We start from the raw sequence: 56,545 nt of genomic DNA on the forward strand, positions 1-56,545 counted from the left end.
CGGGGTCGAGCTCGATTTCCACGAACTGCATTTCATGGCCGACGATGCGGAACTCGATGTCGTCGGCGCGGCTGCTGGCAGCGGCGGGGACCGGCGGCGGGGTGTTCGGCATGCCCGGGGCCGCGGACTGCAGTTCGGGCACCTCGGCGATCGAGGTCCACCCGCTCATGCCCTGGCACCAGGCCAGGGAGCGCGGGTTGGCCTGGGCGTAGCGGCGCGCGGCCTCGTCATCAAGCGGGCCGATACGCTCGGCCTGGGCGGAGGCATGGAAGTACCACTGGGTCATCGCGGCGGCTCCGCAGGGCTGGTAAACCGCGAGTCTAGCGAGCACGCGGGGGGCCGGGGCGACGGGGCCATGAACGGCAGGCATTTGCGGGGCAGGTGCTGTATTGCAACAATTATCTGGTAGCGCCGTTTTACCACCCCTCCAAACACAGCCTACCGCCATGTCCCCGACCCGCACTTCCCGTGGCCGCCTTCCGGTCGCGCGCCCCCTCGTTGCCGCTCTTTCCGCCCTGTTGCCGCTGGTAGCAGCCGCCCAGGAAACTCCCGCTGCCAAGGATCCGGTTGCCCTCGATGCCCTGCAGGTGACCGCGCAGCGCCGCGTCGAGAACGCCAAGGACGTACCGGTCGCACTGAGCGCGATCCAGGGCGAGAAGCTGGATGTGCTCGGTTCGGCCGGCGATGACATCCGCTTCCTGGCCGCGCGCGTGCCCAGCCTCAACATCGAGTCGTCCTACGGCCGTGCCTTCCCGCGCTTCTACATCCGCGGCCTGGGCAACACCGATTTCGACCTCAATGCCTCGCAGCCGGTGTCGCTGGTGTACGACGACGTGGTGCAGGAAAGCCCGCTGCTGAAGGGCTTCCCGCTGTTCGACCTGGCCAACGTGGAAGTGCTGCGCGGCCCGCAGGGCACGCTGTTCGGCCGCAATACCCCGGCCGGCGTGGTCAAGTTCGATTCGGCGCGCCCGTCGCAGGATGCCGACGGTTACGTGCGCGTGGGCTATGGCAGCTACAACAGCTGGAACGTGCAGGGTGCCTACGGCGGCCCGCTGACCGATCGCTGGTCGGCACGCGTCTCGGCCATCTACCAGCGCCGCGATGACTGGGTCGACAACACCCGCGCCGGTGCGCCGAACAGCGGTTTCGAAGGCTATGACGAAGCCGCCGGCCGCGTGCAGTTCCTGTACGAAGGCGATGACTTCGAAGCGCTGTTCAACCTGCACAAGCGCAAGCTCAACGGTACCGCCCGCCTGTTCCGCGCCAACATCATCCAGAAGGGTGGCAACGGCCTGGTCGAGAACTTCGACCGCGACAAGGTGGCCAACGACGGCGTCAACTTCTCCGATCTGGAAACCTGGGGCGGCAGCGCGCGCCTGCAGTGGAACCTCGGCTCGGTGACCCTGCACTCGATCACCGGTTATGAAACCGCTGAATCGCTCAACCGCGGCGACATCGACGGTGGCTACGGCGAGGCATCGCTGGGCGCCGGCAACTATGGGCCGGGCTTCATCCCGTTCTCGTCCGAGTCGGCCGACGGCCTGCCGCACCACCGCCAGTGGACGCAGGAATTCCGCGTCGAATCCAACGAATGGGGCCGCTTCGACTGGCAGGCCGGTGTCTTCTACTTCGACGAAGACGTGACCATCAACAACTTCAACTACAACTCGTTGAAGCCGGGCAACCCGCAGACCGGCCATGTGGTGCAGAACCAGCGCAACAAGGCATGGGCGGTGTTTGCCTCGGGTGACTTCGATGTCACCGACCGCTTCAAGCTGCGTGCCGGCGTGCGCTACACCCAGGACAAGAAGGACTTCAACGCCAGCGTGCTGCAGGCCGTGCCGTTCGGTACCCCGGTCAGTGGCCCGTATGTGGCCAACACCGACGTCAACGACGTCAGCTGGGATGTCAGCGGCGTCTACAAGCTGACCGACAACGTGAATGCCTACGCCCGCGTGGCCAAGGGCTTCCGTGCGCCGTCGATCCAGGGCCGCCTGGCCTTCGCGCCCGGCCTGTCGCAGGCCGATTCGGAGAAGGTGATCTCGTACGAAGCCGGCATCAAGGCCGACCTGTTCGAGCGTCGCGCGCGCCTGGGCCTGAGCGTGTTCCGCTACAACGTTGACGGCCAGCAGCTGATCGCCGTGGGTGGCACCAACAACACCGCCACCCTGCTCAATGCCGACAAGACCATCGGCCAGGGCGTGGAACTGGACCTGGAAGCCTACCTGGCCGACAACGTCCTGCTGACCTTCGGCAGCAGCTACAACGACACCGAGATCAAGGACAAGGATCTGGCGGTGGCGATCTGCGGTGGTGGCTGCACCATCAACGACCCGACCACCGTCATCAACGGCGGCACCTATGCGCTGGTCAACGGCAATCCGCTGCCGCAGGCGCCGAAGTGGATCCACAATGCGACCCTGCGCGTCGGTTTCCCGCTCAGCGATGGCAGCGAGCTGTATGCCTACACCGACTGGGCCTACCGCAGCGCGGTGAACTTCTTCATCTACGAGTCGCCGGAGTTCCGCGGCCGTAGTTCGCTGGAAGGCGGCCTGCGCCTGGGCTACAACTGGGATTACGGCCAGTACGACGTGGCTGTGTTCGGCCGCAACCTGACCAACCAGACCCGCGTGGTCGGTGCGATCGACTTCAACAACCTGACCGGCTTCCTCAACGAGCCGCGAACCTGGGGCGTGGAGTTCACCGCGAAGTTCTGATGCGGTGGCTGCGGTAATGCAATGAAGAAGGGCCGGCGCAATGCCGGCCCTTCTGCTGTATGGGGTCAGAGCCCTTTCCTGCGGAAAGGGATTCGACCCCGGAGCATCACTTACAGCGCGCTCTGCGGGCGCACCTTCAGCACCGCATTCTCGGTGGCGCAGTCGCGGCTGGAGTGCCGACCAGCCTTGCGCGCCGCCTCGATCTCCTTGCGTGCGGCCAGCAGGTCCTTGTTGAACGCAGCGTTGTCGTGCAGGCGGGCCACGGCGGCGGCGCCCATGAAGCGGCCTTCGAGGATGTCGCTCTGCCAGTGCACGTTGCACACCAGGCGGCTCTCGCCGTAGTTGCGGCCGCGCGCCTGGATGGCATCGGCGCGATCCGGCGCGATCTCCGACAGGATCAGGGCCCAGGCCCAGCCGATCGAGGTGTGGCCAGAGGGGTAGGAGCCGTTCTTGCGCAGGCCGTCCTCGTCCTTCGGCGAGCAGGTCGGCTCACCATTGACCATGAATGGGCGCGGGCGCTGGTAGTGATTCTTGGCAGCCTTGGTCGCCGCGCTGGCGTCGATCCGGCTGCGCTCCAGCAGTCGGTACAGCGCCGGTGTCTTCACAGCATCGATGTCGATGTCGGCGGCGCAGGAGAAGTGGTTGGCGCCTTCGGGGAAGCCGAGTTCCGCATCGACACCGGCCTGGGCGAAGCGCGGGCTGCCACGCAGCGCGCGGGCTTCACGGCTGACCTGTTCGTCCAGGGCGAGGGCGGCCGAACCGGCCACCGGCGGTGCCGGCACCAGGTCGAGGCTGGCCGGTACCGCGCTCTTGTCCAGATAGCCCACCGCCTTGGTGGTGGTGTTGGCTTCGACGGCGGTCGGCTTGGCGACGGTGGCGGCACAACCGGCCAGGGCCGCGATGACGGCAAGGCCGAGCAGCGGGCGGGCAGGGTGGGAAATCAGCGACATGGACAGGCTCCGGGAGAGAAAACAACGCGCCATGATCGCAGCCCGAATACGACACCGCAGTGGCCATCGGTCATATGGCCAGACCCGGCATGGTCATCGCAGCAGTATCAGCAGCAGTATCAAAAGCGTCATCAAGTGACGTCAGTCTTCTGAATCCGGGCGCAGCGCACGGACTTTCACGCGACTGCGCCGCGAGCATCGGCACAACGGCACGCACCAGGAGCCGTCCAGTTCCAGCCGGGTCGGGGGGATCCGCAGACAGAGGGAGAGAAGCGATGCGCAGCACCGCAACAGGAAGTACCGTCCTGGCCCTGCTCCTCGGGCTGGCAGCCGCCCCGGCGCAGGCCGCCGACGTGGTCGGCGTGGCCTTCGTGCATGGCACCGGCGCGCAGACCAACGCCACCCAGGACTACTGGCAGCCGGCCATCATCGACACCGTGCGCCAGGGCCTGCCGAACAGCAGCAACTATGTGGTCATCAACTGCGACTTCACCCAGTACATGTGGAAGCCGGAGGCCGCCGGCTGCCTGGCCAACCAGCTGACCCGCTTCATCGACAGCCGCGGCATCACCCAGCTGGTGGTGATCACCCATTCCAACGGCGGCAACGTGGTGCGCTGGATCCTGTCCAACCCGACCTACGACAGCCGCTACCCGAAGATCATCCGCACGGTGCGCAAGGTCACCGCGCTGGCGCCGTCCTCGGCCGGCACGCCGCTGGCCGATGCGGTGCTCAACGGCAACACCTTCGAAACCTCGCTGGGCTGGCTGCTGGGCTACAAGAACGACGCGGTGCGCCAGCAGCAGGTGGCGAGCATGGCTACCTACAATGCGCAGAACCTGTACGGCACCGCAGGCCGTCCCGCCCTGCCCAAGCCGTTCCGTGCGGTGGTCGGCAGCGACGTGGAATCGGCGGTGTGGGACAGCAACAGCTACTGCGGTGGCTACGCCGCCAATGTCGGCCTGGAGTTCACCCAGAACTGGCTGTCGTCCTGCTCCGATGGCTTCCTGGAGTGCAGCAGCCAGAAGGCCGCCGGCACCACCTGGTTCACCGACAAGGCGCGTACCCAGGGCGCGGAACCGCTCAGCCACAACCAGAGTCGCCGCGAGTGCTTCGGCCTCGGCACCCTGCTGCGCAACGACCTGACCCAGTGAGGGAGACGACCATGACGATTCATTCCACCCTGCTGGCCGGCGCCGTCCTGGCAGTGCTGTCCCTTCCCGCAGCGCAGGCCGCGCAGCTGCTGCAGGCCGCCCGTGCAGGCGATCAGGTGCCTGCCGCCCTGGTGGCCGCGCCGCTGCCCGCCGATGAAAGCGAACACGCGCCGTTGTCCTTTGCCTGGGCGCTGGACCCGGCACAACCGCTGCAGGCGGCCACGCCGTATGCCTCGGTCAGCCGCAGCTACTGGCAGCAGGTCGATGGTACGCAGCTGCAGCGCGGCGTGGACTTGCCGCTGACCGCTGCCGATGCGGTGATCCAGCTGAGTCCGGCCGAAGGCGCGCGTGCAGTGCCGGCCAACACGTTGCAGGTGCGCGACCCGGCCGGCCGCAGCAGCGTGGCGCGCAGTGTCGACGCGCGCGCGCTGCAGCAGGCCGGCATGCCGGTGAGCGATGGCAGCAGCATGCTGCGCACCGGCGCGACCAGTGCGGCCGGTGCGTACACGCTGCAGAGCACGCAGGCACAGGGCCGCTACGTGGTGCAGGTGCTGGAGCCGAACAGCCCGCTGCGGCTGGAAGTGCAGGCCAACCAGGCGCAGGTGCTGGCCGGTGGCAACGTGCAGCTGCAGGCACGCTTGCTGGAAGACGGTGCCACCACCGCGCAGATGGCCTCGCGCCGCGGCAGCCTGGGCGGTGAAGCCCTGCTGGTCGCACCGGATGGACGCAGCTGGCCGCAGCGGTTGCTGCGCACCACTGATGGCAGCCTGCGCGCGCAGGTGCGGATCCCGGCCGACGTCGGCACCGTGCAGGGGCTGTGGGAACTGCAGGTGTTCGCCCAGGCCGATGGCGTGCTGCGCGATGGCAAGGTGGCCTTCGCGGTGGCACGGCCGACCGCGCGCTTCAGTGGCCAGGCGGTATCGGACCCGGCCAGCCGCCAGGTGGCGCTGCCGCTGCAGGTGGCTGCAGCGGGCCGCTACGAGGCGCGTGGCACGCTGTATGCCACTGCCCGCGATGGCCAGCTGAAGCCGGTTGCACAGGCGCACGCGGCGGCGTGGTTCGATGGCCCGGGCGCAGGCCAGCTGGTGCTGCCGTTCGGCCAGGCCGCATTGCCGGCTGGTTTTGGTGCGCCGTACGAGCTGCGCGACCTGCAGCTGCAGGACCAGAGCCGGATGGCACCGATCGAGTCGCGCGCGCTGGCGTTGAAGTTCTGAGCAAGGGTGCAGCGGGCCGGGTTCCGGCCCGCTGTACCGTTTTCTGTAGAGCCGAGCCTATGCTCGGCTCTACAGTGGCATGTCGATTATCCCGCGTACGCGGTCAGCCGGCCTTCCTGCTCGCATACGGTGATCGCGCCACCGAACACCGCCGACAGCGGTTCGTTGCGCAGCAGCTCGGCGCGGGTGCCATCGGCCAGCACACGGCCATCGCGCAGCAGCACCACCCGCTCGATTTCGGGAATGATCTCTTCGATGTGGTGGGTCACCAGCACCAGGGTGATGCCCTGCTGGGCCAGTACCCGCATGGTCGCCACCAGCTGTTCGCGGGCGACCAGGTCCAGCCCGGTGGACGGTTCGTCCAGCAGCAGTGCCTGTGGCCGATTGACCAGCGCGCGCGCGATCAGCACGCGGCGGGTCTCGCCGGCCGACAGCTCGGCGTAGGCACGCTCGCGCAGGGACAGCGCGCCGGTCATCGCCAGTGTCTCGCCGACGCGTGCACGCATGTCGGCGGTCACCTCGCGGAAGGCGGGCACCACGTAGCTGGCAAAGAAGCCGGACAGCACGGCCTGTTCCACGGTCAGCCCCGGCATGTCGGCCAGGTTGCTGCTGAGGTCGCCGGTGACGATGCCCAGCTGCGAGCGCAGCCGGTCCACCTGCCAGCGGTTCTGGCCCAGCACCTTCACTGCCACCGAGCCGTCGCCCTGCGCCAGCGGGTACAGCTCGCGGGTGATCAGTTTGATGAAGGTCGACTTGCCGCAGCCGTTGGGGCCGAGCAGGGCGGTGTGCTGGCCCTGTGCAATGCGCAGGCTGAGCCCGTGCAGCACCTTCACCTGGCCGCGCACCACGGTGGCGCGGTCCAGTTCGATCAACGGGGGCAGCTCCGCGATGGGCGGGGCCGCAGTCATGGTGCTGGCGCGTGGATCAAGGCTCGACAACTCAGGTCCCCAACTGTGAACGGTGCCACGGATGGCGATGCGAAGCACCGCCGCAGGGATGCAGTTTGCAACGCAAGCGCCCATGATGTCTGCCATCCCCGCGTCGATCCGGAGCGCTGCCATGCCTGATGCCCTGATGTCCCTGTTGACCGGTGGTGTGCTCGGCCTGGGCGGGTGGGCGATGCTGGCGGTGCTGCTGGTCTTCACCCAGATCACCATCTTCTCGGTGACCCTGTACCTGCATCGCAGCCAGGCCCATCGCGGGGTCGACTTCCACCCGGCGCTGGCCCATGTATTCCGCTTCTGGCTGTGGCTGACCACCTCGATGATCACCCGCGAATGGGTGGCCATCCACCGCAAGCACCACGCCAAGGTGGAGACCGAGGACGACCCGCACAGCCCGGTCACCCGTGGCATCGGCAAGGTGTTCTGGCATGGCGTGGAGCTGTACCGCGAAGCGCGCGGCATGCGCGCGGACATCGAGCAGTACGGGCGTGGCACCCCGGATGATGCGATCGAGCGCCGCCTGTACACCCCGCACGCCACGCTGGGGCCGGTGCTGTTGTTCGCGATCAATACCGTGTTGTTTGGCCTGCCCGGCGTGGCCCTGTGGGCTGTCCAGATGGCGTGGATCCCGTTCTGGGCAGCCGGCGTGGTCAATGGCCTGGGCCACTGGTGGGGCTACCGCAACTACGAGTCCGCCGATACCTCCACGAACCTGACGCCGTGGGGGTTCTGGATCGGTGGCGAGGAGCTGCACAACAATCACCATGCCTTCCCCAGCTCGGCGCGCTTCGCGATGCGGCGCTGGGAGTTCGACATTGGCTGGAGTGCGATCCGCCTGCTGCAGGCGCTGCGCCTGGCCAAGGTGCTTCGCGTTGCACCGGCCATGGACGTACGCCCGAACATCGCGGTGCCCGATGCCGAAACCCTGAAGGCGCTGCTGTCGCACCGCTTCCAGGCGATGACCGACTACCAGCGCAACGTGTTCATGCCGGCCCTGCGCGAGGAAGCGGCACAGGCCGGGGCCAAGCTGCGCCGCCTGCTGCCGCGCCGGCTGCGCCGTGGCCTGGTCAACGACGGTCGCTGGTTGAAGCCGGACAGTCGTGCCCAGCTCAGCGCATGGGTGGCACAGCGCCCGCGCATCCGCACCCTGGTCGAGTACCGGGGGCGCCTGGCCGCGCTGCTGGAAGCGCGCGGCCACGATGCGGCCGAGCGCCTGCATCAGCTGCAGGCCTGGTGCCACGAGGCCGAGGAAAGTGGCATCGCCGCGCTGCAGGCCTACGCCGCGCGATTGAAGGGCTACAGCCTGGTGGGCGCGTGAGGGCAAGGTACCGACTTCTGCTGGTGGCGCTGTTGCCGGGTGCGGCGCTGGCCCAGGTCACCGATACCGCCAGCTATCTGCAGCGGATGGACAGCGATGGCGACGGCCGGGTAAGTGAATCCGAGTACGTGCAGTGGATGCTGTATGCCTTCGACCGCATGGACCGCAATGGTGATGGCGTGCTGACGGCCGAGGAGCTGCCCGGTGGCAAGGGCAGGGCGATCAGCCGCGAGCAGCAGCGGCAGGTGATCGTGAAGCGCTTCCACACGCAGGATGCCAACGGTGATGGCGTCCTGGATGCCCGTGAACTGGCGGCGCCGCCACGCTGACTCTGCACCGTCGCCGGTGCCATGCCCGGCGGCTTCGCATGGCCCGGCGTAGAATCACCGCATGCCTGAACTGCCCGAAGTCGAAACCACCCGCCGCGGCCTGGCGCCGCACCTGCAGGGTCGGCGCGTGCATGGCGTGATCCTGCGCCGGGCCGATCTGCGCTGGCCGATTCCGCCGGAAGTGGCCGAGCTGCTGCCGGGCCAGCGCATCGAGGAGATCCGTCGCCGCGCCAAGTACCTGCTGCTGGACACCGCCGTCGGCAGCGCGGTGCTGCACCTGGGCATGTCCGGCAGCCTGCGCGTGCTGCCGGGCGATACCCCGCTGCGCGCCCACGACCACGTCGACATCAGCCTGGACAACGGCCGCCTGCTGCGCTTCAACGACCCGCGCCGCTTCGGCAGCCTGCTGTGGCAGCCGGCCGGTGAGATCCATCCGCTGCTGCAGGGGCTGGGCCCGGAGCCGCTGGATGATGCCTTCGACGGGGACTACCTGTTCGCCCGCAGCCGCGGCCGCAGCGCGCCGGTGAAGACCTTCCTGATGGACCAGGCGGTGGTGGTGGGCGTGGGCAACATCTACGCCGCCGAAAGCCTGTTCAGGGCTGGCATCAGTCCGCTGCGCGAAGCCGGGAAGATCTCGCGCGAGCGCTACCAGCGGCTGGCTGACGCGGTGAAGGAGATCCTCGGCTACGCCATCACCCGTGGTGGCACCACCCTGCGCGACTTCATCAGCCCCGATGGCGCGCCGGGCTACTTCGAGCAGGAGCTGCTGGTGTACGGCCGCGATGGCCTGCCGTGCCCGAACTGCGGCCGCGCACTGAAGCACGCCACCATCGGCCAGCGCGCGAGCGTCTGGTGCAGCCACTGCCAGCGCTGAGCCGGGTGGCCAGCGGCAGCTGAACGGGCAGGGCGCGTCTCCGCTGCCCGTTAACGTTTGTCTGCCTATGATGGCCGACCTTCCCTCTGTGCCTGACGCGCCTGCATGCAACGACGCGACTTCATCCGCAATGCCTCCCTCGCCCTGGCTGCATTCGGCCTGCCGTCCCTGCCCGCGTGCGCGGCCAGCAAGAGCGGCCAGATGGGCCTGCGCCGCCTCGGCCAGCCGCAGCCGTTCGACTTCGCCACCCTCAAGGGCCAGGCGCGCGCGCTGGCACAGGCGCCCTACAAGAGCCACAAGCGGGTGCTGCCGGGCCGTCTGGAAGGGCTGGACTGGGACCAGTACCAGTCGATCGGTTACCGCCAGGATCATGCGCTGTGGGCCGACCAGCCGGGCAAGTTCCAGGCCAAGTTCTTCCATCTGGGCCTGTACTTCCACTCGCCGGTGCGCATGTTCGACGTGGTCGACGGCAAGGCGCAGGAGCTGGCCTATGACGGCGCAGCGTTCAACTACGGCAAGAGCGGCATCAAGGACGGCGAGCTGCCGGCCGACCTCGGTTTCGCCGGGTTCCGCCTGAACACGCGCAAGGACACCGACCGCGACTTCGCTGCCTTCCTCGGCGCCAGCTACTTCCGCGCCGTTGGCAAGGAGGGCCAGTACGGTCAGTCGGCGCGTGGCCTGGCGATCGACACCGGCATGGGCAAGCCGGAGGAATTCCCGGACTTCATCGCCTATTACCTGGAGCAGCCGTCGGCCGATTCGGAGACGATCGTGGTCTACGGCCTGCTGGATTCGCCCAGCGTGGCCGGCGCCTATCGCTTCGCGATCACCAATGGCGACGTGCTGCTGATGGACATCGACAGTGCGCTGTACCCGCGCAAGGCGATCGAGCGGTTGGGCATCGCCCCGTGCACCAGCATGTACCAGGTGGGTGAGAACGACCGTCGCATGGCATGGGACTGGCGCCCGGAGATCCACGATACCGACGGCCTGTCGCTGTGGACCGGTGCCGGCGAGTGGATCTGGCGGCCGCTGCTGAACCCGCGCAACCTGCGTTTCAACATGTTCGTGGACCGCAACCCGCGCGGTTTCGGCCTGCTGCAGCGCGACCGCAACTTCGACCACTACCAGGACGACGGCGTGTTTTACGAGAAGCGCCCGTGCCTGTGGGTGGAGCCGAAGGGCGAGTGGGGCGAGGGTTCGGTGCAGCTGGTGGAGATTCCCACCGTGGACGAGACCTTCGACAACATCGTGGCGTTCTGGAACCCGAAGGAAAAGCCGCAGCCGGGCCAGGAGCTGCTGGTCGGCTATCGCCTGTACTGGGGCGCCGAACCGCCGGCACGGCCGCCGCTGGCGCACTGCGTGGCCAGCCGCACCGGCCTGGGCGGCGTGGTCGGCAAGAAGCGCGAGTACTTCAGCTGGCGCTTTGCGGTGGACTTCGAAGGCGGCGAACTGGCCGGGCTGATCGACAAGGGTGAGGTCGAGGCGGTGGTTGAAGCCAACCGTGGCCGGGTCGAGATCGTGTCGGCGCGCCCGCTGCGCGAGATCAACGGCTACCGCGCGATGTTCGACCTGGTGCCGCCGGAAGGCAGCACCGAGCAGATCGACATCCGCCTGTTCCTGCGCAGTGGCGGCAAGACCCTCACCGAGACCTGGCTGTACCAGTACACCCCGCCGCCGGCCGGTGCGCCGGAGCGCACGCTGTACTGAGTGGTTTGGGATTGCAGGGCTTGCAGCCCTGCACCCGCTTCAAGCCAAGGCAACGTCAAATGCGTGCATTCCGTGGGATGGCGGGGTGGGTCCGGTTGCGGGGGACGCTGCAAGTACGTCCCTGTAAGCTCGGTCGCCGCATCCATGCGGCTCACGCCCCCGCAACCGGACCCACCCCGCCTTCGACAGACCTCCGCGATCTGTCGGAACAGCTCATGGGGTCAGATCCGTTTTCCGAAGGAAAACGGATCTGACCCCACGGAATTTCATTCGATATCTGACAACAGATGTGTCGACCAAGGTCGACACCTACCAACAGCCGCAGAAATCTGTCAGAGGTGGGGTGGTGTCGGAGTGCGGGGTGTCAGCCGCATGGATGCGGCTGCCAAGCTTACAGGGACGTACTTGCAGCGTCCCCGCACTCCGACACCGCCCCGCCATCCCACGGAATGCCCGCTGTTGCCGTTGCTTCGGCTTGAAGCAGGTGCAGGGCTGCAAGCCCTGCAAAAGAACACCCCTTACAGCGGCAGGGGCGCCTGCGCCGGATCGATCCGCCCTTCGCCGCGGGTGATCTTCTTGAACTCGGCGCGGCTGACCGACACGTAGCGGTCGTTGCCGCCGATCTCCACCTGCGGGCCGTCCTGTACCGCGTGGCCATGCTCGTCCACGCGCACGGTCATCGTCGCCTTCTTGCCGCTGTGGCAGATGGTCTTGATCTCCTGCATCTCGTCGGCCCAGGCCAGCAGGTACTGGCTGCCTTCGAACAGCTCGCCGCGGAAGTCGGTGCGCAGGCCGTAGCACAGCACCGGAATGCGCAGCTGGTCGACCACCTCGCTGAGCTGCCAGACCTGGGCGCGGGTCAGGAACTGCGCCTCGTCCACCAGCACACAGCCCATCGGCCCGTTCGTCGCCAGGTCCTGCTCGACCCAGCGTTGCAGGTCGGTGTCACGATCGAAGGCCATGCCCTCGGCGCGCAGGCCGATCCGCGAGGCGACCACGCCGGCGCCGGCACGATCGTCCAGGCGCGGGGTCAGGATCGCCACCCGCATGCCGCGCTCGCGGTAGTTGTGAGCGCTCTGCAGCAGGGTGGTGGTCTTGCCGGCGTTCATCGCCGAATAGTAGAAGTAGAGCTTGGCCATCGACGGATTGTACGCCGCAGCTCCGCTCCGCCGAAGCCGTTCAGCAACCCCGCCGGCGGCCCGCTGTGGTCGTCACCCGGCCCCGCTACAATCCCCATCCCATGCACGGTCTCAATCCCCCCCAAGCCGCCGCCGTCCTGCACATCGAAGGTCCGTTGCTGGTGCTCGCCGGCGCGGGCAGCGGCAAGACGCGCGTGATCGTGGAAAAGATCGCCCACCTGATCGGCTGTGGCCGTTATCCGGCGCGCCGCATCGCAGCGATCACCTTCACCAACAAGTCGGCCAAGGAAATGCGCGAGCGTGTGGCCAAGCGCCTGCGCGAGCAGGATGCCGACGAGGTGACCATCTGCACCTTCCATGCGCTGGGCCTGAAGTTCCTGCAGATCGAACACGCCGCCGTGGGCCTGAAGCGTGGATTCTCGATCTTCGATGCCGACGATGCCGCTGCGCAGATCAAGGACCTGATGTATGGGGCCAAGCCCGACGACATCGAGGACATGAAGAACCTGGTGTCGCGCGCCAAGAACGCCGGCCTGTCGCCCGAACAGGCGATGGCCGCCGCGCGCAGCAACCGCGAGAAAGAAGCGGCCAGTGTCTACGAGCGTTACCAGCTGCGCCTGACGGCGTTCAACGCGGTCGACTTCGATGACCTGATCCGTTTGCCGGTGCAGATCCTGGAGGAAAATCCGGAGATCGCGCTGGCCTGGCGTGAGCGCATCGGCTACCTGCTGGTGGACGAATGCCAGGACACCAACGACGCGCAGTACCGGCTGCTCAAGCAGTTGGCCGGTGACAAGGGCAACTTCACCTGCGTGGGCGATGACGATCAGTCGATCTACGCCTGGCGCGGCGCCAACCCGGAAAACCTGCAGCAGATGGGGCGTGACTACCCCGCGCTGGAAATCATCAAGCTGGAGCAGAACTACCGCTGCTCCAACCGCGTGCTGCGCGCCGCCAACGCGCTGATCGCCAACAATCCGCATGAGCACCTGAAGAAGCTGTGGAGCGACCAGGCCGACGGCGAACGCATCCGCGTGTGGGAATGCCGCAACAGCGAACACGAAGCGGAAAAGGTCGCCGCCGAAATCGCCTTCGTGGCGCAGTCGCGCAACGTGCCGTGGAGTGATTTCTGCATCCTGTTCCGTGGCAACTTCCAGTCGCGCCCGCTGGAAAAGGCGATGCAGCTGCTGCGCATTCCCTACCACCTGACCGGCGGCACCATGTTCCTGGAACGCCAGGAAGTGAAGGACACGCTGGCCTGGCTGCGCCTGCTGGTGAACCCGGACGACGACACCGCGTTCATGCGCGCGGTGCAGTCGCCCAAGCGCGATGTGGGTGCCGGTACGCTGGCCAGGCTGGCCGAGCTGGCGCAGGAAAAGGACATGCCGATGGCGCATGTGGCCGAGACCATCGGCGCCCTGCAGCAGTTGCCGCCGCGCGCGGCCAACAGCCTGGCGCGCTTCACCGACATCCTGCGCGACCTGCGTGCACAGATGCGCCAGGTGACGTCCGGCGACATGATCCGCAAGGTGGCCAAGGAATCGGGGTTGCTGAGCGAGCTGCGCCAGCAGGCCAAGGAAGAGGCCAGCTACCAGCGTCGCGCAAACAACATCGAGGAACTGGCGCAGTGGTTCGAGGGCGGCCCGCGCGGTGCAACCGCCGCCGACCTGGCCGGCCAGCTGGCGCTGCTGTCGCGCAGCGACAAGGACGAGGGCGGCAACCAGGTGCGCATGATGACCCTGCACGCTTCCAAGGGCCTGGAATTCCCGTACGTGTTCATCGTCGGCTGCGAAGACGGCGTGCTGCCGCACCAGGTGAGCCTGGACGAAGGCAACCTGCAGGAAGAACGGCGCCTGCTGTACGTGGGCATCACCCGCGCCAAGATCCAGCTGTGGATGAGCTACAGCAAGCTGACGCGCAAGTTCGGCGAGCATGTGCGGCTGAAGCCGAGCCGGTTCTTCGAGGAGATTCCGGCCGAGGAGATCCAGCGCGATGGCGCGGACCCGGTGGCGGATGCGGCGCGGAAGAAGGAGCGCGCGACGGCGGGGTTGGCCGCGATCGAGGCGCTGTTCGATTGAGGATCGAAAAGCCACTAAAGTGGTATTCCAATCCGTCCGATTGACGCTTCTGGCCTTGAGCCTGCATCGGGTTAAGGCCTAGTGTGAGCGCACCCGAAGTGCGCGCCGTGTCTTTCATCGTGTCCAACGATATTCCTGCTGTTCTCACCCGTACCTTCCTCGGGCTGGGCCTGGTCCTGCTTGTTTCAGCGCTTCTGGCCTACGTTGGGGCCAGGCGCTTCCTCGATGCGGCGGTCATTGCCGATGGCAGGATCACCCATGTGGATGCCGTCAGCGTTGATCGCGGTGGTTCGCGCACTTCAGGGGTGAAGTTCCTGTACTGGGTGGACTTCACTACCAGCAGCGGGCAAGTGATGCGGTTCTTCGCAGGTCGTACCCGCCATCGTGCCTACATGACGGGCGATCATGTAGATGTGCTGTACCTGCCGGACCGCCCGGACAAGGCCCTGGTGCGTTCGCTCTCATCACCCTGGGGCCTGAGCGTCATACTGGGAGTGACCGGCGGCCCATTCTTGCTGGGGGTGGGAATTCTGCACCTGCCGCAGGCGGCGAGGGCATGGCGGCGCAGGCAGCTCCTTCGCCACGGGACACGGGTGCAAGCCAAGGTCCGGGCGATCAAGCGCGATCGCGGAGTATTTTCGGGGGGAAGGCATCCGTTCGTCATCGTCTGCGCCTGGCGCGATCCTGAAACCACTCGATGGCATGTCTTCCACAGTGCGTATCTCTGGGCCGATCCCCGTGCACAGGTGAGTGGGCGTGAACTGGATGTCCATGTCATGCCGGGCAAACCGCGCTACTACCATGTCGATATCTCCTTCATTCGATCAGCGCCAGCACCTGCACGCTGATCGATCAACCCGGCCAGCACCATGCCCACCCTCCTCAGATGTTTTTTGCTGTTTTTCTTTGCCGTGGGCCTGCTGATCCTTCTGGCCGCCGCCTGGCTGTTCGTGGACGTCCAGCGTTTCGCGAGCAAGGCCGTTTCCGTAACCGGAACGGTGGTGGCCGTCCAGGCAGAGGATGCCCGGTCGGAAATGGAGGGGATGCCCGCACGTGACATCACCCTGCATCGCCCGGTGGTGAGGTTCCAGACCGCACAGGGGCAGATGATTCAGTTCACCGCGTCCTTTGCTACCGGGGCACCACTGTACGTGGTCGGCGAACAGGTACAGGTGCTATATCCCGGCGGCATGCCTTCCAAGGCTCGTATCCAGCACCCGGGATTGCGCTGGGGCGCACCGCTGCTGTTGGCGCTGATGGGCATGGGGTTCTGCCTGATCGCCGCATGCGTCCATCGCCTGTGCGTGCGCTACTGGCCGATCCTGTTCGGCCAGCGTGACGGGGCATGTGGCTAGGCTGGGCATCGTAGTGGCCCACGTGGCCTGAGCGTGCTGCACGGCGGGCGCTGGCGTTGCAAAATCGAGGTATTCCTTCCGGAGCCCACCCATGCATCCCATCGAAAGCGAACGCCTGCGGCTGCGCCGCCTGGAACCAGACCGGGATGCTGCGCCGATGCTGGCATTGCTCAATGATCCAGGCTTCGTGCGCTTCATCGGCGACCGCAACGTGCGCGACGAAGAACAGGCACGCGAGTACATTGCGCTGCGGGTGCTGCACAGCTATGCGTTGAATGGCTTCGGCATGTATGCCATCGAGCGGTTGTCCGATGGTGCCTGGCTGGGCAACGCCGGGCTGGTGCGGCGGGATGGCCTGCCGGGGCCGGACATCGGCTATGCGGTGCTGTCGGAATTCGCCGGGCAGGGCTATGCCGGTGAGGCGGCACGCGCGGTGTTCGCGCATGCGCGTGGAGCGCTGGGCCTGCACGATCTGTATGGCATCACCGATCTGGACAACGTGGTGTCCGGGAAGATCCTGCAGGGCCTGGGTATGCAGACGCGCGGGGTGATCCAGTTGCCGGGCGTGGACAGCCCGAGCCGGTTGTATGCAACGCCCGGTGCGGCGCAGGTCTGACCCTTGATGTTGGTAGGTGCCGACTGCTGGCCGGCACAGTAGCGGCTGATGGTAGGTGCCGACCGTTGGTCGGCACTATTCAGATGCAGTGCCGACCAACGGTCGGCACCCACCCCCTCAACCGCGCAGTTCGGCCAACTGTGCCTGCAGTTCGGCCACCGCCGCTTCCAGCTGGGCCACGCGCTCGGCCAGGCCCGGGTCGGCCGCATCGCTGCTGCCACCGCCGCTGCTGGCGTACTTCGCCGCCAGCGCCGCGCCGTCCACTTCGCCGCACAGCAGGTGCATGTAGCGGTCTTCGCGCTGGCCGCTGGCGCGCGGCAGCACCACCAGCAGCGCGCGCTGCTGCAGGCGATCGATGGCGTGGCGGGCCTCGTCGGTGTCGGCGAAGCGGTGCAGGCGTTCGCTGCGCGTGACCAGCTCGCCCAGCGTCTGCGGCCCACGCAGCAGCAGCAGCGCCAGCAACACGGTCTGCTGCCGGGTCAGGTCCAGCGCGGCCTGCAGGCGGTGCTCGTAGCGGTCCGCGCGCGAGGAGAAGTGCTGGCGGGCCAGGCCCAGCGCCTCCAGCTGGCGCAGCGCATGTTGCACGCTGCCGGCATCGACGTTCATCACCGGCTCGCGGGCGGTCTTCTGGTTGGCGGCCGATTGGGCGGCATTGACGGTCAGCGGATAGGTGTCCGGGGTGGTCGCCTCCTTCTCCACCAGGCAGCCCAGCAGGCGGGCCTGCACGGCGTCGAGCAGGGGGACGTCGGGGGTCTGGGTGGAATCGGTCATGGCGGCCTCCGGAAGGGCAACGGGTCAACCGCCAAGCATAGCCGTCCCGGGACCGCCTTTGCCGGTAAAATGCGCCGGTATATCTGATTGCCGGTGAATCCATGCGTCGTCCCGTTTCCCTGTCCCTGACCCTGCTCGCCACTGCGGCGCTGGGCCTGTCTGCCTGCAAGCGCGTGGATGCGCCTGCCGCTGAAGCCGCTGCACCGGAGGCCCCGGCCGCCGCTGCCAAGGCGGACGGCGCGCTCGATCCCACTGCCAATGACAACCTCAATGCAGTGCTGTGGATGCAGCGCGCGCAGGAGTACAAGGCGATCACCGAGCAGACCTACCGCGCCGCCGCCGACCACCTGGACGCCGCGCTGAAGGAAGCCCACTGGGATGCGCTGGTGCCGGAAGAACGCGGCAACGAGGCCAAGGGCCTGAAGCCGGCCGTGGTGCTGGACGTGGACGAGACCGTGCTGGACAACTCGCCCTACCAGGCGCGCCTGGTGCGCGACGGCAAGGAATACGACGAGCTGACCTGGGACCAGTGGGTGGCCGAAAAGAAGGCCAAGGCCATTCCGGGCGTGGTCGATTTCGCCAAGGCCGCCAACGCCAAGGGCGTGACCCTGCTGTACATCTCCAACCGCGCCGTGCACCTGAAGGACGCGACCCTGGCCAACCTGCGCGAGCAGGGCCTGCCGGTGGCCGACGACAGCGTGTTCCTGGGCCTGGGCACCGTGGTCGAAGGCTGCGAGCAGGCCGGCAGCGAGAAGAACTGCCGCCGCCGCCTGGCCGGGCAGAAATACCGCGTGCTGATGCAGTTCGGCGACCAGCTGGGCGATTTCGTCGAAGTGACCGCCAACACCAACGACGGCCGTGACGCGCTGCTGCAGCAGTACCACGACTGGTTCGGCGAGCGCTGGTGGATGCTGCCGAACCCGACCTACGGCGGCTTCGAGCCGGCGCAGTTCAACAACGACTACAGCCAGTCGCGCCAGGCCCGCCACGACGCCAAGCGCGCTGCCCTGGACTACGCACCGTGAGCCGCGCGCCGCTGCCGCTGCGCGACGACGAGCGCCTGATCTTCGCGCTGGACGTGCCTGACCGCGTGCAGGCGCTGGAGTGGGTCGACCGCCTTGGCGACAGCGTGGCGTTCTACAAGATCGGCATGGAACTGCTCGCCTCCGGCGAGTACTTCCAGGTGCTGGACGAGCTGGCCCGCCGCGACAAGCGCGTGTTCGTCGACCTGAAGTTCTTCGACATCCCGGCCACCGCCGCGGCGGTGATCAAGCGCCTGTCGCAGTGGCCGGTCAGCTACGCCACCATCCATGGCTGGCACCCGGCGATGATGGAAGCCTGCACCGCCGCCAACAGCAGCGACATGCGCCTGCTGGCGGTGACCGTGCTGACCTCGATGGGCCGTCCGGACCTGGCCCAGATGGGCATCGACCGTGAGCCGGTGGACGTGGTGGTCGAGCGCGCGCTGGCCGCGCAGGCGGCCGGCATCGATGGCGTGATCGCCTCGGGCCAGGAAGCCGGCCCGATCCGTGCCGCTACCGGCGCCGGGTTCTCGATCGTCTGCCCGGGCATCCGCCCCGGTGGCCCGGTCGGCGATGACCAGAAGCGTACCGTTGGCGTGGCCCAGGCCTTTGCCGATGGCGCCGATGCCATCGTGGTCGGTCGCCCGATCCGCCTGGCGGCCGATCCGCAGGCCGCGGCCCGGGCCATCCAGCAGGAAATCACGTCGGCGCTGGCTGCGCGCTGAGATTCCGCTGCGCAGGCTGCAGGCCCGAACGCCAACCCGACCCGCGCGGGATGGCGTTTTTGCATCCGTCCACCAGCGGTTGTGCCCGAATCGCCGCAAATCCTGCCGTAGATTTCATGGCCTCCATGCGAAGCGTCGGGTTCATCAATAAAATCAATGTCTTATACGGAACTACGTGAAGTGTTGCCTTAACTTGAGCGGCAGCGTAGGATCGCCGCCATCCGGTCCTCGGACCGGACATGTGCCACAACACTGTCCACCGGCCCCGCGCCGGCTTGAAGAGCCTGTGATCCCCGTGATCCCGGCTCTTTTTTTATTCCGATCAGTGACTTGCACAAGCAACAGCGGAAACCGTGACGTCCCGGCTTGCCGCTGTCACGTCGCAGGCCGCAAGATGCGGACCGGTCCGGGGAGTCCGAGTGCATGAGCGTGGCAGTGCGAGGAAGGTCTGCGCGTGGATGGGGGCTGGCAGCCATGCTGCTGCTGGCAGTGGCGGCGTGCCGTGAACCGGCCAACGATCCGGCCAGGCCGGCGGCCGAACCGGTTGCGGCGGTGCAGGCGATGGCCCTACGCCTGGCCGAGGACGATCTGGTCGGCTATGCGAAGCTGTCGGTACCGCCGAGCCAGTACCAGCGCCTGCAGCAGGCCTGGACCGAGGGCCACAGCCAGTGGCCGCTGACCGAGCTGCCGCTGGGTGACCAGCTGCTGCCGATGCTGGCCGCGCTGCGCGCGCCCAATGCCAGCGCCGAACTGCAACACAGCTTCGACCGCCAGCTGGCCGGCCAGGCCGGTGCCGTGCGCCAGGCCGCGCAGTCGATGGGCAACTTCGGCGTGCAGTACCTGCGCCATCAGAAGGGCTACACACCGGGCCAGCAGGCGCATTACATCGCACTCGTCGAAACCCTCGCCAGCTGGGCGCAGGGGGCACCGATCAGTGACCGCGCCCGCGCGCGCAGCACCATCGCCGCGCTGGTCGGCGCAGCCAGCAAGGTCGGCTTCGACGATGAGGCCGGCATGCAGGCCGCGGGCATGGAAGGCAGCCTGCAGCAGCTGGCGCCGTTCATCCACACCCTCAAGGCGGTGCTGGGCAGCTACGGGCTGGGCGTGGACGATGCGCTGCGCAGCGTGCGCGGTGAGCTGCTCTCGGTGCAGGGTGACAATGCGCTGGTACGCCTGCACTACGACCTGGCTGGCCGCGAAATGACCCTGCAGCTGCCGCTGAGCCGTCGCGAGGGCCACTGGTACCTGACCCGCACCCTCGCCGACACCGACGCGTTGCTGCGCAAGGCCGATGCGGCCCGCGCCGCTGCGTCGCCGTCACCGGTTGAAGCCCCCACCGAGGGCGGGGAAGCGGCAACGCCGCCGCCTAAGCCATAATGGCGCCGATGTCGAAACAGAACCCGCTGCCGTTCCCCGGCGAAGAATCCCAGTCGACGCCCGCCGATACGGTGCCGGCGTCCCCCTCGACCGGTACCGGCCCGAACCCGGTACCGCCGCCCGCGCACGCGCGTCCGGCCGGCCGCCGCCCGTTGTGGGCTCGCCTGCTGGGCCGCCTGGTCGAGCCGTGGCTGTCGCTGAAGATCGAGCCGGAAGACCCGGGCCAGTACAACGATGGCCGCCCGGTCATGTACGTGCTGGAAGACTACGGCCTGTCCAACGCGCTGATCCTGGACAAGGCCTGCCGTCAGGCCGGCCTGCCGTCGCCGCTGGTGCCGCTGGCCGGTGACCCGACCGGCCGCAAGCGCGCCTACCTGGCGCTGTCGCGGCGCAGCTCCAGCAACTCGCTGATCCCCGAACAGCGGGGTGCCAAGACCCATTCCGATTCGCTGGCCAAGGTGCTGCAGGCCCATCGCGTGCGCGATGACCTGGACGTGCATCTGGTGCCGGTGTCGATCTTCGTCGGCCGCGCGCCGGACAAGCAGAGCGGCTGGTTCGCGGTGCTGTTCTCGGAAAACTGGGCGCTGGTCGGCCGCTTCCGCCGCCTGCTGGCGGTGCTGCTCAACGGCCGCAGTACCATCGTCCGCTTCGCCCCGCCGATCTCGCTGCGCAGTACCGTGGACGAAGGCCTGGAGCCGGAGCGCACGGTACGCAAGCTGCAGCGCGTGCTGCGTACGCATTTCCGCCGCATCCGTGAATCGGTCATCGGCCCCGACCTGTCCACCCGCCGCCTGCTGGTGGACCAGGTGCTGGCGGCCGAACCGGTGCGCGAAGCGATCGCCTCGCAGGCCAAGCGCGACAACTCGAAGCCGGCCGACGCCTGGAAGAAGGCGCACGCCTACGCCTGGGAAATCGCCGCGGACTACTCCAGCCCGGTGGTGCGTTCGGCCAGCTTCATGCTCAGCCACGTGTGGAACCGCATCTATGCGGGCGTGCTGGTGCACCACCTGGACAAGTTCAAGGCCGCCGCACCGGGCCACGAAGTGGTCTACGTGCCCAGCCACCGCAGCCACATGGACTACCTGCTGCTGTCCTACCTGCTGTACGACCGTGGCATCGTGCCGCCGCACATCGTGGCCGGCATCAACCTGAACCTGCCGGTGGTCGGCACCCTGCTGCGCAAGGGCGGTGCGTTCTTCATCCGCCGCTCGATCCGTGGCAACGCGCTGTACTCGGCCGTGCTCAGTGAGTACGTCGCGCAGCTGGTGGCCGGTGGCTACTCGCTGGAGTACTTCGTCGAAGGCGGCCGCTCGCGTACCGGCCGCCTGCTGCAGCCCAAGGGCGGCATGATCTCGATGACGCTGCGTGCGTTCCTGCGCCAGCCGCGCAAGCCGGTGCTGTTCCAGCCCATCTACATCGGCTACGAGAAGCTGATGGAGGGCGGCAGCTACCTGGACGAACTGTCCGGCCGGCCGAAGGAGAAGGAATCGATCTGGTCGCTGCTGTGGGGCATCCCCAAGGTGCTCAAGCAGAACTACGGCCAGGTGGTGGTGAACTTCGGCGAGCCGATCGCGCTGAACGACGTGCTGGCCGAGAAGGCCCCGGAGTGGAAGGGCGAGGCGGTGTCCGAGGACGAGAAGCCGGCGTGGCTGTCGACCACGGTGGATACGCTGGCCGAACGCATCCAGGTGCGCATCAATGGCGCCGCCGACGTCAACCCGATCAACCTGCTGGCGCTGGCCCTGCTGTCCACGCCGAAGCACGCGATGGGTGAGGCCGACCTGATCGCGCAGATCGAGCTGTGCAAGACGCTGCTGGTCGAGATGCCGTATTCGGACCGGGTGACGGTGACCCCGCATTCGCCGGAGCGGATCATCGCCCATGCCGAGGAAATCAACGTCCTCACCCGCGTCAAGCACCCCCTGGGCGATGTGCTCAGCGTCAGCGGCGATACCGCGGTGCTGCTGAGCTACTTCCGCAACAACGTGCTGCACCTGTTCACCGCCTCGTCGTGGGTGGCCTGCTGCTTCCAGAACAACCGCCGCATGAGCCGCACCGGCCTGGTCCAGCTGGGCCGCACGGTGTACCCGTTCCTGCAGGCCGAGCTGTTCCTGCCGTGGAGCGAGGACGAGTTCGCCCAGCGCATCGACCAGACCATCGACGTGTTCGTGCGCGAGGGCCTGCTGCAGAACGTCAACGATGACGACGGTGGAATCCTGGCGCGCAACACCGGGCAGACCGACGAAGTATTCCGCCTGCGTGCGATTGGCCATTCACTGCAGCAGGCGTTCGAGCGCTACTACATCGCCATTTCGGTGCTGGTGAAGAACGGCCCGGGCGTGCTGGGTGCGGCCGAGCTGGAAAGCCTGTGCCAGCAGGCGGCGCAGCGTCTGAGCCTGCTCTATGCACCGGCCGCGCCGGAGTTCTTCGACCGCACCCTGTTCCGTGGCTTCATCCAGAAGCTGCGCGAGCTGCGCCTAGTGTGGCCGGACGAGAACAGCAAGCTGCTGTTCGACGAGCGCCTGGATGCCTGGGCCAAGGACGCCAAGTTCATCCTCGGCCGCGAGCTGCGCCACACCATCGAACGGGTCAGCCCGGAAGCGGCACGCCCGGACGAGCCGGCGCCGCAGGATTGAAGGTAGCGCCGGGCATGGCCATGCCCGGCGAACGGCATGCCAACCAAGGTTGGCATCTACCAGGGGCGAAGCAGTAGATCCACGCCATGCGTGGATGGGCCACCGCTCAGGCCGGCTCGTCGGGAATCTGCAGGCTTTCCAGCCTGGCGATGCAGTCCTTCAACTGCAGCTTGCGCCGCTTCAGGCGCTTGGCTTCCAGTTCGTCCTCGCCATTGGCGGCCATGCGGGTGATCTGTTCATCCAGCAGGCGGTGCTCGGCGCGCAGGGCGGCGAGGTGCTCGACGATCTCGGCGGGGCTGTAAGTGTCCACAGCCTCCGAGCATACACAGCGATGATGACTGCCGGGAGAGGGGAATCCCGACCCCCGGCCGTGGCCGCTCCGAGCCGTTAGAATGGAACCCATGAGTGCCGTGATTTCCCTTCCCGATCCCCTGCCGCGTTCCCAGCCGCGCGCCGCCCGCGATCCGCGCGTGGCCGAGCGCGAGCAGCACAAGCTGGCCAAGCGCCTGCGCCGCCAGGTCGGTGAGGCGATTGCCGACTTCGGCATGATCGAGGCCGGCGACAAGGTCATGGTCTGCCTGTCCGGCGGCAAGGACAGCTACACCCTGCTGGACGTGCTGCTGCAGCTGCAGAAGAAGGCGCCGGTGCCGTTCGAGCTGGTGGCGGTGAACCTGGACCAGAAGCAGCCAGACTTCCCCGAGCACGTGCTGCCGGAGTACCTGGCAGGGCTGGGCGTGCCGTACCACATCATCGAGCAGGACACCTATTCGGTGGTCAGCCGGGTCATTCCGGAAGGCAAGACGATGTGCTCGCTGTGCTCGCGGCTGCGTCGTGGTGCGCTGTACAACTACGCCGAAATCCATGGCTTCACCAAGATCGCGCTGGGCCACCACCGCGACGACATGGTGGCCACGTTCTTCATGAACCTGTTCCACCACGCCAAGCTGTCGGGCATGCCGCCGAAGCTGCGCAGCGATGATGGCAAGCATGTGGTGATCCGGCCGCTGGCCTACGTGCGCGAGAGTGACATCGTCGAGTACGCGCAGGCGCGCCAGTTCCCGATCATTCCCTGCAACCTGTGCGGCAGCCAGGAGAACCTGCAGCGCCGCCAGGTCGGCCTGATGCTGAAGCAATGGGAAAAGGACCACCCCGGCCGCATCGAGCAGATCGCGCGCGCCATGGGTGAAGTCCGGCCCTCGCAGCTGGCTGACACCACCCTGTTCGATTTCATGGCGCTGGGCCGTCGCGACGACGCGCCGCTGCCCGACGCCCATGCCTGGCTGGCCGGCTCCCCGGCCGACGCCGACGCAGATCCCGAGACGCCCGCCGTTTAAGGTCGGCCGCCCTTCCTCTTTGCCATCCGGAATTCCATGTTCTTTCGCAACCTGACGTTCTTCCGTTTCCCGACCACCACCGATTTTTCCGAAGTCGACACCCTGCTGCCGCACGCCCTGCTGAAGCCGGTCGGCGCGCTGGAAATGAACTCGCGCGGTTTCATCTCGCCGTTCGGCCGCGAGGAGAAGGAGCTGCTCTCCCACCGCATCGCGGAGCACCTGTGGCTGACCGTGGGCGGGGAGGACAAGATCCTGCCGGCGGCGGTGGTCAACGACCTGCTCGAGCGCAAGCTGGAGGAGATCGAGGAGAAGGAAGGCCGCCGCCCGGGTGGCCGCGAGCGCAAGCGCATGAAGGACGACCTGCTGCATGAACTGCTGCCGCGCGCCTTCGTGAAATCCTCGCGCAACGACGCCTTCATCGACCTGCAGCACGGCTACGTCGCGGTGGACACCTCCAGCCGCAAGACCGGCGAGTACTTCATGTCCGACATCCGCGGCCTGCTCGGCAGCTTCCCGGCGATGCCGCTGAACGCCGAAGTCGCGCCGCGCTCGATCCTGACCGGCTGGATCGCCGGCGAGCCGCTGCCGACCGGGCTGAGCCTGGGCGAAGAGTGCGAGATGAAGGACCCGGTGGAAGGTGGCGCGGTGGTCAAGTGCCAGCACCAGGAGCTGCGCTGCGACGAGATCGACAAGCACCTGGACGCCGGCAAGCAGGTGACCAAGCTGGCGCTGATCTTCGAGGACAACCTGTCCTTCGTGATCGGCGACGACCTGATCGTGCGCAAGCTGAAGTTCCTCGACGGTGCCCTGGACCAGCTGGAGCATGCCGACGAAGATGGCCGCCGCGCCGAGTTCGACGCCCGCTTCGCCCTGCAGAGCGCCGAGATCCGCCGCCTGTTCCTGTTGCTGGAAGAAGCCTTCAAGCTCAGCAAGGCTGACTGAACAGGCAGCCCGACGGCCGCCGGTCATCCGGCGGCCCGAAGCAGCGCTATGCTGGGTGCATGAGCCGTCTGTTGCGCCGCCTGATCAGCCCGACCCCGCCCGCCACCGTACAGCGCGACACCGTTCGCCTGCGCCTGGAGGATGCCGAGATCGAGGTACTGCGCGTGCGTGATCCGCGTGCACGGCGCATCAAGCTGAGCGTGGACGAGCGCGGCGCGCGCCTGACCCTGCCGCCGCGGGCAAGCCTGGCGATGGGCGAACGCTTCCTGGAACAGCACCGCGACTGGCTTGCACTGCAGCTGCGCCAGTACCAGGGCCAGGGCCTGCCGGCGCCGCTGCAGCCCGGCGAAGACGGCGTGCTGCCCCTGCGCGGCGAACTGCTGCCACTGCGCTGGCAGGAAGGCCGCTATGCGCGCCTGGAGATCGACGCGCACGGCGCCTGCGTGCAGTGGCCCACCCGTGGTGGTGACGCCACCCTGCGCCGTCTGCTGCGCGAGTTCTACGAAGCCCAGACCCGCGCCGACGTCGGGCGCTGGCTGCCGAAGTACCTGCCCACCCTGCCGCGCGCACCCAGCCGCCTGCGGCTGAAGGTGATGTCCTCGCAATGGGGCTCACTGGCCCCCGACGGCAGCATGGCACTGGACCTGGCCTTGGTGCTGGGCCGCTCGGAAGCGTTCGAATACGTGCTGGTGCATGAACTCTGCCACCTGATCCAGCCCAACCACTCGCCCGCGTTCTGGCACGAAGTGGAACAACGCTTCCCCGCCTGGCGCGAGCAGCGCGACTACTTCCAGCTGGAAGGGCGACGCCTGAAGGCCATGCTCAGGCAACTGCTGTAGCACCAGCGCTACAGCAGTTGCCCACGCATTCTTCGGCAACGCGCCATGGAGCTCGCGCAGCGCGCGACCCGCTCCTGCTCTTCCTTCTTTCTTCCGTGGTGGGCACACCGGAAACTGTCGAAGGACGGGATGGGTGGGATTGCGGGGGTGTCCGCGGCATGGATGCCGCGGCCAAGCCCCCAGGGACGGGTTTACGGCGTCCCCCGCAATTCCACCCATCCCGGCCAACCTCATGATCGTGCAGACCCACCGACCACGAAGGGCTCAGCCGTTGGCCGAAACCCTCACCCCGCCCGCAGCGCCGCCGCCGCCGCCCACCGCGCCGCCACCCGCGGCGCCGTAATGCACACCGCCTGATCGGTCACCGTCGTCACCGCGCGCTCCAGCAGCTGGATATCCGCCTCATGCTGGCGCGCCACGTGCGGATCCTCGAAGAAAATCGCACGCTGGCAGCGCCCCTCCAGCACCCGGTCGGCAATCTGCGCATCACCGCCCATCGGGCCGCTCTGGTAGCGCGTCACCCACGGCGTATCACGTGGCCAGCCCCGGCTCCAGGCCAGTTCGTTCAAACGCTGGCCGGTGGTGCCCGTCGCCACCCGCTCACCGAACCGGACCAGCACATCGAAGTGCTCATCGGCGAAGGCCAGCATCGCCGGCTTCATCGCATCGTGCGCGATCAGCGCGAGCGTCTGGCCTTCGAACGCATGCAGGTCGTCAGCGCCGCCGTCTGCCGCCAGCCCGGCGTGGACGCGCTCCACTTCGACCCAGTCGCGTGCGGTGGCCACGGTCGAAATGAACGGCTTGCCGTGAATCACGCACTGGCGCTTCAGCGCCGTGGCTTCCGGAAATACCGAGGACGGATCGACCGGGTCGATCAGGTAGATCGCGCCATCCAGTGTCCGATCCGGACCCATGCCAACGACTTCGGCGACCAGCTTCATCAGTCCACCCTCGCGACCGTAGGGATAACGGTGCAGGCCCGCGTACCCGGCCAGGAAGCCCTGTCGTTCGATCGCGTCATGGGTGCGACCGACCGCATGCAGCGACACGCCCAGCTCGCGCAGGCCGGCCTCGCTGCTGCGCAGCCAACGGAACAGCGCGGCGCGCGCGTCGTGGTGATGAAGACGGTTGGCAGCCAGGCCGATGCGCATCGAACGCTCCGCAGTTACGGGTGAAGGCGGCAGTGTATGTCGGCATTCCCCTATCTGGATGCTTTTACAACTTTCTTCATTGCCGTCGGTCCGCACGTCGATAGCGTGGCAGGCAGCGGTACCGCAGCGCGGCCGTTCCTTCCGCCCGCGAGATGAGGATGCCTACCGTGAATGTCGCCGGCTTCCCGGCAGCCATTGCTGTCATGGCCAGCCTGCTGCTGCCTGCCACGGCCTCCGCCACGGGCTGCAGGACACCGCTGCGCATCGCCTGGCCGTCCGACCGCGCACCTTTGTCGTCCAGCGAACAGGGCGAGGCCCGGGGGCTGGGCGCGGCGTACCTGAAGCTGCTGGGCGGGCAACGGCCACTGCAGCTGCTGCCCGTGCCGGCCGACAGCGTGGACCGGGACGAGCTGCCGGCCGGCACCCAGGCGCTGCTGGGATGGCCCCGCTCGCAATTGCCCGCTGGATGGGTGGTCAGTACGCCCTACCTGCAGCTGCCACAGGTGATCGTGCGCCGGGAAGACGCGTCGCCGGTGCTGGGCCTGGAAGATCTGCGTGGACGCACCGTGGCCAGCCCCAGCCGGATGCCGCTGCAGGGGCTGCTGGCCGAGCAGGCCGTGGGTGCACAGCTGCTGCCACCGGCAGCGCTGGACGATGCACTCCCGCTGCTGGGCACCGGATTGATCGATGCGGTCGTCGCCAACCTCGGCGACGTCGAGGCCGCATTGCGCCGCTACCAGGGCGATCCACTGCTGATCGCTGCGCCGGCCGGTTTCGACGATGCCCTGGTGCTGGCGACCACGCCCGCCTGCGCCGATGTCATCGTCGGCTTCGAGCAGGCGCTGTCGCAGCTGACCGATACCGAGCGCGAACAGATCCGCGCGGACTGGCTGCCGGACCGGCCGCGTAATTCCCCGTCATCGTCGCCCCTGCGCTGGCTGGTGCCGGCCTCGCTGATCCTGCTCGCCCTGGCGCTGGTACATGCCTTCGGCTACTGGCGGGTCCATCGCGAGAGCGTGCGCCGCCGAGTCGTGGAGCAGCGCCTGCAGGAGGTGACTGCGAACCTGCCGGCGGTGGTCTACCAGGCGCGTCGGTCGGCGGGCGGCCATTACAGCTTTCCGCAGATCGCCGGTGACGTGCAGGCCCTGTTCGGAATCAGCGTGGAGACCGCGCGGATCGATCACCAGCGGTTGTTGGCCGCGGTCCATCCGGACGACCGCAACCAGGTGATGGCCTGTGTCGAGACGGCTGCATTGGCGCGTGGCCCGATCGACGTCACTTTCCGCACCCGTTCGCCACAAGGGTGGCGATGGGTGCGTTCGCATGGGCGGCCGTTGCCCTGCGACGACAGCGACGTCGAGTGGAGCGGCTATTGGATCGACGTCAGCGAGGTGCAGTCACGTACCCGCGCGCTGGCCGACGCGCGCCGCCAGGCCGAACAGGCAGCACAGGCCAAGGCGCACTTCCTGGCAACGATGAGCCACCAGATCCGCACCCCGATGAGCACGCTGCTGGACATGCTCGAACGGCTGGCGGGCAGCAGGCTGGAAGCACACCAGCAGCAGGTGCTGGCCACGGTCGATGATGCCGCGCGGATGTTGCGGCAGATCCTCGACGATGTCCTGCACAGCCAGCGCCTGCAGGGCGCACCACTGCAGCTGCGGCCCATCGATCTGGCGGCACTGGTGCGCGCGGTGCAGCAACTGCTGATGCCGGTGGCCGCCAGCCGCGGCCTGCACCTGCAGGTGGTGCTGGATCCGGAGATGCAGCCGGGATCGCTGGCCGACGGCCTGCGCCTGCGCCAGATCCTGTTCAACCTGGCCGGCAACGCATTGAAGTTCACCCGGCAGGGCCACGTGGAACTGCAGGTGCAGGTACTGCAGCAGCGTGACGGCGGCCAGCGGCTGCGCCTGCAGGTGAGCGACAGCGGCGTGGGCATCAGCGAGGAACGCCAGCAGGCGGTGTTCGCCGCCTATACCCAGGCGGAGCGCTCGACCACACGGCGCTTCGGCGGCAGTGGGCTGGGCCTGGCGATCTGCCGCGAGCTGGCGACCTCGATGGGCGCGGAGCTGCAGCTGCGCAGCTCACCCGGGAAAGGCACCACGGTCTGGCTGGATCTGGACCTGGATGCCTGCGAGGCACCCGTGGCTGCACCTTCGGCGGCGGTTGCGGACGAGCGTCCATTGCCGGCGTCGCGCGTGCTGGTGGCTGAAGACCATCCCACCAACCTGCATCTGCTGGAGCAACGCCTGTGTGCGCTCGGGCTGCAGGTCCACGCCTGTACCGACGGACGGTCGGCGCTTGCAGCATGGCAGGCGCAGCCGTTCGAGCTGGTGATTACCGACTGCCACATGCCGGGCATGGACGGCTTTGCGCTGGCGCGGGCGATCCGCGCCGATGCCTGCCCGGCGCGCGCGCAGGTGCCGATCATCGCGCTCACGGCCAGCGTGATGGAAAGCACCCGCGAAGCCTGTCGTGTGGCTGGCATCGACCACTTCCTGGCCAAGCCGGTGGAGCCGCACGTATTGCGTGCGCTGCTGGCGGTACTGCTGGTGCCGGACTCAGTGGGCCAGTAGCCGCACGATGCTGGCGGCGGCGTCGCGGCCCTCGGCCACGGCGGTCACTACCAGATCGGCACCGCGCACTGCATCACCACCGGCGAACAGGCGCGGATGCGCGGTCTGGAACGGCAGGCGGTCCTTGCCGCCGGCCACGATGCGGCCGTTGGACTGGCCTTCCACGCCATGCTCGGACAGCCATGCCGGCAAGGTCGGCGAGAAGCCGAAGGCGATGATCACCACGTCCGCTTCCAGCAGCGATTCGCTGCCCTCGATCGGCACCGCGTTCTGGCGGCCGTTGGCATCCGGTTCGCCCAGCCGGGTCTCGACCACGGTCACGCCGATCACTTCGTCATCAGCACCGGCCTCGATCGACAGCGGCTGGCGGTTGAACAGGAAGCGCACGCCTTCCTCGCGTGCATTGGCCACTTCGCGCGCGCTGCCCGGCATGTTCGCTTCGTCACGGCGGTAGGCGCAGGTGACCTTGGCTGCGCCCAGCCGCACGGCGCTGCGCACGCAGTCCATGCCGGTATCGCCGCCACCGAGCACCACCACGCGCTTGCCGTTGAGATCGGGCAGGGCGATGGTGTCTTCCCAGCCGGCGATCGGCCGGCCCTCAGGGTCATCGCCACTGACGATGCGGCTGTTCTGCACCAGGAACGGCAGCGCCGGCAGCACGCCCTTCAGGTCCTGGCCGTCGAGGCCGCCATCGGTGTAGCGGTAGGCGCCGGTGCCGACGAACACGGCGTCGTGGCTGTCCAGCAGCTGCTGCACGCTGACATCGCGGCCGATCTCCACGCCGAGGCGGAACTGCACGCCCATGCCTTCGAGCACTTCGCGGCGGCGATGGATCACGTCCTTGTCCAGCTTGAAGCTGGGAATGCCGAACTGCAGCAGGCCGCCGATCTGTTCGTAGCGGTCGTAGACCACGGCGGTGATGCCAGCGCGTGCCAGGCGGTCGGCACAGGCCAGCCCGGCGGGGCCGGCGCCGATCACCGCCACGCTGTGGCCGGTGGGCTGTACCGCGCCCAGGTCCGGGCGCCAGCCGCTGGCCAGCGCGGTATCGACGATGTACTTCTCCACCGCGCCAATGGTCACCGCACCGAACTCTTCCAGCGTGCAGCTGCCTTCGCACAGCCGGTCCTGCGGGCACACCCGGCCGCACACTTCCGGCAGCGGATTGGTGCTGTGGCACAGCGTGGCCGCCTCGTGGATGCGGTTTTCCTGCACCAGCTGCAGCCACTGCGGAATGGCGTTGTGCACCGGGCACTTCCAGCTGCAGTAAGGATTGCCGCAGTCCAGGCAGCGGCCGGCCTGGTACTGGGCATCTTCCTTGCCGAACTTGCCGTACAGCTCGCCCCAGTCGCCGGACGTGCGCAGTTCCACCGGAATGCGCTGCGGCATGGTGCGGGGCAGGTCGAGGAACTGGAAGGCGTGCTTGCGGCTCATGGCGGGCTCTGGAATGCGAGGGGGAACGTTGCCGGCCAGCGGCCGGCACTACCGGAAAACATCACGCAGCGCGTCGCAGGGTTTCGGTCAGCGACTCGATGCTGGCGGCCTTCGGTTTGACCAGCCAGAACTTGCCGATGTAATCGCGGAACTCGTCCAGGATCTGCTGCGCCCAGATGCTGCCGGTCAGCTCGCGATGGCGGCCGATCAGGCGATGCAGATGCTGGCGGTAGTTCTCGAAGCCCTCGGCGGAGACGCGATGGATGTCGATCAGCTCGTGGTTGTAGCGATCGACGAAATCGCGGTCCACGTCCAGCACGTAGGCCAGGCCGCCGGTGAAGCCGGCGCCGAAGTTCAGGCCGACCTTGCCCAGCACCAGCACCACGCCATCAGTCATGTACTCGCAGCAGTGGTCACCGGCGCCTTCCACCACCGCCAGTGCGCCGGAATTGCGCACCGCGAAGCGTTCGCCCGCGCGGCCGGCGGCGAACAGCTCGCCCCCGGTGGCGCCATACAGGCAGGTGTTGCCGATGATGGCGGTGCTGCGTGCCTCGAAGCGGGCGCCACGTGGCGGGCGCACCACCAGGCGGCCACCGGCCATGCCCTTGCCGACGTAGTCGTTGGCTTCGCCTTCCACTTCCAGGTGCAGGCCACCGACGTTGAACGCGCCAAAGCTCTGCCCGGCGCTGCCGCGGAAGCGCAGTTCCAGCGGCGCCTCGGCCATGCCCTGGTTGCCGTGCGCGCGCGCCACTGCACCGGCCAGGCGGGTGCCGATGCTGCGGTCGGTGTTGTGGATCAGGAAGCGGTGTTCGCCGCCGCGCTTGTGCTCGATGGCGGGGGCCAGCAGGCCATCCATCTGCGTGGCCAGGCTGTCCGGCGATTCGTACAGCCGCTGCGCGGCGCAATGGCTGCCCTCGTAGCGGCTGTCGGCCAGCAGGCGTGACAGGTCCACGCGCACGCCATCACGGGGCGCTGCCTCGATCTGTCGCAGCAGGTCGGTGCGGCCGACGATCTCTTCCAGCGAACGCGCGCCCAGGTACGACAGCCAGCCGCGCACTTCTTCGGCCAGCAGGCGGAAGAAGTTCTCCACGCGCTCGGGCTGGCCGGTGAAGTGGTTCTCGCGCAGGCGTTCGTCCTGGGTGGCCACGCCGGTGGCGCAGTTGTTGAGGTGGCAGATGCGCAGGTACTTGCAGCCCAGCACGATCATCGGCGCAGTGCCGAAGCCGAAGCTGTCGGCACCCAGCAGTGCGGCCTTGACCACGTCCAGGCCGGTCTTCAGGCCGCCGTCGGTCTGCAGCAGGGTGCGCCCACGCAGGTCGTTGGCCAGCAGCGCCTGGTGCGCTTCGGCCACGCCCAGTTCCCACGGCACGCCGGCATAGCGGATGGAGCTGACCGGCGAAGCGCCGGTGCCGCCGTCATGGCCGGAAATGGTGATCAGGTCCGCGCCGGCCTTGACCACGCCCGCGGCAATCGTGCCGACGCCGGCATGGCTGACCAGCTTGACCGAGACCAGCGCGGTTGGGTTGACCTGCTTGAGGTCGTAGATCAGCTGCGCGAGGTCTTCGATCGAATAGATGTCGTGGTGCGGCGGCGGTGAGATCAGGCCGATACCCGGCCTGGCATAGCGCAGGCGGGCGATCAGCTCGTTGACCTTGTGGCCGGGCAGCTGGCCGCCTTCGCCGGGCTTGGCGCCCTGCGCGACCTTGATCTGCAGCACCTCGGCGTTGACCAGGTACTCAGCGGTGACACCGAAGCGGCCCGAGGCCACCTGCTTGATCTTGCTGCGCTTTGCGGTGCCATAGCGGGCGGGATCCTCACCGCCTTCGCCGGAATTGCTGCGGCCACCGAGGCGGTTCATGGCAATGGCCAGCGCCTCGTGCGCTTCCGGCGACAGTGCGCCCAGGCTGATCGCAGCAGTATCGAAGCGCGGGAACAGGGTACTGGCCGGGGCGACCTCGTCCAGCGGCACGGGCGTGGCCGCTGGAACCAGTTCCAGCAGGTCGCGCAGCGCCGACGGCGGCCGTGCATGCACGGCATCGCAGTACTGCTGCCACGCACGCGGGTCGCCGCTGCGCGCCGCGCGCTGCAGGGTGGTCACCACGTCCGGGTTGTACATGTGGTACTCGCCGCCGTGCACGTACTTCAGCAGGCCGCCAACATCCACGTCCTGCTGTGCGTCCCAGGCCTGCGCGCACAGCTCACGCGCGTCGGCGTCCAGGCGGGCGAAGCCGGCGCCGCCAATGCGCGAGGCGGTATCCGGGAAGCACAGGTCCACCACGTCCGGTTCCAGGCCGATGATCTCGAACAGCTGCGCGCCGCGGTAGCTGGCCACGGTGCAGATGCCCATCTTCGAGATGATCTTCGACAGGCCCTTGTAGACGCCCTTGCGGTAACGGCGGCCGATCTGCGACTGCTCACCGCCCTTGCTCAGCTTGAGGATGCCGCGGCGGCCCAGATCGAACAGGGTCTGGTAGGCCAGGTACGGATACACCGCGGTGGCGCCGAAGCCGAGCAGGCAGGCCATGTGGTGCGGGTCGCGCGCGGTGCCGGTCTCGACGATCAAGTTCACGTCGCAGCGCAGGCCCAGGCGCGAGAGGTGGTGGTGGATGGCGCTGGTGGCGAGCAGGGCATGCACCATCGGCCGCCCGGCCACCGGGTAGCGGTCGGACAGCAGCAGCATCACCATGCCGTCGCGTGCGGCCTGCTCGGCTTCGGCGCAGATGCGCTCGATGCCGGCACGCAGGCCCTCGTCTTCGCTGTAGGACAGGTCGAGCAGGCGATTGGCCTGCACGTACTGGTCCATCTTCAGCAGCTGGCGCAGCTTGCGCTGGCTCAGCACCGGCGAGTTGAGGATGACGTGGTTCACCGTCTCCGGGCCGGCATGGAAGATGTTGGTCTCCCTGCCGAGCTGGGTGGACAGGGACATCGCGCAGTCCTCGCGCAGCGGGTCGATCGGCGGGTTGGTGACCTGCGCGAAGGCCTGGCGGAAATAGTCGTACAGCGGTCGGCTGCGCTGGCTCAGCACCGCCATTGGCGTGTCGTCGCCCATCGAGCCGGTGGCTTCCTGCTCGGTCTCGGCCAGCGGCCGCAGCACCTGTTCCACTTCCTCGCTGCTGAGCTGGTACAGCTTGTGGTAGCTGCGCAGGGTGCCTTCGTCGAAGGGTTCTTCCACAAGCGAAGGGTCGATCAGTTCGGTCTGCAGGTAGGTCACGCCCTGCTGCAGCCACTGCTTGTACGGCGCGCGACCACGGTTGATGCGGTCCACCGCGTCGGAGTCGAGCAGGTCACCACGCTTGAGGTCGATGGCCACCATTTCGCCTGGGCCGAGCTTGCCCTTGCGCACCACGCGCTCGGTCGGCACTTCCCACACGCCCGCTTCGGAGGCGACCAGGAAGTGGCGGTCGGCGGTCAGCATCCAGCGCGCCGGACGCAGGCCGTTGCGGTCGAGGGTACACACGGCGTAGCGGCTGTCGCAGGCGACGATGCCAGCCGGGCCGTCCCACGGCTCGCTGTTGAGGCCGTGGAATTCGTAGAACGCGGCCAGGTCCGGGTCCTTGAATTCCAGCGACTGCGTGGCCGGCGGCACCAGGATGCGCAGCGCCTGGATCAGCTCCATGCCACCGGCGACCATCAGCTCCAGCATGTTGTCCAGGCTCTGCGAATCCGAACCGTGCATGGAGATGACCGGATCGAATTCGGCGATGTCGAAGCGCGGGGTCTTCCACACCTTGCTGCGCGCCTGCGCCCAGCGCCGGTTGCCTTCGATGGTGTTGATCTCGCCGTTGTGGGCGAGCATGCGGAACGGGTGGGCCAGCGGCCAGCGCGGCAGCGTGTTGGTGGAGAAGCGCTGGTGGAACACGATGGCGCTGGAGGCCAGTTCGCGGCGCTGCAGGTCCGGGAAGAAGCGGCTGAGCTTGTCCGGCAGCACCATGCCCTTGTAGCTGATCGCATCCGGGGTGAGGGTGGTGACGTAGAAGTCGGTGTGTTCGCGAAGCAGCTGCTCGCTGCGGCGACGGGCCAGGAACAGCGCCAGCGCGAAGCCGGCATCATCCTGGCCGACGCCGGCGTCGACGAACACCTGTTCGATGCGCGGCAGCGTGTCGCGCGCCAGCTGGCCGCAGACGCTGTCGTCGGTCGGTACCTCGCGCCAGCCGGCAACCTTGCAGCCCACCGCTTCCACCTGCGCCTGCAGCTGCGCGCGGCAGGCCTGCGCCGCGTCGGCGTCGTGCGGCAGGAAGACCAGGCCGGCGGCGAAGCGTGCGGAGACCGCGATACCGGCTTCGCTGGCCAGCAGTTTCAGGAAGGCATCGGGGCGGCGCAGCAGCAGGCCACAGCCATCACCGGTCAGGCCATCGGCGGCGACACCGCCACGGTGGGTCATGCGCGAAAGCGCGGCGATGGCGGTATCAACCAACAGGCGCGATGGTTGATCGTCGAGCTGGGCGACCATGCCAAATCCACAGGCATCGCGCTCGGAGCGCGGGTCGTAAAGCCCTTGGCGGTTGCGGGGGGCCATCTCTACCTCGATGCGTATAGGGTTGGCGGCGACACTCGTCCCCGCTCATTCCCTGGAGCGCATCGTGAGGCCACCGGATGCCTCGACTAGATCACAGGTTGCTGCAACGCCGCAATACACGGTTGCAGGTGCAACAGAACGCGCCGGCAACCCAGTGCCGGCGCGGGGCCGGAGTCAGCCGCAGCGCGCGCCGCTGACGGCGCCCTTGGCGTCCACTTCGATGTTCAGGCGGTCGCCGAGGAACTCCATCGTGGCCACGTCGTTGGGCTTCAGTACGCGCACCTGGCTGGCACCTGCATCTTCCTGTGCCTGTTTGCCCAGTGCATCGGTGTAGGCCTGGCCGACCAGGCTCTGCACCTGGCTGGCATCGCAGGTACCGACCGGCGGTGCCTCGGTGGCCTTGCCGGCTTCGTCGGCCGGCGCCTTGGCGGCTTCGGCGGCCTGCTGGGCATGGGCCGTGGCCGAATCCTGTTCATCCAGCGCCGGTGCCTGGCAGGCGGTCAGGGCCAGCACGGCCGGCAGCAACAGGGCGGAGAGCGAACGGGCGCGAATCGGGAACGACATCATGACTCCGGAAGGGGTTGTGAAGACCCGAGCATAGCGGCGAACCGGCCCTCACGTGTTTGTCTTGTGTTATCGACAGGATCGCGGCATGGCGACAGCGACACTACAGGCATGCCAACCCCCTCCACCCCCGAACGACAGGCCGCGCGCGCGGCCGGCCTGCACTATGTCGACGACACTCAGCCGGGCATCAGCCGGCGCCGCGCCGGCAAGGGTTTCAGCTACCGCGATGCTGATGGCCACGCGATACGCGACGCCACCACCCTGCAGCGCATCCGTGCGCTGGCGGTTCCGCCCGCCTACACCGCCGTGTGGATCTGTGCGCACGCCAACGGCCACCTGCAGGCCACCGGCCGCGATGCACGCGGGCGCAAGCAGTACCGCTACCACCCCGACTGGGCGAAGGAGCGCGATGCCGGCAAGTTCGACCGCATCATCGCCTTTGGCGAGGCCTTGCCCACGCTGCGGCGGCGGTTGTCGCGGGATCTGAAACGGCCGGGGTTCCCGAAGGAAAAAGTGCTGGCCATGGTGGTCGCGCTGTTGGCCGACACGCTGGTGCGGGTCGGCAATGAAACCTATGCGCAGCAGAACCGTTCGTTCGGTCTGACCACACTGCGCAACCGCCATCTGGAGCTGTTGCAGGGGGGCCGGGTGCGCATGCGCTTCCGCGGCAAGTCCGGGCAGCTGCAGGAGGTGACCGTGGGCGACCGCAGGCTGGGGCTGCTGGTGCGGCGCCTGCAGCAGCTGCCGGGGCAGGCGCTGTTCCAGTACCGCGATGACGACGGTGCGCTGCAGCCGGTGGATTCCGGCGCGGTGAACGATTACCTGCGCGAGGTGATGGGCGAGGACTTCACTGCCAAGGACTTCCGCACCTGGGGCGGCACCGTGGCGGCGGTGCAGGCGTTTGCCGCCACCGAGCTGCCGGAACCGGCCAGCCAGCGCGCGCTGGCGCAGGCGCAGCGCGCGGTGGTGTGCGAGGTGGCAGCGCTGCTGGGCAACACGCCTGCGGTGTGCCGCAAGGCCTACATCGACCCTTGCGTGTTTGCCGGCTGGGAGCGCGGTGAACTGGCGAAACTGGCCGGCCTGCGCGGGCCGCGCCAGTGGGAACAGGCTACCCTGCGCGTGCTGCGCAGGGCGCGCCGGCTCAGCCGCAGTAGATCGCGGTGATGTTGTTGGTGCGGCCCTTCTCGATGGTCAGGCGGTCGCCGCCTTCGCTGGCCGGCGGCACCCGCGGACCATCATGGCGCAGCACCCGCACGTGCAGGCTGTCGCTGTCCACGCGTGCGCGGGCCACGGTGGCGTCCGAAGCGGCCAGGCCGAGTGCGCCGCGCACCATGTCGCTGTGGCACTGCCCGGAAATGACGCCGTCGATCGGCTGCACTTGCGCCATGGGCGTGCTGCTGCAGGCGGCAAGGGCAAAGCAGGCGGCGGCGGTGGCGATGGCATGTTTCATGGAGGCATTCCTTGTGTGATTGCGTGCAGGGTGCGACGTCAGACGTGGTGGCGGAATGAATGCCGTGCACATCGTGGACACGGCGCGCTCACCGCCGCCAACAGCGTGGGTGGAGACACTGCAGGAGCGGCAAGGGCCGCCCCCGGTAGTGCCGGCCGCTGGCCGGCAGCCCCTTTCCCTCCCGAGGAGACCTGCATGGCCACCACCAAGAAAGCCCCCGTCCGCCGCAAAGCCTCGCCCAAGGTGCGCAAAGGCAGCACCGCAAGCAAGACTGTCGCCGCCCCCGATCGCCCGCGCGTGGTGAAGACTGCCACCCGCAAGGCGGCCGCCAGCGATCCACGCGCAGCGCGCGTCGCGGCCCGGCAGCGGCGCCTGCAGGATCAAGAAAAGGCCAAGGACGTGCGCGCGGCAAAAAAAGCAACGAAGAAGACCGCGACCCAGGCCGGTGCGCGCCGGCAACCGGAGGCGATGCCGGCGCAGCAGCTGGCCAAGCCTGGGCATGAACACGAACTGGAGCTGGCGCCGCGTTTCCTTGCACCGGACTACGCCGGCAGCGGCAAGCTGCAGGGGATGCGCGCGATCATCACCGGTGGCGATTCTGGTATCGGCCGTGCGGTGGCAGTACTGTTCGCCCGCGAAGGCGCCGATGTGGCGGTACTGCACCTGGACGAGGCCGAGGACGCGGACATCACCCGCCAGCACGTGGAGCGCGAAGGCGGTCGCTGCGTGGTGATCGCCGGTGACGTGCGCGATCCGCGCTTCTGCAACAAGGCGGTCAAGCAGGTGGCCAAGGCGTTCGGCGGCATCGACATCCTGGTCAACAACGCCGCGTTCCAGCTGCATTGCGAGCGGCTGGAAGACCTGGAAGACGCGCATCTGCAGGAAACCCTGCAGACCAACATCGGCGGTTACATCCAGATGGCGCGCGCGGTGCTGCCGCACCTGGGCGAGGGTGCCAGCATCATCAACACAGGATCGGAAACGGGAATCTTCGGCAGCAAGGCGCTGATCGACTACTCGGCCACCAAGGGCGCGATCCATGCGTTCACCAAGGCGCTGGCCAGCCAGCTGCTGCCACGTGGCATCCGGGTCAACTGCGTGGCGCCGGGGCCGGTGTGGACGCCGTTGAACCCCGCCGACAAGCAGGCCGAAGATGTTGCGGAGTTCGGCAAGGACAGTGACATGGGGCGGCCCGCACAACCCGAAGAACTGTCGCCCGCCTATGTGTTCCTGGCTTCGCCGGTCTGTGCCAGTTACATCAGCGGGGTGATCCTGCCGGTGATGGGCGGGCCGCGGGGATGAGGCCCGCAGCCGTTGCGGCAGGCGTGTAGAAATCGGCGATGCGTGGAATGAAGCGCTGCGGATTGGCACCGACCAGGTTGGTCAGCACCACCACCGCCACGCCTCGCGCGGGGTAGACCACGAAGGCCGAGCGCGCGCCGCCGATGCCGGCCACCTGCAGGTCGGGCGCTGCCTGCAGCACCGGCCAGCCGCCGGCCCACGGACCGGCGCGGCCATCGGCCAGAGGCTCGACCGACCACATCCGCCGCCGTGAGTGGTCCTGCAGCAGGCGGCCTTCGGTCAGCGCGACCAGCCAGCGTGCAGTGTCGTCGGCGGTGGTGAGGATGCCGCCGCCGGCCCATAGGCTCGGCGGGATGTCGTAGAACCAGTGCGACAGGCGCGGCGGAGCGTCGGCGGCATCGGTCGCGCGCGGCGCCAGGCTGTACATCGTCGCCACATCCGGAATCAGGTCGTAGCTGTCGCCGAAGGTCGTGCGCGCCATGCGTGCGCCGCTGAACTGGCCCGTGGTGAGGAAGCGCTCGTAGGACATGCCCGATTGCTGCGCGATGATCCGCGCCAGCAGCACGTAGTTGGTCTGGTTGTAGGCAAAGCGCTGCCCGGGTGGCGCTTCGACAGGGCGCACGGTGACCGCCGCCCATGCCTGCGCTTCGGACCCACCGCCCAGCAGGCCATTCGCATCGAGGATGTCCGGCAGGCCCGAGGTATGGTCGAGCAGCTGGCGCACGCGTACATCCTTCCATGCTGCTGGAAGATCGTGCAGGTAGCGCGAGGCGGGTGCATCCAGTTCCAGTCGCCCCTGCTCCGCCAGCTGTGCGATGGCGACTCCGGTGAAAGCCTTGGTGGCTGAATTGAGCGGGAAGCGGGTGTCACGCGAGGCGAGCACGCCGTTCTCCACGTTGGCCAAGCCATAGGTTTCGGAGAGCACGATCTGGCCGTCCTTGACCACGGCCAGCTGCAGCCCGGGGATGCGCTCGTCCAGCATGATCTGGCGGATCAGCCGGCGGGTCTGGTCGTTGGCCTGGTCCTGGTTGGCAGACACCGCGGCGAAGGGCAGGGCACTGATGAGCATGAGCACGACTCGAAGCGTTGGGCGGAACATGCGGGATTCCGGAAAGGCGTCGAGGGTCGGATGCACCGGCGGCGGAAAAGGTTTAACCGCCCCGGATGGTCCTACCGTTCGTCGGCCCATGACTTCCGGGGGGTTGACTACAGTTGTCGTCAAGCTGACAGTGACGACACGTGTAGTCAAGGGAGTGGTGTCATGCGTGGCAAGACGATCGGGGACCAGGAACTGGCCCTGCTGCAGTACATCGATGAACATGCGCCGGCCAGCGTGGGCGAGGTCGCCAGCGGCTACGGCGAGGCCCGTGGCCTGGCCCGTTCCACCGTGCTGACGATGATGGAACGGCTGCGGGCGAAGGGCTATCTTCAGCGCCGGCAGCAGGACGGCGTCTACCGCTACCAAGCCACCCGTGGCCCGCAGAGCGTGCTGCAGGGTGCCGTGGCCCAGTTCGTCGACAACACCCTGCAGGGCTCGGTGTCGCCGTTCGTGGCCTACCTGTCGCAGCGCCAGCAGGTCAGCGACAACGAGCTGGCCGAGCTGGAAGCGCTGGTTGCCCAACTCCAATCGCGTCGCCACGAGGGTTGAGCCATGGACACCACGATGCTGATCCCGATGCTGGAACGGCTGGGCTGGACCAGCCTGCAGACCGTGCTGCTGGTGGCCCTGGTGTATGGCCTGTGCCGCGCGCTGCCGTCGCTGTCGGCGGCCACCCGCTGCCGCCTGTGGTGGCTGGTCTCGCTGCAGGCCGTGCTCGGCCTGTTCTGGAGCCAGCCGTTGCAGTTGGCCTGGCTGCCGGCACCGCAGGCGGTGGCGATGACCGCCACTGACGTTGCCGCTGATCTGGTCTACCCACTGGTGCCGGAAGCCTCGGCGCAGCTGCTGGCGACAATGCCGATGACTGCACCGGACGTGCCGGCAGTGGCGTGGTGGGCCGTCGCGTTGGCTGCGCTATGGGCATCGGGCGTACTGCTGACGGCCCTGCGCACTTTCAGTGAGTGGCGCCGCTGCCGCGCGTTGCTGGCTGCCGCCTATCCCTGCGAGGACGAAGCGCTGGTGCAGGCTCTGCAGCTGGCCTCCGACGCACACGGCGTGCGCCCTGCACCGCGGCTGTGGATGAGCACGCAGGTGGACTCGCCGCAGCTGGTCGGGCCGTTCCGCCCGGTGCTGCTGCTGCCGGCAGGCGACAATGCCCTGCAGGGTGACGCGCTGGACCTGGCATTGACCCACGAACTGCAGCACCTGCAGCGGCGTGACCTGCAGTGGGGCCTGCTGCCCGCGTTGGCGCAGCACCTGTTCTTCTTCCACCCGCTGCTGCGCCTGTCGGTGCGCGAATACGCCCAGGCCCGCGAGGAAGCGGTGGATGCGGCCGTGGTCGGCCAGCACGGCGCGAGCCGCCAGGCTTATGGCCGCCTGCTGCTGCAGCTGGGCGTGGCCCCGCAGCCGCACCTGGGTGTGGCCAGTGCCGCACCGAGCGCCACCAGCCTCAAGCGTCGCCTGCTCTCGCTGCAGTCGCGCCGGTCCTGCCCGCGCCTGTTGGCGGTGGCCCTGACGGCCATCGTGGTGGTGGTGGGCGTGGCGCCGATGCGGCTGGTCGCAGCGCCGGTGCCGCCTGCACCGTCCGCGCCGCCGGCTGCGCCGAAGGCCGTGGTGCCCACGCCGCCGGCGCCGAAGGTTCCGCCTGCACCGCCGATGTCGGCGCGCGCGCCGGCGGTGCCGGTGGCCCCTGCGCCGCCCGCCGAGCCCGCCGACGTCGAGGAGCTGTCCGGCCCGGATGATGCGGATGTGGCAGTCGACGTGGATGTCGACGTCGACCCCGGCATCGACGGCGGCCGCAGCACCTCGCGCAGTTCCTCCATCACCACCTACGGGCGGCTGGATCTGGGCACGTCGCCGCCGCAGGCGTTCGTGCTGGTCGATGGTGATTCAACCTTCGCCAACGGCGGCATCGACGACGTGACGCTGGCCCGCAAGCAGCTCGGCAAGGGACCGGCGCTGTGGTTCCGCCAGGGCAGTGAGCGCTACATCGTGCGTGACCCGATGCTGATCCAGTCGTTGCAGCGTGCCTACGCGGGTGCGTCCGACCTGGGGCAGCAGCAGAGCGCACTGGGCCGCCAGCAGAGCGCGCTTGGTCGCCAGCAGAGCGCACTCGGCAAGCAGATGGGCGAGATGGGCCGGCTGCAGGGTGAGGAGGCGCGCCGTATCGCGTTGGTGGCGGTCGAGGCTGCGCGCAGTGCGATGAGCGCGCACGACATCAATCGCGAAGCCGCCGCCGAAGCCGCGAAGGCGGCACGCGGGGCGACCAGCGACGCCGCAGTTGCGCGTGAAGCCGCCCGTGAGGCGGCCGCCGAGGCACGTCGTGCGATGCAGGAAGCCCGCAGCCAGGCCGCACAGTCCAGCCGCACCCGCGACATGAACCGCTTGGCCAGCCAGCAGGCCGAACTGGCCAGCCGCCAGGCGGCGCTGGGCAGCCAGCAGGCCGCGCTGGGCGAACGCCAGGCGCAGGTGCACGCGCGGGCGGCACAGCAGGCGCAGCTGGTGATCGCCCGCGCATTGGCCAGCGGCAAGGCCGAGCGCCTCTGATCGGTAGTGCCGGCCAGCGGCCGGCACTACCTTGGGACATCAACCGCAGCTGGCGCGCTCGATCCTGTTCTGCGCGTCCACCTGCACGGTCACGCGGTCCTGGCGGAAGTCCATGGTCACCGCCATGCCGGGTTTGACTACCCGCGCACCGCGCGCGCCGCTGTCAGCCACCAGCTTCTTGATCGTGGCTTCGTCGGCGGTCTTGCCGGTGAAGGCGTCCAGCGCCTCCGGCCTGCATTCGTGCGCGGCATCGGCCACGGGCGCCGGCGCGGGATCGTGGGAGGTGCTGCTGCCAGCGTGACTGCAGGCGGCCAAGGGCAGGATGGCGAGCAGGACCAGGGGACTGAGGCGCATCGTCGGGCTCCAGGCGTGGATGGTGGCGGCAGTGTCACCGCTGTCACCGTCAGGGCATGTCAACGCGGCCCTGCGCCGTTACTGCCCGACCAGTGCCAGCGTCTCGCGCTCGCGTTGCTCCTCGCGTACCAACCGTTGCAGCAGCAGGGCCAGGGTCACTACGTCCTGGTGATTGTGGTCGGCCACCCGGCGCAGGTTCACCGCGTCGCCGCCACGCAGGAAACGCAGCCATGCGCCCGGGGCTTCCGAGCCCGGCAGGTCGTCCTCGCGCACCACGCGCAGCAGCTGGCGTTCGATGGTGGACAGCTTGCAGTTCTCCCACGTGCCGCGATAGCGGCGGCGCGTGGGATAGAGCAGGTCGACGTGATCCAGTGCGGTGATCGGGCAACGTTGCCGGGCCAGCCGGTAACGCGCTTTCAGCAGCGGTGCGTCATAGCTGCGGCCGTTGTAGCTGCAGAACACGGTGGACGGTTGCAGCCAGCCGGCGAAAGTGGCCAGCATCGCGTCCTCGGCGGCCATCGTGGCCATCAGCAGCTGGCGGATGCGCAGGCCTTCGCCACGCTGTGGGCACACATGCCAGTCCGCAGCGCCGATCATGAAGGCGCGGGTGCCGGTGCCGCCGGCCAGGCCGGTGGTTTCGGTATCGAAGAACAGCAGGTCGCGCGCGGCCACGTGCTGGCCTTCGCGACGGGCGAAATCCAGCGACAGCGGCTGCGCCGGGATCGCCTGCGGCTGCAGCGATTCGATCAGGAACAGGCCCGGTGCGATCTCCTCACCTGGCAACTGACGGTCCTGTGCGCTGGCGCGAGCCGGTGCGGGGCCGCCGCGCGTGCGCAGGCCGAGCAGGCGATGCAGGCTGCCCACTTCGGGCCGACGCAGCGCGGGCTGTGCCGTGGCAGGTGCCGCAGCGCCGGTCGGCTTGTGGCGGATCTCCTGCTCGACCCAGGCGAACACCGAACGCTCGGCCGGTGGTTGCCGCGCATCGTTGGCGGCCACGGGTGCCGGTGGCGCAGGGGGCACGTCGGCCGCAGCCGGTGTGCTCGCCTTCGGGTCGCCGGCCTGCCTGCGCAGCAGGCGCAGCTTGTCCAGGCTCAGGCTCACGGCGCCAGCAGCTCCATCGGATCGCGCACGGGCACCACCACGTCGGGTACATGCTGGCAGGCATCGGCATCGAACAGGTCGAGCACGCGCAGTGCCAGCGCGCGCGGCGAAGTCTCATCCTCTTCCTGCGCGGCCAGGACGGGGCCGACACAGGCCGGGCAGCCGGCCTTGCAGTCGCAGCGCTGCACCAGTTCGCGCGCGCGCTGCACCAGTTCGGCCTGGCGCTGCCACAGCGGTTCGCTGAGGCCCACGCCACCGGGGAAGTTGTCGTACAGGTACACGGTGGGCACGAACTCCTGCAATAGCTCGACAACGCCAGGATCACCCTCGCTGCCACGCAGCTGGCCACGGCCGCTCTGGTCGGCGATCGCGAACCAGGAACCATCGCCGTTGCCGACCGACTTCTGCAGGTCGCGCGCATCGGCCATCACCGCCACGGTGGCGACGATGTGCAGCGCATACGCTGCGCCGAGGAAGCCATCCAGCGCATCCTGCTTGCTGGCGAACGCGCGCAGCAGCAGCGCCTGTGGCAGCTGCCACCACACCGCCGTGGTGTGCAGTTCCTGGTCGGGCAGGTTCACCGGCCCGTAGCCGATGTTTTCGTGGGTGTAATAGCGGATCTTCTTGTAGCCGGCTACGCGGCGTACCACGTGCACTTCGCCGTGGTGCGAATCACCACGGCCGGCCACGCCGCCATCGAAGCGGTCGAGCACCTTGAGCTTGGTGAAGTCGATGCTGTCGGTGTAGTAGTCCACGTGGGTGCGGGTGACGTAGGCCTTGCGCCCGTCCCAGTCCAGCGTCTCCACCTGGTACGGAGTGGACTGCACCATGTGGATGGCGCCTTCGTACAGGGTGAGTGCGGCGGCGGAATAATCGACCTCGGCGATGATCTGCTGGCGGCCATCGCTGCGGTCGACCACCACGAAGTTGCCGTCGGCCACCGCGCGCAGGCTGACCGCATTGGCGGGATAACTGTCGGCGATCCATTCCCAGCGCTCGCCTTCGCGGTGGATCACTTCGGTCTCGGCCAGCGCTTCCAGAAACACTTCCGGATCGATCGGGCCGAAGCCATCGCCGACCCGGAACGGCAGCTCGAAGGCTGCGCAACGGATGTGGTCGAACAGGATCAGCGGCTGGTCCGGCGCGATGCGCGCGTGCTCGGGCGAGGCTTCGGCGAAGAAGTCCGGATGTCGCACCACGTACTGGTCCAGCGGCTGCGAACTGGCCACCATCACCCCCAGCGCGGGCTGCTGGCGGCGACCGGCGCGGCCGAAGCGCTGCCAGGTGGCGGCCACGCTGCCGGGGTAGCCGTTGAGGATGACCACGTCCAGGCTGCCGATATCCACGCCCAGTTCCAGCGCCGAGGTGCTGACGATGCCGTCGATGTTGCCGGCACGCATCGCGCGCTCGGTCTCACGCCGCTCGGTGGGCAGGTAGCCACCGCGGTAGGCGCGGATGCGCGGCGGCTTGCGCGGGTCGTGGTCGAAAATGTCCTTCAGGTACTTGGTCAGCACTTCCACCATCAGGCGTGTCTGCGCGAACACCAGGGTCTTCAGCCCGGACTTGATCGCGATGCGCGCGATGCGGTTGCTCTGCGATCGCGCCGAGGCGCGCAGGCCCAGGTCCGGATTGATCACCGGCGGGTTCCACAGCAGCACCTGCTTCGGCCCGCTGGGCGCACCGGATTCGGTGATGGCGGTGACCGGCGCTTCGATCAGCGCCTCGGCATGTGCCTGCGGGTTGCCGATGGTGGCCGAGCACAGGATGAACTGCGGTTGCACGCCATAGAACGCGCAGATGCGCTTGAGCCGCCGCAGTACATTGCTGACATGGCTGCCGAACACCCCGCGGTAGGTGTGCACTTCGTCGATGACGATGTAGCGCAGGTTCTCGAAGAACTGCGCCCACTTGGTGTGATGCGGCAGGATCGCCTGGTGCAGCATGTCCGGGTTGGAGACCACGATGTCGCCGTGCAGGCGGATGGCCTGGCGTGCATCGCCGGGGGTGTCGCCGTCGAAGGTGAAGGCCTTCACCCCGAGGTCGCCAGCGCGGTTGAGTTCCAGCAGCTCGGCCACCTGGTCCTGGGCCAGTGCCTTGGTCGGGAACAGGTACAGCGCCTTGGCTTTGCCCTGCATGGCCGCGCTGACTACCGGCAGGGTGTAGCACAGCGACTTGCCGCTGGCGGTGGGGGTGACGATGGCGACGTGTTCGCCGCGCTGGCTGGCCTCCCACGCCTCGGCCTGGTGGCTGTAGAGCTGTTCGATGCCACGCGCCTTCAGCGCGGCGGCCAGCGCCGGCGGCACCGACGCGGGAATCGGCGCGTAGCGTCCTTCGCGGCCGGGAATGGCGAAGCTGCCGGTGATGCGGTCCTGGTAGCGGCGCTGCAGGCGCGCGCTGAGCAGGGCGCCGTCGCGGGCGGGCAGGCCGTCGCGGGTAGCGAGCTTCTGCTCGGCGTCGGCGGTGCGCTTGGCGAGTTCGTAGGCCATGGAAAGTGGAGCCGGGACGGATTGCGAGGGGTCACATGGCACCACATCCACGTCTCAGGATGTGAGACATCGCGCGCGAAGGGCGTGAACCGTTCAGTGCCACGGGTCCGGACGCTGCGCGATGTCCGCGTCAAGCGCCTCGCTGCGGCGGAGGAACTGCACCATGCAGACCACAAACCGCACCGCGTGCCAGCCCAACGCCAGCAATGCCACCGCCTGCCAGCCAGACGCAAGCGGCCAGCCCGGCTCCAGGCGCTGCGACCACGGCATCCAGGCGGCGCCGAAGACCAGCACGCACAACAGCAGGCCCAGCCACGCCAGTTGCCAGAACGCTCCCGTGGGCGGATAGCGCCGTCGGTCGCTGGCCAGGCACCACGCCGTGCCAGCGCCCAGCACTGCGCCGTCACAGGCGCGCACATCCAGCAGCATCGAGCGCCCGCGGGAGAATGCCGCAGCGTGCTCCCAATTCTCTGGAAGCTGCACACGCCGGTCATTGCCCAGCAACCACACCCGTGATGTCTGGGCAGTACGCTGGTACGCGCGCAGGCGCCCGCGTACCCGCAGCACGCGCTGCGCTGTCGCAGGGCCGTTGCGGCGAGGGAAGCCCTGCCAGGCCGCAAGACCGGCGATGGCGAGCAACGGCATGGCGAGCAGGCCCGGGACGCCGGTGGCGGCCCACAGCGCCAGTGCGGCAATCAGCAGCGGGGACGGGCGCAGGCCGGGACCCCGTCGCATCGAGATTTCTTCGGGTGTCTCCAGGCGCTCGCCACAGACGCGGCTGGTGGCTGCATCCGGCCGTGCAGCAGCGATGCTGAAGCCATTGAGACGCACCACCATGGCCACGTGATCACCCAGTACCACGTCAGCTTCATTGTCTTCCGAGAGGTAGGGCCATGCCTGTCTTGGCACCAGCACGGGAATGCCACCCAGGAAGCCGTCACCGACCGGGAAGCTGTTCCGCCACGCCCCACCGGTGAAGGCGCCATGCAGCCGCTTTACCTGGTCGTCGTGGTCGCAGCCGGTCAACGCGCGCACCGGTGCCAGTGCCATGTGTTCGTCCGCGCCCAGCGTCCGCAGCGTGCTGCTGCGGCGCAGCGAGGCGATGCCGGCGCGGACACGCGATGTCCATTCGGCGGCGGTCGCGGTGACCACCAGGCACACGACCGCCAGACCCACCAGTACTGCCGCGCGCGACATCAGCAGGCGACTGGCCGACGCGGCGGGCGTGTGGAGGGAGCTGTCATCAGGGATGGGCCTTACCGGGAAAATCGCAGGATGCCGTCCCCGCGCCCCGAGGGGAATGAAGTTCGTTGCAAACTTCGGCGCCCAGGCCGCGCAGCGATGATGCGTGACACACCCTGAATGCCCCCGCCGATGCCAACGAAATCTGAAGCCCGCATCCGTATCCTTGTTCACTGGACGCAACCAACAGGGTGGATGGCTGTGGCACGACGTGGAACGCAGGGAGTACTGCTGGCCAGCCTGTTGCTGGCGGGCGTCGCGCAGGCGCAGCAGGCAGCGCCGGTAGCGGTGTCCGATCCTGTGCCCGCTCCCCCTGCTGATGCCCCGGCAGCACCTGCCGCGCCGATCTCCACCACCCTGCCGCAGGACAATGTCACCACCCTCGGCGAAGTGCGTGCGCTCAAGCCGGAAGACGAGCCGCTGGACCTGTACCGCTTCAAGAATCCGGTGAAGTTCGGCGACAACCGCTTCAGCCGCGACTGGAGCGAACCGCCCTCGCCGGAGCAGGTCAGCATGGGCGGCGGCTACATCATGATGGGCGTGGTCAAGGGGGTGATGGCGGCGGCCAAGGGGATCAACAAACTCACCGGCGGACCTGCGCAGATCCAGGCCGCCGTGGCGCGGCCACCGCCCGAGCTCAGTGCCGAGCAGCAGCAGCGTGCGCTGCGGTTCTCCCAGGAGCAGGATGCCGGTGATGCACCGCCGGTGAAGTAGGCCGGTATATCCTGCTGGCTCCCCCACCGGTAGGGCTGCCATGTTCCTGCGTTCGATCTGCCTGTTGGCCGCATTGCTGCCGGTCTCCGCCTTCGCGGATGGCATTGCCGATGATGGCGCCTGCCGCAATGGCGCGTTTCCCTCCGAACAGAGCCGGTTCGCCCTGGCGCGGGTGGTCGATGCACCACGTCTGTACCTGCTTGGCGACATGGACGGCTGCCCGGCCAAGGGCGAGCCGGCCTGCCGCCAGCGCAGCTATGTGGTCAATGGCGATACCGTGGTGACCGGGCGCGACCTGGGCCGCTATCGCTGCGCGTTCTTCCCGAACAAGGTGGGTGGCAGCGCCGGTTGGGTCGACCGCAGCAAGCTGCGGGCGTTGCCGGTGGTCGTGCCAGCGCTGCAGGATTGGGCGGGCGAGTGGAAGGATGGCGACAACGGCCTGAAGATCCGCGTGCAGGGCGGGCAACTTCATGTGGAGGGTGACGCCTACTGGCCCTCAGCCAACCCCACGCCGGAACAGCGTCCCTACGGGCCGAACATGGGCCAGGTGGAAGCGCGGGCGACGCCGCGTGGTGCTGATGTGGAATTCGTCGAGGACACCTGCAGGGTGCGAGTGCATTCGCTGGGTGAGGTGCTGATCGTGGCCGATAACAGCGAATGCGGTGGCATGAACGTGCGTTTCAACGGTGTGTACCGGCGAGCCGGAAAACGTTGAAGGGCGCATGAGGGATGGGGCCGGTAGATCCACGCCACGCGTGGATGCTGTGCGCGATCCAACCGCGGGGTCGGAGCCCTTTCGCGAACGAAAGGGATCCGACCCCAGGCTCAGCGCCGCCGCTCCAGCCACCACAGCAATGATGCGCACAACACGAACGCCAGCCACCACGGCCAGCGCGAGCCCGGCACGGGGTGCATCACCGACGCGTCTGCAGGCGTGCTGGCAGCCAACGCCTGCGTGGTCGCATCGATCATCGCCTGCCGATGCAGCGTCGGTGCATCCTTCGGGTCGAACACATAGCGCCAGACAACGCTGTCGCCACGCTGCAGGCGCTGCCAGCCTGCCTCACGGGGCCACCAGCCGGCGCAGCGCAGCGCCGATGTCGCGCCATCGACAATCAGGGGTACGGCGTCACCACGTTTGTTGAAGACCTGCAGCGGCGCTTGCACGCCACACAGCGCCTGCCGTTCGCCTGCCCAGCTGATCGGCTGCGGTGACCACAGCGCATCATCGCTGCTCTGTGCGCGCGCCAGCGTGGCCACCACGCTGCTCCAGAGTTCGCCATGGCGGTCATCGCGCCCGGCCAGCACCCAGCGCCAGCTGTCGGTCAGCGGCAGCAGGCCGATGCGGCCCCTGCCAACCGCGCGCCAGCCACCGATGGCATTGCCGGCACGATCGTGCAGCAGCGCGTTGCTGCCCGGCGGCTGCAACGCCAGTGCTTCCAGCGAAGGCAGCGCGGCACTGTGCGAGCTGCGATCGGCCTCTTCGCCGTAGCCGGTCGGCAACGTGCCGGCGGCAAGCGGGCCACGTCGTGCGGCGAGGATCGCGCTCTCGCCATCGCCGGTAAGTTCAAGGGTGCGGCTGCTGCCATCGCCCTGCACGGGCAGGCCCAGATCGCGGAGACGCTGGCGCGCACTGGCCGAAGGTGCGCCCGCGCTGCGGACCAGCACGCCCAATCCATCGCGCAGGGCCTGGCGCACGGCGGCCAGCTGGCCCGCACTCAATGCCGCCAGGCTGCGTTCGTCCAGCAGCAGCAGATCGCTGCGCGTCAGCGATGCTGCATCGATCAACACCGGGCCATCGCCAACGCTGAGTCCGGCCCCGGTATCCGCCTGCACCTGCACACGGATGCCGGCATCGGCCGCCCAGCGGCGCAGGTACTTCAGCTCTGGGCCCGGCGCACTGGCGCGCACCAGCAGGCGCAGCGGTGCGGCCGGCAGGGTCTGCTGCGGCACCGGTACGCTGTCCACCACATGGCCGTCGGCATCGAGCAGGCGCAGCTTGAACACGCTGCGGCCTTCGGCTCGGGCGATGCCGCTCAGCTGCACGCGGCCGTCGTCGGCAACGTCCGTGCGATCGACCACGCTGTCGGCCGGGTCGAGCAGTTCTGCTTTCGCCTTTGCCGCGCCACGCGCCTGGGCCACTACTTCGAAGCGTGCACCGGGAGCCACATCGGCCGGTGGTTGCAGCGCGATCCAGCCGCGCGGCTCCGGTGCAGCCTGCCAACGTACATCCGGTGGCAGCAGCGCGTCGCGGTCCCGTGCGGCCAGGCCCGCACCGACCAGCGTCAGCGTGGAGGCTGGATGCTGGCGCAGCGCGGTGGCCAGGTCGGGTACGCGCTGTGCGCCGGGCACATCGGCAGCTTCGGGTAACAGCAGCAGTGGGCCTTCGCTGGCCGGGAGTGCGCCAGCCCGGTCGGCATCGATTCCCAGCACGACCAACCCGCCTGCGGGCTGCTGGCGATTGGGGGGTACGAGGCAGAAATACAGCAGCATGGCAGCGGCGATCTGCAGCGCAATGCCGATCCAGCGGCGGCCTGGGTGCGTTGTGCTTCCACGCAACAGGCGCACGCTGGCGATGACCACGACCACAGCAAGTGCCAGCGCAATCCACAGGTTCGGGCTGGAGGGGGTCATGGCTGCGCCTCCAGCGCGTCGAGGTAGCGCTGGCCCATCGCATCGGCCGCACTGCGCCGCATCGCCTGCGGCAGTGGACGTTGCAGTGCCCGCCACAGCTGTGCGCGCAGGCGCAGGCGGCAGTCGTGGCAACCGGGCTCGATGCGCAGCTGCTCGATGGCGGCGGCCAGATCCAGTGCATCGGGCAGGTAGGCGGCGTTGCGCTGCTGCCAGGTCGCGAGCGCATCGAGATCCGGTGCGCCGTTGTCATCGCCGAGGCGTTGCCAGGCTTCAACAATGGCCGGGTCCGGCGGCGTGCGCGCGGCCAACGGCAGTTCACGACTGGCCAGTCCGGCGCGATCACCGCCGAGTCGACGGCCTTCATCAATCGGTGGCAGCTCCGGCCCGACCCGGGCCAGATAAATGCGTTCGGCCTGCTGCACCTGCTTGATGAAGCCCAGCGCCTTGTACGCGAAGGGCAATGCCTGTTCCGGACGGCCCTGGCGCAGCTCGCCTTCGGCCGACCACATCTGGTCCAGCGCGGCCTTCAACGTGGCGCGGGTCTGCGGATCGAGCAGAGTCGCCGCCTCGGCGTGGTCATGGGTGTGGCCATACTCGGAGAGCACGTCGGTGTCGCTGCCGAACACCGGTGGCGTATCGGCATTGGCCGGCTTGCCGCCGTGGTCGTGGCCATGCGCGTCGTGCGCGCCTGCATCGGCGCCATGGTCGTGCTCGTGCTCGTCGTCATGGTCGTGGTCGTGGTCGTCTGCGGCCGGCGTATCGCTGGTGGGCAGGTCGCTGGTCGGCGGTGGCTTCGGTGCGCCTTCGCTTTCCTCGCCCAGGAACTGGCCGTAGCGCAGGCGCAGGATGCGCTGGTCGACACCGATCGCATCGCTGCGCTTCACGAAGTCCTCGGCGGCCAGGCCGCGTCGCTGCCGGATCAACGCTTCGGCATCGATGATGATCTGCCGCTGGCTGCGGAAGTACGCAGGCAGGGTCTTCTTGATGCGGCCCTCGAGCTCTGCACCAAGCGCGACTTCGGCGCTGGGCAGGCGCAGGATCACGCTGCTGCTGCGCCCGGTCTGCGGCGTGGGTGCATGATTGTCGCGCACCTCCAGCTGGGCGATCACGTCGTTGCCGGGCTGCGCGCCCAGCGACGCCAGATCCAGGGTGTGGGCGAAACGCCGCGCGGTGGCTTCGCCGCTGCCGGCAAGCGTGACGCTGCGCTTCACGAAGGTGATGTTCTCACCGCTGCCCTGGGTGGTGGTGATCGACAGCGTTGCCTGCGCCGCGACACCGTAATCGTCGTTGGCTTCGAAGCGCAGTGCCCACTGTCGCTGCCCCGGCGTGCCCAGCACCAGGCTGGCCGTGGGCTCCAGTACGCGCACGCTGGGTGCACGGTCGGCCACCACATCCAGCCGATGCAGGCGGGTCTCTGCCAGTGCCGGTTCGCTCACCACGCGGTACAGCACCGGCGCGCGTGCCACATCCTGCGCCTGCCACTGTCCTTCGTGCTCGCTCAGCGGCAACCTGCGACCATCGTGGAACTGCAGCCATGCCTTGTCCGGTGCACGGTCGAAGCGTAGCGACCAGGACAGCCGGCTATCTGCGGCGACCTTGGCGTCCAGCGCATTCTGGGTAAGCGTGGCCTGGCCGGTATAGACCGGTGCGTCGATGCGCAGGCGGGTGGACTGCAGGCGTAGCGGGCCTGCGGCGGCCGTGCTGCCTGGCGCCGACGTGCGGACTGGCGCGGAACCGGGGTTCGAACGTGGCCAGCCGACTGCCAGCACAACAATGGCCAGGCCCGCGATCCAGCACAGCGCCAATGCCCCAGGCGGCCAGTGTGGACGCAGCTCCGGCATCGCACGTTCCAGCGTGGCCAGCACATGCGCACGCTGGCGCTGCTGTAGCGGATTGAGCGTGGCGGCATCGGCGAACAGCAGATCGGCACTGTCCTCGCTGGCACCGCTGCCATCAAGGTGGCGTTGCAGCCACTGCCGGTCCAGTTGGCGGGCATGCGCAGTGGCGAAGCCCGCACACGCGAGCAGGCTGATCGTACCGACGACGCAGGCGATATCGAAACCTGCCAGACGCAGGGCCAGCACCGCCGCAGCCAGCGCCCATGGCAGGCCCAGCAGCAGGGTGATGAGCGCACGGCGCCGGCGCGCACGTTGCCAGGCGTGCTGCAAGGTATTCATGCGGCCACCCTGCGGCGGGCGCTGCTGGCCATCCAGCGTTCCAGCGCGAACAGCAGCACGATGGCCAGCAACAGCCAAGGCGTCGGCTCACGCAGCGGTGGTGTTGCAGCAGGCAATGCGGCCCGCTGCGGTGCCTGGTCACGTGCATCGCCCAGGCGCGGAGCCGTGGGTGGCTGCAGCGCCAGCAGCAGGGCACGCGGCAACTTCGGATCGCGCAGCGCGGCGTTGCTCGTGGTATTCCAGTCGCCCGGCAGCGCCAGCAGATAGCCGTGGCCGACGCGTTGTTGCCACAGCAGCGGTGCGCCCTCCGCGTCGCGCAGCAGGATGCGGGCGTCGGCAGCGGGCTTGCCGGCGGTGATGACACGACCGCCGTCGCGCAGCCACGCCTGCCAGTTCGCCGGCAGTGCATCGCTGCGGCTCCACACGCCGATCTCGCCGCGTTCGGGCAGGGCATCCACCGACAGCGGAGCGAGCGGTGCCTGCACGCCCCACGCGCGCTGCAGTGCGTTCAACCAGTGCTGGGCAGTGGCGGATGCCTCGCCGTGCGCGCGCAGCTGCGGCAATGCCGCTGCAGTCTGCGGCGGTGTGACCGGCATCGGCTGCGTGTGCCATTGCACGTCGCGCGACAGCTGCAGGCGGGCGCCATCCAGGCCGGGCAGGGGTTCGGGAACGTGCACGACCAACGCGGTGCCCGCGGGCAGCTGTGCGTCCAGTTCGCGCAACAGGCTGGGCAGGGAGGCCCTGGCTGCGGGTGGCGCCTGTTCGATGGCGGGGAAGCCAGGTGCCAGCCAGTGCCAGTTGCGGTCCGCAGCGGTACCACGCAGTGCAGCAGCGTCCAGCCCAGGGGCCACCACCGTCCACGCATCGGAGGCGGGAGAGGGGCCGGTCAACGCAGGTCGTGCCAACAGCAGGGCCAGGGCGGCCAGCAGCAGCAGACGCACCAGCAGCAACGGCCAGTCATCGAAGCGGATGCGCTGGCGCGGCCGGATCTGTGCACGCAGCCAGCGCAGTGCAGCGAAATCCAGTGGCGTGTACGGATGGCGCCGGGCCAGGTGGATCAGCAGCGGCAGCAGCCCTGCGGCGAGCGCGGCCAGGCCGAGCGGGAACAGCAGGGTCATGCAGCGCCCCCACGGCCGAACAGCGCCTGCAGCGGCTGGTCCAACGGTTGGTCGAGCCAGCCGGTGGCACTGGCGATGCCGCTGGCCTGCAGGCGCGCACGTAATGCGCTGCGTGCGTCAGCGAAGCGCTGCAGGTAATCGGCGCGGATCGCCGCGCCGTCGCCCAACAGTTCCTCGCCGGTTTCCGGGTCGCGGAAGCGGTGGCCGGCGTCGAACGGGAAGTCGCGCTCGTCGGCGGTCAGGATCTGCAGCAGTGCCACTTCGCGGCGTGCGCTGGCCAGCTGTTCGAGCAACACGATGCCGGCGTCGTCGAAGCCATCACCGATTGCCAGCAGCAGGTCGCCCGGGCGCACGCGTTCCCACAGCGGGCGCAGGCGTTCGGCCGCAGGCCACCCACCGCGGGCCTGTAGGGCGTTCAGTTGCAGATGCACACGGTCGCGCTGGCGCGCGCCGTTCGCTGCTGGTACCAGCTGCAGGCCATCGCCACTGATTGCCAGCAGGCCAAAGCGGTCGCCCTGTTGCAGGGCCAGTTCAACCGCGCATGCGGCCACGCCGCACATGTGGTCCAGGCGCGTGCGTTGCGGCGCCGCGCGATCGGCCTGGCCGGCCGAGGCGGTGGCATCGAGCAGCAGCCAGACCGTGATCGGGCTTTCGCGTTCGGATTCGCGCACGAAAAAGCGGTCCGAGCGCGCGTACAGCTTCCAGTCGATCTGGCGCAGTTCGTCCCCGGGCTCGTAGGCTCGGTACTGAGCGAATTCGAGACCGGCACCGCGGCTGCGGCTGGCGTGCTGGCCGATGCCGCTCGCCCCGCTGGCCAGGCGCGGCCGCAACCGCAGCATGCGCAGGCGCGCACGCAGTTCCGGTGGCAACGTCAGCGGGGTACCGGCGTTCACGCGAGGATCAACCCGGGAACGGCACGGCCTGCAGCAGCGCAGCGACCACGTCGTCGGCACGCTTCTGCTCGGCCTCGGCGGCGAACGAGAGCAGCAGGCGATGGCGCATCACCGGCGCGGCCAGTGCCTGCACATCCTCGCGGGTGGCGGCGAACCGGCCCTGCAGCAGTGCGCGTGCTTTCGCCGCCAGCACCAGCGATTGCCCGGCGCGCGGGCCGGCGCCCCACTTCACCCATTGGTTGATGGCCGCCGGTGCGCCGTCGCCGGGGCGGCTGGCGCGCACCAGGCGGGTGATCCAGGCCAGCACATCCGGGCTGACATGCACCTGGCGTACCGCAGCCTGCAGCGCGATCACCGCCTCGGCGTCCATCACCTTCGGTACCGCGTCGGTGGTGCCGCCGGTGGTCTGTTCCAGGATCTGCCGCTCCTCGTCCTCGCTGGGGTAATCCACCAGCACATGCAGCAGGAAGCGGTCCAGCTGTGCTTCCGGCAGCGGGTAAGTACCCGCCTGCTCGATCGGATTCTGCGTGGCCAGCACGAAGAACGGCGCCGGCAGCGCGTAGGTGGTACCGGCGTAGCTGACCGTGCGTTCCTGCATCGCCTCCAGCAGCGCGGCCTGGGTCTTGGGCGGGGTGCGGTTGAGTTCGTCGGCCAGCAGCAGGTGGGTGAAGATCGGGCCCTGCTGGAAGCGGAAATGGCGATGACCCGTACCGTGGTCTTCCTCCAGCAGCTCGGTGCCGAGGATGTCGCTGGGCATCAGATCCGGGGTGAACTGCACGCGCCGGAACTGCAGCTCCAGTGCCTGGCCGAGCGAGCGCACCAGCAGGGTCTTGCCGAGCCCGGGCGCACCTTCCAGCAGGCAGTGGCCGCCGGCCAGCAGGCCGATCAGCAGCTGCTCGACCACGGTGTTCTGGCCCACCACGGCGCGTGCGAGCGCAGCGCGCAGATCGTGCATGCGCGGCAGCAGGGAATCGAGGTCGGGGGAGGTCATGGGCGTGCAGGTCCTATCAATTGTTCAACGCGTACATCACGATGTTGACGCCGAAGCGGGTGTTGTCCTCGGCCAGGAAGCGCTTGTTGCGCCAGTCGTAGTCCCACTCGCAGCCATAGTCCTTGTTGCTGTAGAGCAGGCCCAGGCGGCCGTCG

47 protein-coding genes (2 of these 47 only partly in view) are annotated in these 56,545 nt (G+C 68.4%); 25 read left to right on the forward strand and 22 right to left on the reverse strand.

The window, feature by feature from the left end:
- Positions 1-286 carry the start of a TIGR00266 family protein gene (locus tag AC5P8D_RS19125; RefSeq protein WP_010487363.1) on the reverse strand. The gene continues 731 nt to the left of window position 1, outside the view, so 286 of the gene's 1,017 nt are visible here — the first part of the coding sequence; the start codon lies at positions 284-286; the stop codon falls past the left edge of the window.
- Positions 287-446: 160 nt separating this feature from the next.
- Between AC5P8D_RS19125 and AC5P8D_RS19130 the strand changes: the two genes are divergently transcribed.
- Complete coding sequence (locus AC5P8D_RS19130; RefSeq protein WP_312662059.1) at positions 447-2,717, forward strand: TonB-dependent receptor; 2,271 nt, start codon at positions 447-449, stop codon at positions 2,715-2,717.
- Positions 2,718-2,827: 110 nt separating this feature from the next.
- Here AC5P8D_RS19130 and AC5P8D_RS19135 read toward each other — a convergent pair whose 3' ends face one another.
- Positions 2,828-3,667 carry an acid phosphatase gene (locus tag AC5P8D_RS19135; RefSeq protein ID WP_126559612.1) on the reverse strand — a complete coding sequence of 280 codons (840 nt, stop codon included), beginning with the start codon at positions 3,665-3,667 and terminating at the stop codon, positions 2,828-2,830.
- A 275-nt stretch (positions 3,668-3,942) separates the two neighbouring features.
- On the opposite strand from AC5P8D_RS19135, the gene AC5P8D_RS19140 reads away from it, so the two are divergent.
- Positions 3,943-4,821, forward strand: a complete 879-nt coding sequence (locus tag AC5P8D_RS19140) for a lipase family protein (RefSeq protein WP_049453901.1) — start codon at positions 3,943-3,945, stop codon at positions 4,819-4,821.
- Between the two features lie 11 nt (positions 4,822-4,832).
- Entirely contained in the window at positions 4,833-6,035 is a 1,203-nt protein-coding gene (locus AC5P8D_RS19145; protein ID WP_043397767.1) for a DUF4785 domain-containing protein, read from the forward strand.
- 86 nt (positions 6,036-6,121) lie between these two features.
- Here AC5P8D_RS19145 and AC5P8D_RS19150 read toward each other — a convergent pair whose 3' ends face one another.
- Positions 6,122-6,943, reverse strand: coding sequence for an ABC transporter ATP-binding protein (locus AC5P8D_RS19150; protein WP_019338123.1), 822 nt, complete (start codon positions 6,941-6,943; stop codon positions 6,122-6,124).
- Between the two features lie 151 nt (positions 6,944-7,094).
- Between AC5P8D_RS19150 and AC5P8D_RS19155 the strand changes: the two genes are divergently transcribed.
- The 4 genes from AC5P8D_RS19155 to AC5P8D_RS19170 all read left to right on the forward strand — a co-directional run bounded on the left by AC5P8D_RS19155 (position 7,095) and on the right by AC5P8D_RS19170 (position 11,210).
- A complete protein-coding gene (locus AC5P8D_RS19155; RefSeq protein ID WP_272773886.1) occupies positions 7,095-8,297 on the forward strand; it encodes a DesA family fatty acid desaturase in 1,203 nt (400 codons plus the stop codon).
- Positions 8,294-8,626: an EF-hand domain-containing protein gene (locus AC5P8D_RS19160; RefSeq protein ID WP_019338125.1), complete on the forward strand. Its 333-nt coding sequence runs from the start codon at positions 8,294-8,296 to the stop codon at positions 8,624-8,626. Before AC5P8D_RS19155 ends, AC5P8D_RS19160 begins: the two co-directional genes overlap by 4 nt.
- 61 nt (positions 8,627-8,687) lie before the next feature.
- A complete protein-coding gene (mutM, locus tag AC5P8D_RS19165; protein WP_495203576.1) occupies positions 8,688-9,500 on the forward strand; it encodes a bifunctional DNA-formamidopyrimidine glycosylase/DNA-(apurinic or apyrimidinic site) lyase in 813 nt (270 codons plus the stop codon).
- A 105-nt stretch (positions 9,501-9,605) separates the two neighbouring features.
- Positions 9,606-11,210, forward strand: a complete 1,605-nt coding sequence (locus AC5P8D_RS19170; protein WP_414614517.1) for an OpgD/OpgG family glucan biosynthesis protein — start codon at positions 9,606-9,608, stop codon at positions 11,208-11,210.
- A gap of 518 nt (positions 11,211-11,728) precedes the next feature.
- On the opposite strand, the gene AC5P8D_RS19175 is transcribed toward AC5P8D_RS19170, so the two are convergent.
- The gene (locus AC5P8D_RS19175) at positions 11,729-12,349 is read right to left on the reverse strand and encodes a thymidine kinase (protein ID WP_010487338.1); all 621 of its coding nucleotides are present in this window, start codon (positions 12,347-12,349) and stop codon (positions 11,729-11,731) included.
- Positions 12,350-12,450: 101 nt separating this feature from the next.
- Between AC5P8D_RS19175 and AC5P8D_RS19180 the strand changes: the two genes are divergently transcribed.
- From AC5P8D_RS19180 to AC5P8D_RS19195, 4 genes are all read left to right on the forward strand, one after another.
- Positions 12,451-14,427 carry a UvrD-helicase domain-containing protein gene (locus AC5P8D_RS19180; protein WP_109814672.1) on the forward strand — a complete coding sequence of 659 codons (1,977 nt, stop codon included), beginning with the start codon at positions 12,451-12,453 and terminating at the stop codon, positions 14,425-14,427.
- A gap of 83 nt (positions 14,428-14,510) precedes the next feature.
- Entirely contained in the window at positions 14,511-15,275 is a 765-nt protein-coding gene (locus AC5P8D_RS19185) for a DUF3592 domain-containing protein (protein ID WP_157805993.1), read from the forward strand.
- A gap of 21 nt (positions 15,276-15,296) precedes the next feature.
- On the forward strand, positions 15,297-15,782 hold the full coding sequence (locus tag AC5P8D_RS19190) for a DUF3592 domain-containing protein (protein WP_100049978.1): 486 nt from the start codon (positions 15,297-15,299) through the stop codon (positions 15,780-15,782).
- Positions 15,783-15,873: 91 nt separating this feature from the next.
- Positions 15,874-16,398, forward strand: a complete 525-nt coding sequence (locus tag AC5P8D_RS19195; RefSeq protein WP_100447289.1) for a GNAT family N-acetyltransferase — start codon at positions 15,874-15,876, stop codon at positions 16,396-16,398.
- Positions 16,399-16,515: 117 nt separating this feature from the next.
- Here the strand turns inward: AC5P8D_RS19195 and AC5P8D_RS19200 are convergent, their stop codons facing one another.
- Positions 16,516-17,169, reverse strand: a complete 654-nt coding sequence (locus AC5P8D_RS19200) for a YceH family protein (protein ID WP_010487332.1) — start codon at positions 17,167-17,169, stop codon at positions 16,516-16,518.
- A gap of 101 nt (positions 17,170-17,270) precedes the next feature.
- Between AC5P8D_RS19200 and AC5P8D_RS19205 the strand changes: the two genes are divergently transcribed.
- From AC5P8D_RS19205 to plsB, 4 genes are all read left to right on the forward strand, one after another.
- Positions 17,271-18,194 carry a 5'-nucleotidase, lipoprotein e(P4) family gene (locus tag AC5P8D_RS19205; RefSeq protein WP_197654923.1) on the forward strand — a complete coding sequence of 308 codons (924 nt, stop codon included), beginning with the start codon at positions 17,271-17,273 and terminating at the stop codon, positions 18,192-18,194.
- Entirely contained in the window at positions 18,191-18,916 is a 726-nt protein-coding gene (gene pyrF / locus AC5P8D_RS19210) for an orotidine-5'-phosphate decarboxylase (RefSeq protein WP_217014722.1), read from the forward strand. Before AC5P8D_RS19205 ends, pyrF begins: the two co-directional genes overlap by 4 nt.
- A 423-nt stretch (positions 18,917-19,339) precedes the next feature.
- The gene (locus tag AC5P8D_RS19215; protein ID WP_329766180.1) at positions 19,340-20,293 is read left to right on the forward strand and encodes a hypothetical protein; all 954 of its coding nucleotides are present in this window, start codon (positions 19,340-19,342) and stop codon (positions 20,291-20,293) included.
- On the forward strand, positions 20,293-22,929 hold the full coding sequence (gene plsB, locus AC5P8D_RS19220; RefSeq protein ID WP_029380147.1) for a glycerol-3-phosphate 1-O-acyltransferase PlsB: 2,637 nt from the start codon (positions 20,293-20,295) through the stop codon (positions 22,927-22,929). The genes AC5P8D_RS19215 and plsB overlap by 1 nt, the downstream gene beginning before the upstream one ends.
- 106 nt (positions 22,930-23,035) lie before the next feature.
- Here plsB and AC5P8D_RS19225 read toward each other — a convergent pair whose 3' ends face one another.
- Positions 23,036-23,239 (reverse strand): YdcH family protein, encoded by a 204-nt coding sequence (locus AC5P8D_RS19225; protein ID WP_005421068.1) that lies wholly within the window; start codon positions 23,237-23,239, stop codon positions 23,036-23,038.
- 91 nt (positions 23,240-23,330) lie between these two features.
- Here AC5P8D_RS19225 and ttcA point away from each other — a divergent pair, with 91 nt between their 5' ends.
- Genes ttcA through AC5P8D_RS19240 form a run of 3 tightly spaced genes read left to right on the forward strand, consistent with a single transcriptional unit; the run spans position 23,331 to position 26,044 of the window.
- A complete protein-coding gene (gene ttcA, locus AC5P8D_RS19230) occupies positions 23,331-24,263 on the forward strand; it encodes a tRNA 2-thiocytidine(32) synthetase TtcA (RefSeq protein WP_180836268.1) in 933 nt (310 codons plus the stop codon).
- Between the two features lie 36 nt (positions 24,264-24,299).
- Entirely contained in the window at positions 24,300-25,205 is a 906-nt protein-coding gene (locus AC5P8D_RS19235; protein WP_005411825.1) for a recombination-associated protein RdgC, read from the forward strand.
- Between the two features lie 59 nt (positions 25,206-25,264).
- Entirely contained in the window at positions 25,265-26,044 is a 780-nt protein-coding gene (locus AC5P8D_RS19240) for a M48 family metallopeptidase (RefSeq protein WP_010487316.1), read from the forward strand.
- A gap of 284 nt (positions 26,045-26,328) precedes the next feature.
- On the opposite strand, the gene AC5P8D_RS19245 is transcribed toward AC5P8D_RS19240, so the two are convergent.
- A complete protein-coding gene (locus AC5P8D_RS19245) occupies positions 26,329-27,195 on the reverse strand; it encodes a hypothetical protein (protein ID WP_019661978.1) in 867 nt (288 codons plus the stop codon).
- Positions 27,196-27,362: 167 nt separating this feature from the next.
- Here AC5P8D_RS19245 and AC5P8D_RS19250 point away from each other — a divergent pair, with 167 nt between their 5' ends.
- On the forward strand, positions 27,363-29,771 hold the full coding sequence (locus AC5P8D_RS19250) for an ATP-binding protein (RefSeq protein ID WP_191851389.1): 2,409 nt from the start codon (positions 27,363-27,365) through the stop codon (positions 29,769-29,771).
- Here the strand turns inward: AC5P8D_RS19250 and AC5P8D_RS19255 are convergent.
- From AC5P8D_RS19255 to AC5P8D_RS19265, 3 genes are all read right to left on the reverse strand, one after another.
- On the reverse strand, positions 29,757-31,202 hold the full coding sequence (locus tag AC5P8D_RS19255) for an FAD-dependent oxidoreductase (protein WP_010487309.1): 1,446 nt from the start codon (positions 31,200-31,202) through the stop codon (positions 29,757-29,759). The two genes, AC5P8D_RS19250 and AC5P8D_RS19255, sit on opposite strands and share 15 nt — an antisense overlap.
- A 61-nt stretch (positions 31,203-31,263) precedes the next feature.
- Positions 31,264-35,718 carry a glutamate synthase large subunit gene (gltB, locus tag AC5P8D_RS19260; protein WP_043397829.1) on the reverse strand — a complete coding sequence of 1,485 codons (4,455 nt, stop codon included), beginning with the start codon at positions 35,716-35,718 and terminating at the stop codon, positions 31,264-31,266.
- A gap of 174 nt (positions 35,719-35,892) precedes the next feature.
- Positions 35,893-36,282 carry an I78 family peptidase inhibitor gene (locus AC5P8D_RS19265; RefSeq protein ID WP_029380146.1) on the reverse strand — a complete coding sequence of 130 codons (390 nt, stop codon included), beginning with the start codon at positions 36,280-36,282 and terminating at the stop codon, positions 35,893-35,895.
- Positions 36,283-36,393: 111 nt separating this feature from the next.
- Here AC5P8D_RS19265 and AC5P8D_RS19270 point away from each other — a divergent pair, with 111 nt between their 5' ends.
- The gene (locus tag AC5P8D_RS19270) at positions 36,394-37,449 is read left to right on the forward strand and encodes a DNA topoisomerase IB (RefSeq protein WP_329841186.1); all 1,056 of its coding nucleotides are present in this window, start codon (positions 36,394-36,396) and stop codon (positions 37,447-37,449) included.
- Here the strand turns inward: AC5P8D_RS19270 and AC5P8D_RS19275 are convergent.
- Positions 37,427-37,735 (reverse strand): hypothetical protein, encoded by a 309-nt coding sequence (locus AC5P8D_RS19275; RefSeq protein WP_126560669.1) that lies wholly within the window; start codon positions 37,733-37,735, stop codon positions 37,427-37,429. The genes AC5P8D_RS19270 and AC5P8D_RS19275 overlap by 23 nt on opposite strands.
- Positions 37,736-37,930: 195 nt before the next feature.
- Between AC5P8D_RS19275 and AC5P8D_RS19280 the strand changes: the two genes are divergently transcribed.
- Complete coding sequence (locus AC5P8D_RS19280; protein ID WP_043397836.1) at positions 37,931-39,037, forward strand: SDR family oxidoreductase; 1,107 nt, start codon at positions 37,931-37,933, stop codon at positions 39,035-39,037.
- Here AC5P8D_RS19280 and AC5P8D_RS19285 read toward each other — a convergent pair.
- Positions 38,994-40,106, reverse strand: a complete 1,113-nt coding sequence (locus AC5P8D_RS19285) for a serine hydrolase domain-containing protein (RefSeq protein WP_043397841.1) — start codon at positions 40,104-40,106, stop codon at positions 38,994-38,996. The genes AC5P8D_RS19280 and AC5P8D_RS19285 overlap by 44 nt on opposite strands.
- A gap of 192 nt (positions 40,107-40,298) precedes the next feature.
- On the opposite strand from AC5P8D_RS19285, the gene AC5P8D_RS19290 reads away from it, so the two are divergent.
- Both AC5P8D_RS19290 and AC5P8D_RS19295 read left to right on the forward strand, forming a co-directional pair.
- Positions 40,299-40,685, forward strand: coding sequence for a BlaI/MecI/CopY family transcriptional regulator (locus tag AC5P8D_RS19290; RefSeq protein ID WP_019661969.1), 387 nt, complete (start codon positions 40,299-40,301; stop codon positions 40,683-40,685).
- A 3-nt stretch (positions 40,686-40,688) separates the two neighbouring features.
- The gene (locus AC5P8D_RS19295; RefSeq protein ID WP_049453923.1) at positions 40,689-42,680 is read left to right on the forward strand and encodes a M56 family metallopeptidase; all 1,992 of its coding nucleotides are present in this window, start codon (positions 40,689-40,691) and stop codon (positions 42,678-42,680) included.
- Between the two features lie 39 nt (positions 42,681-42,719).
- Here AC5P8D_RS19295 and AC5P8D_RS19300 read toward each other — a convergent pair whose 3' ends face one another.
- The 4 genes from AC5P8D_RS19300 to AC5P8D_RS19315 form a co-directional block, all read right to left on the reverse strand.
- Complete coding sequence (locus AC5P8D_RS19300; RefSeq protein WP_164193200.1) at positions 42,720-43,034, reverse strand: I78 family peptidase inhibitor; 315 nt, start codon at positions 43,032-43,034, stop codon at positions 42,720-42,722.
- A 78-nt stretch (positions 43,035-43,112) separates the two neighbouring features.
- A complete protein-coding gene (locus tag AC5P8D_RS19305) occupies positions 43,113-44,135 on the reverse strand; it encodes a ribonuclease H-like domain-containing protein (protein WP_125437933.1) in 1,023 nt (340 codons plus the stop codon).
- Positions 44,132-46,621, reverse strand: coding sequence for a DEAD/DEAH box helicase (locus AC5P8D_RS19310; protein WP_019337487.1), 2,490 nt, complete (start codon positions 46,619-46,621; stop codon positions 44,132-44,134). Before AC5P8D_RS19310 ends, AC5P8D_RS19305 begins: the two co-directional genes overlap by 4 nt.
- A 93-nt stretch (positions 46,622-46,714) precedes the next feature.
- Positions 46,715-47,818 (reverse strand): hypothetical protein, encoded by a 1,104-nt coding sequence (locus tag AC5P8D_RS19315; RefSeq protein WP_248854179.1) that lies wholly within the window; start codon positions 47,816-47,818, stop codon positions 46,715-46,717.
- 240 nt (positions 47,819-48,058) lie between these two features.
- Between AC5P8D_RS19315 and AC5P8D_RS19320 the strand changes: the two genes are divergently transcribed.
- On the forward strand, positions 48,059-48,577 hold the full coding sequence (locus AC5P8D_RS19320) for a hypothetical protein (RefSeq protein WP_019337489.1): 519 nt from the start codon (positions 48,059-48,061) through the stop codon (positions 48,575-48,577).
- A 40-nt stretch (positions 48,578-48,617) separates the two neighbouring features.
- A complete protein-coding gene (locus tag AC5P8D_RS19325) occupies positions 48,618-49,292 on the forward strand; it encodes a hypothetical protein (protein WP_019337490.1) in 675 nt (224 codons plus the stop codon).
- Between the two features lie 110 nt (positions 49,293-49,402).
- Here the strand turns inward: AC5P8D_RS19325 and AC5P8D_RS19330 are convergent, their stop codons facing one another.
- The 6 genes in view from AC5P8D_RS19330 to AC5P8D_RS19355 are tightly spaced (at most 16 nt apart) and all read right to left on the reverse strand, a layout consistent with a single transcriptional unit that may run on beyond the window.
- Complete coding sequence (locus AC5P8D_RS19330; RefSeq protein ID WP_317613827.1) at positions 49,403-51,211, reverse strand: hypothetical protein; 1,809 nt, start codon at positions 51,209-51,211, stop codon at positions 49,403-49,405.
- Positions 51,208-53,388: a hypothetical protein gene (locus AC5P8D_RS19335; RefSeq protein WP_331600864.1), complete on the reverse strand. Its 2,181-nt coding sequence runs from the start codon at positions 53,386-53,388 to the stop codon at positions 51,208-51,210. The genes AC5P8D_RS19330 and AC5P8D_RS19335 overlap by 4 nt, the downstream gene beginning before the upstream one ends.
- Positions 53,385-54,506, reverse strand: coding sequence for a BatA domain-containing protein (locus tag AC5P8D_RS19340; protein WP_495203577.1), 1,122 nt, complete (start codon positions 54,504-54,506; stop codon positions 53,385-53,387). Before AC5P8D_RS19340 ends, AC5P8D_RS19335 begins: the two co-directional genes overlap by 4 nt.
- Positions 54,503-55,399 carry a DUF58 domain-containing protein gene (locus tag AC5P8D_RS19345; protein ID WP_495203578.1) on the reverse strand — a complete coding sequence of 299 codons (897 nt, stop codon included), beginning with the start codon at positions 55,397-55,399 and terminating at the stop codon, positions 54,503-54,505. The genes AC5P8D_RS19340 and AC5P8D_RS19345 overlap by 4 nt, the downstream gene beginning before the upstream one ends.
- Before the next feature lie 7 nt (positions 55,400-55,406).
- Positions 55,407-56,390 carry an AAA family ATPase gene (locus tag AC5P8D_RS19350; protein WP_495203579.1) on the reverse strand — a complete coding sequence of 328 codons (984 nt, stop codon included), beginning with the start codon at positions 56,388-56,390 and terminating at the stop codon, positions 55,407-55,409.
- 16 nt (positions 56,391-56,406) lie between these two features.
- Positions 56,407-56,545: the 3' end of a DUF4159 domain-containing protein gene (locus AC5P8D_RS19355; RefSeq protein ID WP_012509667.1), read on the reverse strand. The gene runs 569 nt beyond the window's last position; the window shows 139 of its 708 coding nt (coding positions 570-708); its start codon lies beyond the right edge, outside the window; its stop codon occupies positions 56,407-56,409.

Source organism: Stenotrophomonas sp. YJH_SMC_101-4 (assembly GCF_059370395.1).

What these genes read in the sequence shown, in the direction of transcription:
- AC5P8D_RS19130 (WP_312662059.1), top strand. Translation starts at nt 447, where the DNA reads ATGTCCCCGACCCGCACTTCCCGTGGCCGCCTTCCGGTCGCGCGCCCC.
- AC5P8D_RS19135 (WP_126559612.1), bottom strand. Translation starts at nt 3,667, where the DNA reads ATGTCGCTGATTTCCCACCCTGCCCGCCCGCTGCTCGGCCTTGCCGTC.
- AC5P8D_RS19140 (WP_049453901.1), top strand. Translation starts at nt 3,943, where the DNA reads ATGCGCAGCACCGCAACAGGAAGTACCGTCCTGGCCCTGCTCCTCGGG.
- AC5P8D_RS19145 (WP_043397767.1), top strand. Translation starts at nt 4,833, where the DNA reads ATGACGATTCATTCCACCCTGCTGGCCGGCGCCGTCCTGGCAGTGCTG.
- AC5P8D_RS19150 (WP_019338123.1), bottom strand. Translation starts at nt 6,943, where the DNA reads ATGACTGCGGCCCCGCCCATCGCGGAGCTGCCCCCGTTGATCGAACTG.
- AC5P8D_RS19155 (WP_272773886.1), top strand. Translation starts at nt 7,095, where the DNA reads ATGCCTGATGCCCTGATGTCCCTGTTGACCGGTGGTGTGCTCGGCCTG.
- mutM (WP_495203576.1), top strand. Translation starts at nt 8,688, where the DNA reads ATGCCTGAACTGCCCGAAGTCGAAACCACCCGCCGCGGCCTGGCGCCG.
- AC5P8D_RS19170 (WP_414614517.1), top strand. Translation starts at nt 9,606, where the DNA reads ATGCAACGACGCGACTTCATCCGCAATGCCTCCCTCGCCCTGGCTGCA.
- AC5P8D_RS19175 (WP_010487338.1), bottom strand. Translation starts at nt 12,349, where the DNA reads ATGGCCAAGCTCTACTTCTACTATTCGGCGATGAACGCCGGCAAGACC.
- AC5P8D_RS19180 (WP_109814672.1), top strand. Translation starts at nt 12,451, where the DNA reads ATGCACGGTCTCAATCCCCCCCAAGCCGCCGCCGTCCTGCACATCGAA.
- AC5P8D_RS19190 (WP_100049978.1), top strand. Translation starts at nt 15,297, where the DNA reads ATGCCCACCCTCCTCAGATGTTTTTTGCTGTTTTTCTTTGCCGTGGGC.
- AC5P8D_RS19195 (WP_100447289.1), top strand. Translation starts at nt 15,874, where the DNA reads ATGCATCCCATCGAAAGCGAACGCCTGCGGCTGCGCCGCCTGGAACCA.
- AC5P8D_RS19200 (WP_010487332.1), bottom strand. Translation starts at nt 17,169, where the DNA reads ATGACCGATTCCACCCAGACCCCCGACGTCCCCCTGCTCGACGCCGTG.
- AC5P8D_RS19205 (WP_197654923.1), top strand. Translation starts at nt 17,271, where the DNA reads ATGCGTCGTCCCGTTTCCCTGTCCCTGACCCTGCTCGCCACTGCGGCG.
- AC5P8D_RS19215 (WP_329766180.1), top strand. Translation starts at nt 19,340, where the DNA reads ATGAGCGTGGCAGTGCGAGGAAGGTCTGCGCGTGGATGGGGGCTGGCA.
- plsB (WP_029380147.1), top strand. Translation starts at nt 20,293, where the DNA reads ATGGCGCCGATGTCGAAACAGAACCCGCTGCCGTTCCCCGGCGAAGAA.
- ttcA (WP_180836268.1), top strand. Translation starts at nt 23,331, where the DNA reads ATGAGTGCCGTGATTTCCCTTCCCGATCCCCTGCCGCGTTCCCAGCCG.
- AC5P8D_RS19235 (WP_005411825.1), top strand. Translation starts at nt 24,300, where the DNA reads ATGTTCTTTCGCAACCTGACGTTCTTCCGTTTCCCGACCACCACCGAT.
- AC5P8D_RS19240 (WP_010487316.1), top strand. Translation starts at nt 25,265, where the DNA reads ATGAGCCGTCTGTTGCGCCGCCTGATCAGCCCGACCCCGCCCGCCACC.
- AC5P8D_RS19245 (WP_019661978.1), bottom strand. Translation starts at nt 27,195, where the DNA reads ATGCGCATCGGCCTGGCTGCCAACCGTCTTCATCACCACGACGCGCGC.
- AC5P8D_RS19255 (WP_010487309.1), bottom strand. Translation starts at nt 31,202, where the DNA reads ATGAGCCGCAAGCACGCCTTCCAGTTCCTCGACCTGCCCCGCACCATG.
- gltB (WP_043397829.1), bottom strand. Translation starts at nt 35,718, where the DNA reads ATGGCCCCCCGCAACCGCCAAGGGCTTTACGACCCGCGCTCCGAGCGC.
- AC5P8D_RS19265 (WP_029380146.1), bottom strand. Translation starts at nt 36,282, where the DNA reads ATGTCGTTCCCGATTCGCGCCCGTTCGCTCTCCGCCCTGTTGCTGCCG.
- AC5P8D_RS19270 (WP_329841186.1), top strand. Translation starts at nt 36,394, where the DNA reads ATGCCAACCCCCTCCACCCCCGAACGACAGGCCGCGCGCGCGGCCGGC.
- AC5P8D_RS19275 (WP_126560669.1), bottom strand. Translation starts at nt 37,735, where the DNA reads ATGAAACATGCCATCGCCACCGCCGCCGCCTGCTTTGCCCTTGCCGCC.
- AC5P8D_RS19280 (WP_043397836.1), top strand. Translation starts at nt 37,931, where the DNA reads ATGGCCACCACCAAGAAAGCCCCCGTCCGCCGCAAAGCCTCGCCCAAG.
- AC5P8D_RS19285 (WP_043397841.1), bottom strand. Translation starts at nt 40,106, where the DNA reads ATGCTCATCAGTGCCCTGCCCTTCGCCGCGGTGTCTGCCAACCAGGAC.
- AC5P8D_RS19290 (WP_019661969.1), top strand. Translation starts at nt 40,299, where the DNA reads ATGCGTGGCAAGACGATCGGGGACCAGGAACTGGCCCTGCTGCAGTAC.
- AC5P8D_RS19295 (WP_049453923.1), top strand. Translation starts at nt 40,689, where the DNA reads ATGGACACCACGATGCTGATCCCGATGCTGGAACGGCTGGGCTGGACC.
- AC5P8D_RS19300 (WP_164193200.1), bottom strand. Translation starts at nt 43,034, where the DNA reads ATGCGCCTCAGTCCCCTGGTCCTGCTCGCCATCCTGCCCTTGGCCGCC.
- AC5P8D_RS19310 (WP_019337487.1), bottom strand. Translation starts at nt 46,621, where the DNA reads ATGGCCTACGAACTCGCCAAGCGCACCGCCGACGCCGAGCAGAAGCTC.
- AC5P8D_RS19315 (WP_248854179.1), bottom strand. Translation starts at nt 47,818, where the DNA reads ATGTCGCGCGCGGCAGTACTGGTGGGTCTGGCGGTCGTGTGCCTGGTG.
- AC5P8D_RS19320 (WP_019337489.1), top strand. Translation starts at nt 48,059, where the DNA reads ATGGCTGTGGCACGACGTGGAACGCAGGGAGTACTGCTGGCCAGCCTG.
- AC5P8D_RS19325 (WP_019337490.1), top strand. Translation starts at nt 48,618, where the DNA reads ATGTTCCTGCGTTCGATCTGCCTGTTGGCCGCATTGCTGCCGGTCTCC.
- AC5P8D_RS19330 (WP_317613827.1), bottom strand. Translation starts at nt 51,211, where the DNA reads ATGACCCCCTCCAGCCCGAACCTGTGGATTGCGCTGGCACTTGCTGTG.
- AC5P8D_RS19335 (WP_331600864.1), bottom strand. Translation starts at nt 53,388, where the DNA reads ATGAATACCTTGCAGCACGCCTGGCAACGTGCGCGCCGGCGCCGTGCG.
- AC5P8D_RS19340 (WP_495203577.1), bottom strand. Translation starts at nt 54,506, where the DNA reads ATGACCCTGCTGTTCCCGCTCGGCCTGGCCGCGCTCGCCGCAGGGCTG.
- AC5P8D_RS19350 (WP_495203579.1), bottom strand. Translation starts at nt 56,390, where the DNA reads ATGACCTCCCCCGACCTCGATTCCCTGCTGCCGCGCATGCACGATCTG.